This window comes from Lacihabitans sp. CS3-21 (assembly GCF_024343675.1).
In the GTDB taxonomy this organism is placed as follows: Bacteria; Bacteroidota; Bacteroidia; order Cytophagales; family Spirosomataceae; genus Leadbetterella.
The window spans coordinates 288,358-346,028 of the sequence record NZ_RJUD01000097.1; the positions used below are offsets into that span (position 1 = coordinate 288,358).

Consider the following 57,671-nt stretch of genomic DNA (forward strand, 5'->3'; position numbering starts at 1 on the left):
AGCTTTCATAAGTCCTTCTTCAGATTTCTGTACTTCAACATTTCCAGATTCTGTTAAAATAACCAAAAACTCACCATTTTTTTCTTTCCATGTAATGGCACTCTTAAGATTGCCCATCACCTTGATATTTTTTGGCACCTCACTTTTTGAAAGAATTCTGCCGTTTATTTGAGCTACAGAACTTATCCCACTAATAAATAAAATACTGAAAAATAGACACTTGAGGTTCATTTTTAAGCTAATTAGAATCCTATTTTTTTTCTACCACCACTACTCTTCCCTTCGTAATGCTCTTTCAACTTTTCTAACTCAAATACATAACCTCCACTGAGGATAGGGAAGCGGGTCCAGCTTCTTGGGTCGAGGTTGTGGGTGTCGAGGTGAAAACCTGGGGCGTAACGTTCCCGTTTCCATTGGTTCCTGCTCCAAAGTTTGAAGAATCGGTTTGTCCAATTGTAAAGATCTTCTCTGCTATATTGGTTTTCGTAGAATTTCTCTAAGTTTCTAAAACATTCTACTGGCGATTTTTTGTCTCTAATGGCCAGCTGCTCAATGTGGTTGAGCACTTTGTATGGCATCAGATCTTTTTCGTCTGTTTGTTTGTTGTCTTTCGGCCGTAGTTCAGCGGTTGGTTGTAAGGCATTTACATATTTCAAGCCTTCTATTTTTATATGCTTGCCTTTTACCTCACAACCTGTTTTTTCTAGCCAAATGAGCCAAGTTCTGAGCCAATCTTTGTCAATTCCGGCTATAGGGCTTATGCTTCCCGCTGTGTCGCCATCCATCGTACAATAGCCAACAGCTACTTCTGAGCGGTTGGAGGTGGCCAAAAGTAAGTGATTGTGGAGGTTGGCCAGCATCCACACGCCTGGGGCACGCACACGAGCTTGTATGTTTTGCATCGGAATGTCGTCCGTGGCCCAGCTTAGCTTTCTGCCAATTTGTTCTTCTATCAGGTTGGTGTAGTTATCCACCAAGCCATTGATGTTGATTTTCATAAACTGAGCTCCGATAGATTCAGCGAGGTTTTTGGCCGAGTTCAGGGTGTCATCTGAGCTATTTTCCGTGCCTTGGTAAATAGTCAGAATCAGTTTTTCAGTCAGTTCTTCTAAAGTTTTGGCATTTTTTACTTCAGGTATATAGCTTAGTTTTTCTTTAAATGCTTCAAAACCAATGCTTTCGTCTCCTAATCTTACCATCAATCCGCATAGTGCAGTACAAGCACAAGAATCAGCACCGCCAGAAAGCGATATAGTGAATCCAAACGAACGAGACTTTCGTAGATAGTCAAAAAGTGCTAAACTTACTGATCTCGAAAATTCCTCTTCTTTTAATGAGCCACCTTTTTCAAAAGGCTCCATTTCGGCAAAAATAGTGTTCGGAATATCAGAATAGGCCAACTCAAAATTGGATTGAATCAATTTCATATCTGGTGGTAGAGTAGACTTTATTTTGGCTTGTTCTATTTTGTTTTTGCCGATATCTATCACCGCTGAAGTGAGTGTATAGTCGGCATAGCTGAATCTTTGGCTAGAGGCCAATACATCGCCACCCGAGCAAACCATAGCATCGCCATCAAATATTAACCTTCCAGACTCATTTCCTAGTAAATTGGTGTACACATAAGCACAACAAAATGCCCTGGAGGCATCAGTTACGAGTTGTTCTCTGATTTTGAACTTATGAAATCCAAATGGACTAGCACTCGGGTTAAGTATAATATCAACGCCTTTGTCGAAATGCCTTGTGGCGGGCCTGTTGGCCACCCATGCATCTTCACAAATTTCAAGGCCAATGCGTATATTTTCAAAATTGAATACCAGATCTCCAACGGGGTATTTTATTCCTTTAATACTAATTTCAGAGGTTTGTCCCGGTTTCCATCTGTGAAACCAACGGTCTTCATAGAAAAGTCCGTAGTTGGGCAAATGTTGTTTGCATACAAAGCCCAAAATTTGTCTATTGGCTATTACGCAAGCTGAATTGTATATTTTGTTGTTGACCCAAATTGGTAAACCCACACAGGCTACTATGTCTGAAGTTTCATTAACAATATCTTCCAATATTTCTAAAGATAGTTTGAAAACATCGGGCGAGTAGAAAGCATCCTCACAACCATATCCAGTAATACACAACTCTGGCAAACACAATACTTGTATTTTTTGAGCCTTCGCTTCATCTATCGCTTTTAGAATATTTGTTTTATTTCTTATCCAATCTAGTGGGGTTTGATTCAATGCAGCCGCTCCAACTTTCACTAATTCCATGCTTGTGTTTTAATTTGATTCAAAATTAAAAAAATAAAAGCAGAATAAGAGAATATTAATATTCTGTTTTTTGACATTCAAAGTTTAATATTTTCAATCAATTGCCCTATTAAAATGTATCCGTTAAATAAGTATAATTGTTGTTAGGTAAATCTTATCCAACGGTATTGATATTTATATTAAATCTTTATAATCAGGTATTTATGTGAGTTAAAACAAATTGATTTATGTCAATTTTGAAAAATTGGGAAGTGACTATTTGAAAAATAATCGTCTATATTTGCAATTGATATATATCAATTTTGAGACAAGTTAGTTTCATTACCGTTAAATAGAACAACCGTATGTATGTTACAATTTCTGAAAGACCAACCGAAATAAAAGGATTGAACCACACCACAACAAAACTTAAAACCACAGCAATTTCAAGTACTTTTGCGGGATGTTACAACGTTGAAAAGATCGGTAAAAAGCATTTGTTTTTAGTTTTTGATAGAGGTATTGACTTATAAAATATTAGAAAGAAGGGTGAAAAAAATCACCCCCTTTGCTATGCTATTGAGTGAAGAATTTTAAAAAATGTTTTTATTAAAACTTGTTTAAATCCACATGAATTTTAGCTTGAGATTTTCGATTACTGATTATCTCTTTATATAATTAAACATGCAACAATTCCTTCAAAGGAGTGAACTTTTTTAGAAAACACTTTTTTGAAAATAATCTGGCATAGAATGGAAATTATACTTCGGCAAGTCAAATTGTGAGAAAATCATGCCAAGGGAAAGGCATGATTTTTTTTGCTTTATTTATCAGCGTCAAATAATAGGGTTTTCTGTTTAAAAAACAAAAAGTGGACGCTGAATGCATCCACTTAATAATTATGATACCATTGGGTAATTTTCTAAATGTTTTTTTAGACGAATATTACTGTATCCTTTAGATAATTTTAAGAATGTAAACTAAATATACGGTACGCTTATTGTGGCTATCAATGTAATTCAAAAATGGCTTCAATTTCAACAGTAATTCTACCAGGCAAAGAGCCCATACCTACTGCACTTCTTACTCCTATGCCATTTTCTTCTCCAAAAATCTCTGCAAAGAGTTCACTGCAACCATTGATCACATAAGGATGCGTTCCAAAATCTGGATGAGCGTTCACCATCCCCAATACTTTTACTACGCGTTTAATTCTATTCAAAGAACCAAGGTTTTTCTTTAAAGTAGCCAATATGGTAAGGCCTACTTGTCGAGCTGCTTGTTTGCCATATTCTTGGTCAACATCTAGTCCCACTTTGCCCACAAATTGGCTCCCGTCAGGCAAGTTTGGTCCATGTCCCGAAACATAGGCCATATTTTCAATTACCAAGATGGGTTTGTAAACTCCTGCCGGAGCGGGTGCCTGAGGTGTTTCGCTTACGAATGCTTCAAATTTAATGTCTGCTGTCATATTATTTGGTCTAATACCAACACACCCAGAAGTCCGATAATAGAAACTATGGATTCCATTATACTCCAGGTTTTGATGGTGTCTTTTATACTTAAATTAAAATACTCTTTAAAAAGCCAGAAACCGCCGTCGTTGATGTGCGAAAACATCAAACTCCCTGAACCAATCGCCAACACCATAAGTTCTGGCGAAAGGCCTGTTTGGGCTTGAATCATTGGTAATAATACACCTACTGCAGTAAGACCCGCAATGGTTGCTGAGCCAACACATACCCTGATTAGGGCAGCTATGGCCCAACCCAGTATAAGCGGGTTGATGTCAATATCTAGTAATAGACTTGCGATGTATTTGCTAGTCCCACTAACAATAAAAATCTCCTTGAGAGCTCCAGAACCTGCAATAATGAGTAAAATAGGAGCGACATTTTTAAAGGCCTCCTCTAGAAGTTTGCCAATTTGAGGCATAGATTTTCCTTGTTTTATACCTAAGAAATAAACGGCAACCAAGACTGAAATTAACAAACTAAAGTTAGGTTCGATGAGCAGATGAATTTTGAAATTTTCCTTCATCATTTGTGAAAAATTGTTGAAACCTTGCTCCATAGAAGCAGGTAAAATTCCAACAATTAAATTATACCATAAGGAGTATGTCAATAAAAACACGGGTAAAAGTGCTACAAAAAAACTTATAGAGACACTTGGAGGGTTTTTGATTTCAACTTTTTCACTGGCAAAAAGACTCGTGTTTATCTCGGGTTTGTATTTTTTAAGGGTACTGCCAAACATCGGTCCAGCCACAGCAATTGCAGGTATGGCCACCATAATGCCATAAAACAACGTTTTCCCAAGGTCAGCATTTAACTGAGTAGCTATTGCCGCCGGCGATGGATGTGGGGGCAAATAGCCATGAGCTACTGAAAGAGCCGATAGCATTGGGATACCTACATAGAGAATTGGAAGTTTTGTGGATTGAGAAATGGCAAAAATCAATGGGATAACAATAACAAAACCAGCATTGTAGAATAGGGGAAGTCCAATAATAAAACCCGCAAGTGCCAATCCCCAAGTGAGGTATTTATCTTTGAAAACAGACACAATTTTGTTGGTAATTTGTTCAGATGCACCGCTAGAGGCCACTAGTTTACCCAACATAGCTCCAAAGCCTATTATCAGGGTTAATTCACCTAAAGTACCGCCAACTCCATTTTGTATGGCCTTAGATAGAACTGGAACTTCTATTTGATTTGCCAATCCAAGACCTATGGCAACCAGAATGAACGAAATGAAAGTGTCGAGCTTAACCACAGATACCAGCAGTATCAATATCAAAATGGCAACGAGGGTGAGTATTAAAGGCATTTTTTTAATTAGGGTTGAAATAGGGAGGCAATAATAAAGAAAACCTTTGATATTATTGAGATTGTGACCAAAAAAAAGAGGAGCGAAGGCTCCTCTTTTGGATTTTATATTAAATATTTTTAAGACTTAATTTTAATTTTTTGTCCAACCTTAACAGTATTGCCTTGAATATTATTCCATTTTTTTATGTCAGAGATAGTCACGCCATCATATCGTTGAGAAATGTTCCAAAGCGTATCTCCAGGTCTTACGGTGTAGGTAGCTGATTTTTTTATAGTTTCTGAAGAAGTTTTAGCCGCTATACTGTTGGCCTTAACTTTTTGTTTAACGTCTACATATATAACCAATCTTTCTCCCGCGTTTACTTGAGACGAACGCTTGTTATTCCATTTTTTGATATCTTTCATGTTGACATCATATTTCATAGCTATTTTGTTCAAAAACTCACCTCTTTTTACTTTGTGAATTTTCTTCACTTGCTTGGTGATGTTTTTATACTTCACAGGAATTTCCTCTTGATCGTCATCAGAAGTATTCGATGCAATTATGTGTGTCGTAGAAGTTTTTCTACCTATTATGATTGTACCATCATCAGTAGTAGTTACACCACTACCTGATGCCAACATTGTTGGATTTTCAGAATCAGCATTTTCAATTGTGCTAGGTAATTCTCCTTTTCTACTAGCAGAGTCCAAGATTGCCAATTTGTTTTCGTTGAAATAAGCAAGGTTGGTTGCTGGAAGAGTCAATTCATATCCATTAGGCATTGCTGGTAGAATATTGCCTTTGATGTGAGGATTTAATCTTTTAATTTCTGCAAGATCTAACTGACTTAAAGAAGCCAAAACACTTAAATCCACATATTTTTCCAATATAACTTTCTCTACTGGAACTCTTTGCTTTAAATTCGTCGGCGTGATACCATGAAGGTGACCATAATTCATCATATAAGCCAAAGCTATAAATTGGGGTACATAAGCTCTGGTGTCAGGGTGAATGTGTGGATGTAGATCCCAATAATTTGAAAGGCCAGTAGAACGCATAGTTCTTCCGATTCTTCCAGGGCCAGTATTGTATGAGGCTAATGCCAAATCCCAATCATTGAATCTTTTATAAAGTTGCTTCAAATATCTGCAAGCAGCATCCGTTGATTTTTCGATGTGCATACGTTCATCCACATATTCGTTGATGGTAAGTCCCATTTCCTTGCCTGTAAATGACATAAACTGCCAAAGACCAACCGCCTTACTTCTAGACACCGCTTTCGGATTAAGTCCCGATTCTAACAAAGCCAAATATTTCAAGTCCTCTGGCATTCCGTTTTGTCTAAGTGAATTTTCAAAAATTGGGAAATAAATTTCTTTTTCCTCCATCATGTGTTTAGAAAAACTAGGTCTTCTAATGAGAAAGAAATCGAGGTATTTTTTTACACTTTCGTTGTAAACCATGGGCATGGTTTTTTCTATAGCTTTAAGTCTCTGCTCAACAATCTGAGGGTCCTCTATTAAAACTTTATATTCTTTTTTGTCTCTTTCGTCAAAGACAATAAGCTCATAGGGATATATGATTTTTGGTTCTTCTACTACAGTAGTATCCTGGATTACTTGATCTTCAAGTATCACCGAATTTATCTGAGCATTAGAAGCAAAATTGAAACCAGCAACAAGAGAAAAGGTCAAAAGAATTTTTGAGATTTTCATAGTCATAAAATGAGTTTTCACAATAATAAATAAACTAAACGAGACTTTTTAGGAAAGCAATACCTCAAAACTAATAATTATTTCCTAAAAAAAATTAATAAAAGTTAAAAAAAACTTAATACGAGTGTAATTAAGCTATTTTTTGAACATTTAAAGCGAATTCCAACATCTTTTTTTCCCCAAATTCAGAGCCAAGTATCTGGAAACCAATGGGCAGGCCATCAGAATTTTTTCCATTGGGTATGGATATAGATGGCATCCCCACAACATTGGCGTGCACTGTGAATATGTCTGCCAAAAACATCTCCATGGGGTCTGTACTTTTTACCCCAATTTTAAATGCCGGAGTCGGTGTTGTTGGAGAAACTATAAAGTCCACTCTTTTAAAGAAATCCTCCGTTTCTTGTTTTACCAACTTCCTTACTCTCTGTGCCTTTGTGTAATAGGCATCATAATAATCAGCACTCAATATAAAAGAACCAAGCATAATTCTTTTTTTAACTTCTTTCCCAAATCCTTCGCCTCTTGTTTTTTTATACAAATCCTCTAGATTTTCAGCTTTGGGAGTTCGATAGCCATACCTAATACCATCATACCTTGAAAGATTTGAACTTGCTTCTGCCATAGTCAAAATATAGTAGGTTGGAAGCAAATATTTCATTTTGGGAAATGAAAGAGGAACTAAGGTATGACCAGCTTTTTTTAGATTTTCGAGCTTGTTCATCGTGGTCTTCTTAACTTCATCATCTATGCCTTCTGAGTTTATTGCATCTTCAAAATAACCGATGTTGTATTTATTTTCAGAGGAAGAAACTGAACTGTAATCTTCGACAGGCAATGGTGAAACAGTACTGTCATATTCATCGCTTCCTGACATTACCTCAAGCAAAAGTGCAGCATCTTCAATAGAATTCGTAATTGGACCGATGCAATCAAAAGAAGATGCATAAGCGGCTAATCCCCATCTCGAAATTCTTGAATATGTTGGTTTTAAGCCTACTACCCCACAAAATCCTGCTGGCTGACGAACAGAACCACCTGTATCAGATCCAATAGAGGCATGACACAGTGCGGCTTGAACAGCAACGGCAGAAGCACCTGATGAACCACCTGGAACCCGGGTTTTATCAGCAAAATTTAGTGTTGGGCCAAAGGCAGAGTTTTCATTGGAAGAACCCATCGCAAATTCGTCGCAGTTTTGCCTTCCAATTATGATTGCATCTTCATCAATCAGTCTTTGAATGGCAGTTGCTGTGAATTGTGATTTAAAACCGTCTAGTATTTTACTTCCAGATTGCAATCCATGATTTTTATAAGCCAGTACGTCTTTGATGCCAATTACCATTCCAGCAAGTTTGCCTGCGGTGCCATTCATGATTTTTTCTTGAACAATTTCGGCTTGAGACAAAGCTTCTTCAGCATACACTTCAAGAAAAACATTTAGGTCTTTATGGGTTTCAATACTAACTATAAACCCCTGAACTGTAGCAGGAACGGTGGTTAGGTTACTTAGAAGTGCTTTGCGATATTGGGCATAGGTTTGATATGTCACGTCTTGATCCTGTTAAAAATAAAAAACAACAGGTTCAATTATTTAAATTGAATCTGTTGTTCAAAAAAATGTCGTTTAGGCTATTAATCTTCTGAATTTGCCGCTTTTTCAATATTTTCTTTTACGTCTTTTGTAGCATCTTTAAACTCACGGATACCTTTTCCAAGTCCACGAGCTAATTCCGGCAATTTTTTCGCACCAAAAAATAATAAAATAACAAATACTATAACGAAAATTTCAGTACCGCCTAAATTTCCTAAAAACAATAATGTTGCTAATTCCATGCTTGTAAATAATTGATGTACAAATTTAATAAATTAACTATATAAAAAAACTTTTTATTTTATCAACGGTGCTAAATCGACCTATTGTATCGCTCAAAACTCTGTTTTTGTCAAGAAATATCTCTATTTAGTAGCCATGTCTCAAATTTCTCAATTTCTTCTGACACACTATTGAAAACAAACGTCATTAAAGCAATATCATCTGCAAATCCGAGCATCGGAATAAAGTCAGGCACTAAGTCCAAAGGTGACAAGAAATACACAAAAGCTGTAATTATGATCACTACATTTTTTAGGTCAATGGCTCTGTATTCACCTGTTGCATAAAACTTTAAGAGCTTACCTAAGACCATAACTTTAGAAGTAATAGACTGCAAAACCGTGCTTTTCCCTTCAGCTTGAATCTTGTTTAGGACACCTTTCAATAAAGTTAATATTCCAACGGTATTTTTAGAAATTCTGGAAGCTTTTTTTAAGGAAGTATTGTAAAAAACAGAGTCTAAAATTTTTTCTAAAATGTTGCCTGTGTTCATTGTTATTTGCTGTAAAAGAATACTTTTTAAAACCGCCACAAATTAAACCATTCTTTTGTAATATTAGACGAAAAAATATTAAAAATGAAAATGATATAATTGGCAATTATTAAAATTATACAATATTTTTGTTAAAATTTTTAAATCAAATAGGGTTTACCTAAAAATAGTTAAAATCACATGAAAGTTACAGTAATAGGTGCTGGTGCTGTGGGGGCTACTGCCGCCGACAATATCGCCAGAAAACAAATAGCGTCGGAAGTTGTCATTTTGGACATTAAAGAGGGTTTTGCGGAAGGTAAAGCGATGGACTTGGCTCAAACTGCCTCTATTGAGGGTTTTGATACAAAACTGGTTGGTGTTACAAACGATTACCAAAGAACTGCAAAGTCGGATGTGATCGTTGTGACTTCAGGTTTGCCACGCAAGCCAGGTATGACACGTGAAGAGTTGATTGGTATCAATGCAGGCATTGTTAGAACTGTTGTTACTAACGCTTTGGCTGTTTCTCCCAAGGCCATTATCCTGATTGTTTCTAACCCGATGGATACCATGACCTACCTTACTTATCAGATTGCTGCCGAAATGGGTATTTCTAAAAGAAAAGTAATCGGAATGGGTGGTGCTTTGGATTCATCAAGATTCAGATATAGATTAGGCGAGGCCTTAAATGTTGCTCAAAGTGACTTGCATGGTATGGTTATCGGAGGACATGGAGATACCACAATGATTCCTTTGACTCGATTGGCAACTTGGAATGGTATTCCGGTAAGTAGATTCTTGAGTGGAGATAAATTGAAAGAGGTTTCGGACAAAACAATGGTGGGTGGAGCTACGCTTACCGGACTTTTGGGTACTTCCGCATGGTATGCACCGGGTGCTGCTATCGGACAAATCGTAGAGTCAATTCTTCGTGATGAAAAGAAAATTATTCCTTCTTGCGTTTATTTGAACGGCGAATACGGTCAAAAAGATATTTGCATAGGTGTACCAGTAGTTATTGGTAGAACTGGATGGGAAAAGATAATTAATTTGAGATTGAGCAATGCAGAGAAAGAGGCTTTCGAGAAATCTGCAGAAGCAGTAAGAGCTATGAATGCGGCTTTGTAATTGATCAAGTATAATGAAAAAGCCCGAAAACGTATAGTTTTCGGGCTTTTTTACGAACTCTTGTTTTTTATTTGTTTACTTCAACGTTGAATATCCTAATATTTGTTTGTGTCCATTTAGTACAATTTCTATTTCTAAATTATTAATATCCAATCGATTAACCTTGTATTCGTATTCATTGATAACCAAGGTTGAGCCATCAGCGGTGAGTTTAAAGTCAAAAACTGCGTCTGTATCCTCCGTGTAACATTTACTTTCGCCTTTACTCCATTCATATTTGCTCTCTTTTTTTCTAAATGTAAATGTATCGTCTTTTAAACAATCAACGAGTTGGTCTATTTCAGCATTTTTGAATTGAGTCAATTTCCAAGTTTTAGTTTGACCAGCAGTTAAATAGTCGATAGGCATAAGCTCTACCTCTTTTTCAATTGGAGTACAAGCGGTAATCAATGAGATTGCAGCAAGAAGTAGTGAAATCTTTTTCATTTTTTATATTGTTTAGGAATGCAAAAAAAAACTCTTAATTAGTTAGTCTAATTAAGAGTCGTTAAATACCGTGCCAAAAAGTATTTTTAGGAATATTTTTTAAAAAATTAGTTTTTCCCTAAGGCTTTCAACATCGTTTCTCCAATTTCAGCTGGTGAATCTACCACAAAAATTCCGCACTCACGCATGATGGCCATTTTTGCAGCTGCAGTATCGTCAGCTCCACCAATGATAGCTCCAGCATGTCCCATTCTACGTCCTTTTGGAGCAGTTTGGCCTGCAATGAAACCTACAACTGGTTTTTTGTTGCCTGTTGATTTAATGTAATGAGCAGCTTCTGCTTCCATTCCGCCTCCAATCTCACCTATCATTACAATGCCTTCTGTCTCTGGGTCGTTCATAAACATTTCAACAGCCTGCTTGGTAGTTGTTCCGATGATTGGGTCACCACCTATACCGATGGCTGTAGTTTGTCCAAGTCCAGCTTTGGTCAATTGATCTACCGCTTCGTATGTCAAAGTACCTGATTTTGAAACTACTCCAATAGTACCTTTTTTAAATATAAAACCTGGCATAATGCCCACTTTACATTCTTCTGCTGTTATAATTCCTGGACAGTTAGGTCCAATAAGCGTAACATCTTTGCCATCTATATAGGACTTAGCTTTCACCATGTCTTTAGTAGGAATGCCTTCTGTAATACAAACTATAACTTTGATTCCTGCATCGGCAGCCTCCATGATAGCATCTGCAGCAAAGCCTGGCGGAACGAAAATAATAGATACATCAGCACCTGTAGCTTTTACAGCTTCTTCAACAGTATTGAAAACTGGAGTTTCCAAGTGTTTTTGACCGCCTTTACCAGGCGTTACGCCTCCAACTACATTTGTACCGTAGTCAATCATTTGTCCGGCATGGAAAGAACCTTCCGATCCTGTGAAGCCCTGTACAATTACTTTCGAATTTTTGTTTACAAGAATACTCATCTTTATGGTTTTTTGCCGCTAAGCGGACTGAATATTTAAATGATTAAAAATACTTATCAATTCTCCTTCAAATGTACCTTTGAAATTAGAAAAATACAAAAAACTTGATAAAAAAATTTAAGTAAAAAAGGCTAAGTTGATGATAACAAGTGTTTTATGTTTTTAGGGAATAAAAAAAAGTATAAATTCTAAAATTTTAGAACTTATACTTTCTATAAATCGAACACAAGATTTAATTAGATGCCAAAAGCTGCTTTTACTTTCTCTACATAGTCCAATTTTTCCCAAGTAAATAATTCAACTTCCACTTCTGCTTTTTGACCTGCATTATTAAAAGACTTTTTAACAATTTTCGACTCTCTACCCATGTGACCATAGGCAGCTGTTTCAGAGTAAATAGGCGTACGCAATTTCAATCTCTGCTCAATAGCATAAGGACGCATATCAAACGTTTTTTCTACTATTTTAGCGATTTCGCCATCTGACAAAGATACTTTAGCCGTTCCGTTGGTATCAATAAAAATACCGCAAGGCTGAGCTACACCAATAGCATAAGAAACCTGTACCAATACTTCGTCGCAAACTCCAGCGGCCACAAGGTTTTTTGCAATATGACGTGTTGCATATGCTGCCGAACGGTCTACTTTCGAAGGATCTTTTCCTGAAAATGCACCTCCACCGTGAGCACCTTTACCACCATAAGTATCTACAATGATTTTTCTACCTGTAAGGCCAGTGTCTCCGTGCGGTCCACCGATTACGAACTTACCTGTTGGGTTGATATGATAAAGAATATCGTCTGTAAATAAAGCTTGAAGTTCAGGCTTAAGCTTAGCTTTTACTCTTGGAATAACGATATTGATGATGTCCGACTTGATTTTTGCAAGCATGGTTTCATCTTCGTCAAAATCATCGTGTTGGGTCGAAACTACTATCGTGTCAATTCTTTGCGGTTGGTTATCGTCTGAATATTCGATGGTTACCTGAGACTTAGAATCTGGTCTAAGATATTTAATTTCAGCGTTTTCTCTTCTTACATCCGCCAATTCTTGAAGAATTTTGTGTGACAAATCTAAGGCCAGTGGCATATAATTCTCGGTCTCTTTGGTGGCATAACCAAACATCATACCCTGGTCACCAGCTCCTTGAGCATTTGCTTTTGCTTCAAAGTCGTCGCCAGACTTGCGGTCAACGCCTTGGTTGATGTCTTTTGATTGTTCGTGGATAGCAGAAATAATTCCACAAGAATCCGCTTCAAACATGTACTCAGCTTTGGTATAACCGATTTTCTTGATAACGTCTCTAGCGATAGTTTGCACATCCAAATAAGTGCTGGTGTTGACTTCTCCTGCCAATACTACCAAACCTGTAGTTACAAGAGTTTCACATGCTACTTTTGAAGTGGCATCAAATGCCAAAAAGTGGTCGATAAGTGCGTCTGAAATCTGATCCGCAACTTTGTCTGGGTGTCCTTCTGATACTGATTCAGAAGTAAATAAATAAGCCATTTTTTAAATTTTTAAAGATTTGAAAAAATTAGCAAGAGAATTGAATGTCAGGTGCTTTGCCGAAACTTTTTTGGTCGGGCGACCCACATCTTTTTTACCACCGCGGTGTTTCTAAGTACTCGGTTGGTTTCCTAATAAATCAGGAACTCTTGATGTACTGCAAAATTCAGAATTTTTGGTGAAACTAAAAAATGTTAGTGAAAAAATCTATAAAAATATTATTTGGCAGATAAATTAACTATTAAAGTTGGATAAGTGGTTGGCGAAAAATAAAAATTTCTACAAAAAAGCATTTTTGAGCTTTTTAAAAATTACAACAAAGAAGGCCAATCCGAATTTTACCTTTGGCGTTGACCACATTATTTTCAATTCTTCCCAAAAAGTTGTTTCGCCATCCAGGAATTTGAAAACCAAAGAAATAGGATTTTTGGCAAATAATTGATCGAAAACCTCAGCCATTGGATGGCGACTTTCCTGGATGACATTGAGTAGGGTAGAGGCATACAGTAAATGTCTTTTTTGCCAGAAACTGTCTTTTTCAAAGTCTGCCTGCCCATTTTCAAGTGTTCGAACTATCTTTTTTAGTTTCTTTTGGGTATTAGAGAAGGTATATCCGGTAGCGGGATTTGTAGCTCCTCCTGCTGTTCCTATCCTGATTATTCTCTTTGATACAATGTCTTGGGTTTCTGTGTCGGACATCGGTATCACGCCAAACTCTTCTTCAAGTATTTTATAATCAGTGAGTTTTAAGTCCTTTTCTATGTATTCAAATAGGCTTTGATTGTATTCTTTTTCCGAAAGTAGTTTTTCAGAAAAAACCGTAAATTCGAATATGGCCTTATTTTTTGTAAACGGCAAAACGTACATAAATCTACATTCTGCATCTTTTTGTGGAATACCAAAATTCATCATTTCAGGAATATCCTTTTCAAAAAGATTTTCTTTGGTTTCTATTACCAAGCCTTTGAAGTGCTGAAGAAGATTATGGTGTTTTTTGCTTTCAAGATTTAGTTTGAAAGTGCTATCAAAAACATATGGGGCCGTGAATTGTTGCTTGCTTTCTGTCGTAACTTCTACATTATCAATATTTTCTGTGATATTTTCAACTTTGTCCAAACAAAAAACGATGTTAGGGAAATTGTTGAGGTGAGCATTTACAAAATCATAGAAATCAATTCCTCTGAGAAGTTTGTAGCGATATTCGCCTAATTCGTAGGTTTTTTCTAATTTACGAGAATCAATAATTTTAACTTTCTCCCATTTTTTGAAAAGAATTTTGTCAAATGGATTGTCAATTTTCTCCCAAAAAGCCCATGTTCTATCGTTTTTGGTTTTTCTTTCTGGATCAATAATCAGGATTTTCTTATCTGAAATCTTTGATATGGAAAGTTGATAAGCCAAAGAAAGTCCAGACATACCCCCACCGCAAATAATATAGTCGTAAATATTATCTTCTAGAAGTGCTTTGGCCATAAGGTGTTTGATTGTCAGACGTTTACATGTCTTTCAGAGTGGTACGAAGACCGAACCAATGGGCCAGATTCCACATATTTTATTCCTCTTTTTAGACCTTCTTCTCTGTAAAGAGCGAACATGTCAGGGTGAATAAATTCAATGACTTCGTGGTGCATTTTGGTTGGCTGTAGGTATTGTCCCAAAGTTAGAATATCACAACCATTTTCAGCCAAATGATCCATCGCTTCAAAAACTTCGTCTTTGGTTTCGCCTAATCCCAACATTATGCCTGTTTTGGTGCGTTTTCCGTATTCTTTGGTTTTTCTGATTTGCTCTAAGCTTCGCTCATATCTAGCTTGAGGTCTCACTCTTCTGTAGAGATTTTTGACAGTTTCCATGTTGTGTGAAACCACCTCTTGACCTGCTGAAATCATCCTATACAAGGCATCCCAATCGCTTTTGGTGTCTGGAATCAAGGTCTCAATGGTAGTTTTTGGAGATAATTCTTTGGTTTGAACGACAGTTTGATACCATATTTCAGCACCCTTGTCTTTAAGTTCATCGCGATTAACCGAGGTGATTACAGCATGTTTCACTCCCATGGTTTTAATGGCCTCTGCTACTCTTTGCGGCTCGTCGGTATCGTATTCGGTTGGTCGGCCGGTGGCTACTGCACAGAAATTACAACTACGCGTGCAGATATTTCCAAGAATCATAAAAGTGGCAGTGCCTTCACCCCAGCACTCGCCCATGTTTGGGCAATTGCCGCTTTGGCAAATGGTGTGCAGCTTATTGTTATCGACAATCTCTCTTACTTTTCTATAACTTTCGCCAATTGGAAGTTTCACTCTCAGCCAATCTGGCCTTTTCTTTCTCTCACTCGGTTCCTTTACCTCCATTTTTTTTGTTTTTTACCAATTTCTTGTTTCCAAAGTACAAAGTTAAATAAAGCGTAGCAAAGGTCTGAGGATTATCTGAAAATTTGGGAGCCAATATCTCGGGTTGTTTTGCAAAAACCTCCAAAAGCGTTCCAAGCTCTACGCCTGTTACGTTGTTATTAAAGGTAGAAATATCAATGTTGGTAGCTATTTTGGCGTGAACGCCAGGGACAAACTTTAGTCCGGTAAACATATTTTGAAAAATACTTCCAGCTCCTATGATGTAGCTTGTATTGGTATGAATATCAGGATTGTAGGCCACCGTTTGAGGCGAATCTCCTTTTTGATTGGTGTATTTTATGTAGTAGGGTTTTGTCAAACCAATACTGGGTCCACCTGCCACAATTACACTAAATCCAACACTGTTTTCGTCGGCTTTTTGAAAAAAGTAATATTCTCTTCCGTATTGCGGTCTGATAGAAAAGAAATAGTTGGTTTTACCATAGACAAACTTGCTCCCATAGGCACTTAATATACTTTCCTCTCTCTGGTTTTTGAGATTTACGGCTTCAACTGCCAAGTATCTGTTCACAGGTTTGTTTTTCCTTTTCGAAACAGGGAAAGAATTTCGAAGTACAACTCCACCCAATAAACTTGTGTAATTGTTGGTAGTGAGTCCATAGGACAAGGTTTTAGCATCTATACCTGTATCTTCTTCAGTTTTTTGTGAAAAACTTAAAAAAGGTAACAGGGTTGCGACAAAAAATAAAATCAGATTTCTTCTCAACATCCTTAAGCCAAATTGTAGTTTAAGTAAATATAGATTATATATTTTAAAATACTAACGAACAAAGTGCAAAAAATGTTCTAAAGCAATTTGCCTATTTGCAGAAATCGTTGTTTTCAAAAAAAAGGGGAACAAATTTTTTATTTTTTCAAAAAAATATACAAAATTCACATTCAAATACGCCCCACGACAAACGGGATTCGAAAAAGTAAAATACTTTATATTGCTACCGTTTTTCTGCCAAAGCAATGAATTCGATTTAGGCAGGATGTTAAACTTTTCTAGAGAGTTTTCTGAAGTAAATTCCGGAAAGTAGAAATACAACAGAAATGATGAAATAAAAAGCCGAGATTTTAATTTTGGGCTGCGTAGTGAAATTATTTTGATATAGAATTACCGCAATAATTACCACCATTATACCAAAAGCCACCAACAGAGCCCAGCCAAGTTTGTTTAAAATATCTTCCAAGTTCTTTTTTTCTTGCAAAATTATAGAATAGTATCGGAATTCTTTTTCTTTAATCCATTTATTGGCGGCATTTGTTTTAAATTATACCGAAGTTTTAAGAACTTGCAGTCTATATAAAATCAGAACCCTAAATATGTCAAAAATTCAATCATTCAAAGACGAGATTTCAAAAGGTTATACTTTTAAAGGGGATTCCATAATTTTGGGTGCCGCAAAACTCGAAGGAGAAGTGGTAGAAGGTACTCAAATAAAAATTCCTTTAAAAACCATGAATCGTCATGGATTAATTGCGGGTGCAACGGGTACGGGTAAAACCAAAAGCTTGCAAGTATTGGCCGAAAGCTTGAGCGATGCCAGTGTACCGGTATTGATGATGGACATAAAAGGAGACTTGAGCGGTATTGCCATGCCAGGCGAAGAGAAAGATTTTATTTTAGAAAGAACACAAGCTGCTGGAATAGAATACAATCCGAATGGTTTTCCGGTAGAAATGCTTACGCTCAGCGACCAAAAAGGCACAAGACTCAGAGCCACAGTTTCGGAGTTTGGCCCTATACTACTCTCCAAAATATTGGGATTGAATGACACGCAAGAAGGCATTGTGTCGGTGATGTTTAAATATTGCGATGACCATAAACTGCCTTTGCTCGACCTCAAAGATTTCATTAGGGTGATCCAATATCTGAGTGAAGACGGCAAAGATGAGTTTGAAAATAACTATGGTAGAATGTCCACCACCTCCCTGGGCACTATCATGAGAAAAGTGATAGAACTTCAGCAACAAGGTGCGGATGTGTTTTTTGGCGAAACCTCGTTTGATATCGACGATTTGATGCGTATTGATAATCAGGGAAGAGGGATGATTTCTGTGCTAAGAGTGATGGACTTGATGGACAGACCCAAGCTTTTCTCCACTTTTATGTTGAGTTTGTTAGCTGAGCTATATGCCTCATTGCCAGAAGCTGGAGATGAAGACCGACCAAAATTGGTGATATTTATAGACGAAGCCCACTTGGTGTTCCAAGAAGCTTCCAAGGCCTTGTTGAATCAGATAGAAACCGTAATAAAACTCATCAGATCTAAAGGAGTTGGGATATATTTCTGTACCCAAAACCCTCAGGATGTTCCTGCTTCGGTGTTGGCTCAGTTGGGTTTGAAAGTGCAACATGCACTCAGAGCCTTTACTGCAAATGACAGAAAAGCCATCAAGGAAGCCGCAGGAAATTATCCAGAAACCGATTTTTACCAAACTGAAGATATTCTGACTGCCATGGGAATAGGGGAGGCTTTGGTTACGTGTTTGAACGAAAAGGGAATTCCAACGCCGCTTGCCGTTACTTTTATGTGTCCGCCAAGAAGCCGGATGGATATTTTGTCGGATGATGAAATGGACGAAATCGTTGAAAAATCTAAGATTGCGAAGAAATATAACGAATTGGTAGATCGTGAGAGTGCGTATGAAATTTTAAATGAGAAACTCAATACGGCAGACGAGTCTGAGGAGACAGAAGATGCACCAAAAGGAAAGCAAGAAAAATCTACGCTAGAGACCATTTTGTCGAGTTCTGTTACGAGACAGATTGGTAGAACAGCCGCCTCCATCATCACCAGGTCGCTCTTAGGTGCTTTGGGCTTGAGTGGAAAAAAGAAAACGAGTTGGTTTTAAAAAAACAAACATGGTAATAGGTATCGGAGGACCGAGTAGGTCTGGGAAAAGTACTTTAGCAAACCTTTTGGTGACCCATTTCAGGAGAAATGGGAAAAAGGCTATTATTTTTCACCAGGACGACTTTGTTTTTCCCGAAACCCAAATACCCAAAATAAAGGACAAAACAGATTGGGAATCACCACTTTCTATCGACCACGGTTTGTTGTTAGAGGTAGTTTCTGATTTTAGAGAACGATTTGATGTGGTGATCGTGGAAGGCTTTTTTGCTTTTCACGATCCGCTACTCAACGCCCTATATGAGAAACGCATTTTTGTAAAAATATCCAAACGCACCTTTATTATCAGAAAAGCCATGGATTCCCGCTGGGGCTACATACCGACTTGGTACATCGACCACATCTGGAAATCCTACCTCAAAATGGGCAAACCCTCCACCATAAAAACCGACTACCTAGAAGCCTCTGGCGAAGACGAATTTGACATGAAAAAGATTTTGGGGTATTTGGAGAAATAGTGTGGGTAAAAGAGTAAAAGTCTTAAGTCTCATAGAAAAACCATAAAACACAGCGGGAAACTCTATAAATGGAAAATTCATGGAATATAAAGGTCAATTTAGGCTTAATTCTAAATGATTGAATGCATTAAATTTGCCAAACGAAGCCTTAATTTTTAGCGATAGTTTTTTTGTCATTTCAATAATTCTCTCCAAGCGTTTGGTGATTGTGAAACCGACTTACTTGTATTTTGTGATGCAATTCCAATGTCAAAGCCTCTTATTAATGTTACTTTAATGAAATCAAAATCATCAACTTTTGGTACATTTTTTAATACTGTCTGAATAGTTTCTTTAACTATTTTATCATTTTCAATTTCATTATTTGGTATATTTTGAACTGATAAATTTAGTTGTAGCGAATGAGTTATCTCACCATTAATATTACTGGTATTGTTAGTAACACCCGCATTTATTATTCCATCTAACTTAGAAATTTTAGCGTGGATATCTAAGGCAGTTTTTAATTGAGGAATTCTTAAAGTTGAAACGTAAATTGAAATGCAGATCATTAAAGTGATTAAACCTCCAAGAATATAAAATGGAAATTTAGAAATTTTACGTAATTTAAAATGTTCTTCATATCTGAAAATAGTAGCAACATAAGTACCAGCAATTAAATCATGGAGCGATTGTCTTGTTTGTTTGTTAAATATATAAATTACAATAACGCCTAAAACAATGGAAGACAAAATCAAAGTTTTAATTATGTTCAAGACCCCCAATTCTGGTAGGCCTGGGATGGGTAAGTTTGCAATGAAATAAGGAAAAGATAGAATTAAAGACCTCAAAAATGATTTATCTATTCCAATTAAGTTTCCTTCTGTGTCTAAAACTTGAATATTAAAAATTCTTTTCCCGATTGTTTGTCCGTTACCAATCTTTGAATTAAGGATAGTTTGATATAAAACAGTGATTGTTAAGCCGAATATTAAACCATATTTTCCAATGCTTACAAGGAAGTCTTGTAGTAGCATTCCAAAAATAAATCCAATCACTCCCAATACAATGCAATCAGTAAGAAGTGACCATATTCTTGTCCAAAATTTAGAAATATAATTTTCTGTTTCCATAATGAATTTATCTAGGGTATATATTTGGTATTGAGTTGTTTATTAAATTTTAACTAACGATTTGGATATGCGGAGTATGCGAGGAATTGATCCTATTCTGTCATATCTATTGTTGCATAGCGTATTTCAATTCTTAAGTTCATACTTGATATGTTCAAGTAAACCCTCCATCCAAGCAACAACTTTAGAAGCATCCTCAATTTTATGAACAGGTGACAATTGGTTTTGCCAATTTCCAGACATTGCGAAATGAATCTTCTTAGTATCAAAAACCTCTGTTTGAACTTCTTCAAAAAATTCAAATCCTATTTTTTCTTTTTCATCATTGTGATTTGTCAGGTCACTAAACTTATCATAAATTGCATTGTCTCTTGTTATGTGCCAATGTGGTTGAGGCCTACTTTCATTATCTATATTATAGTCATCCCATTCTGCCCTAAAAAGTTGATTCTTTTTAATGTCATTTTCACTACCTTGAAATATTGATATAGAAATTAACTTATGAGAATAATCTTGCATAAATTTGATTTCAACATAAAGAAAGAAGTCATCAAACCAAGGTATTACTGTTATTTTCTCTGAATCATTTCTTCGGTGATTAATTGCATCGAAATTTCCTTGAATTTTAAAAACATTTAATTCCTTAGAATACAGAGGTTTGAAATCTAAGTTCAGATAATTTTTAAGAAATTTATTTAACTCTTCTATGATTTGTACTTGAAGCATAGAATTCTATATTTGAGGATATAAGTTTCCCACTTCGTCATTAATAGAATAAATAGCTGAAGAATTCCCTTTTTCTAATTCTTTTCCAAGGAAAACTAGCTTTAAATAATTAGTCTCATCCTTATTTATTCTTGTGGCATCTGGAACTGGAATATCTTTCGTATACTTCGCACCTAAATCATACCACTTTCCGCCAGCTAGTTGTTTTGAATAAATACTTAATAATCTATCAAAGACTGAACTTGAAAAAATAGATAGATAAAAATAATAATCATCTGTTTCAAACTTTTTCTTAGGTATCCAACCATTTCCTCTTTCTACGACAATTTCTTCTGATATATCAAAAGCAAAAGAATCAGATCTGCCAAATTCGGTAGAAAATAATCTTTGTTTTTTTTCTCTTAGCCAGGCTCTGTGTTCACTGAGTTGCCACCAGTTTGATTCACTTTTTCTTGCCCTTTCAATTAAACTATTCTTATGTTCTAGTAATCTATTATAGGAAAATGGTGCGGTTGCTTCGAAGTCTTCATTATTACTAAAAGCAGGACCATCCTGAGAATAAGGATACCACACAAAATTATTAGTTTTCAAGTAACCATTTTTTATCGAGTCATTCCCAATAACTTTTTTATAAAATTTCTTTTCGTTGGTAGGTATCGAAGCAAATTCATTTTTGTCTAAAAGAAAAATCCTACTACCAGTTCTAATTCCTTGTTTTACAATAAATAAATTTGCTATTCTAGTTAGCTTTTTATCAGCAACAAAGATTTCAAGGTCTCTAATAAAAGATTCTTCATTATAAGAAATTAGTTTCCAGCTATCCTTTAAGAATGGAAATACTTTTGGAGTATAGATATTGTAGCTTGTTTCCAATTTTGCATTTTCATTATTAATTTGAAGTTTTCTCAATTCCCTAAGTGCCTCTGGAACAATCCCTTTTTCGTTTTTTGTCCAAATCACTCTTGGATATGTTAAACTTTGAGGTTTCTTTCCAATAAATAAACTTACATCAGTTAATGCATCTTCAAAGACATAATTGCCTAGTTTTGCTAGGAGTTTTAAATCTAAGCTTTCAGTAATTTCATTTCTAAGATTCTTGTAAGAATCAAAGGTTAAAAGTGACGAAGGAAGAACACAACCCAAAACTCCACTTGCATTTAATGATTGAGTTGCTCTTCGAAAAAATGCACTGGCCTGATTTGGCTTTCCTTTTGTAAAACTATTACCAAGAACCTCTTTTATCAATTCACGTGAATCTTTACTCTTTAATTGTTCCCAGGAAACAAATGGAGGATTCATTAGAATCAGATCATTATCAGTCCCCCAATTTTTTGAAAGGGAATCATCGACAATTTCAACTTGTAAATCTATTTTTCCATCCCATTGTGTTTTATTTTCGTAATGGAGTAAAAACTTAGACGTTTCTATTGCACTGGCCGAACTATCATAACCCACCAACGATATTTTCCCTTTATAGTCCAAAAATTTTAATTGTTTGAGAGCCTCGATCAAAAATTCTGAAGAACCACAGCTTGGATCTAAAATTCGTAAGGTTGGTTTTGAATAATCAATTTCTTTTAGCGAATTTTCAACTATTGTTCTTGCTAAAAATGGAGGAGTATAATGAATACTAGAATAGGAGTCATTTTTTGTTATAAGATTATTTGAAACACCACCAAATAAATCCCTTTGTAAATCAAAATATAGGACTTCTTTATGAGCTTCTTGAAATAATGCTCCTGATGTATGTCGCAAGATTAAATCTAAATTGGGCTTAATAGATTTAACACCTTTAAGCAATCTATCTCTATAATGTTCAAAGTTATTCGGTAAATGAGCTTTTTCAAAATCTATGAATTTGTCAGGAATACCTCCTAAATTATCATTTTCTAGACTTATTAACAGCTGAAAAAGAATGCTAATAGCATTCTTAGGATTTTGTTTTTCAGTAGTTTCATTCCGCAATTGTTTAAAAATATCAATTACAAATGGGACTGCATCATTCTGAGTTTTATATGACTTTGAAAGTAAATACTTATAAAATTTACCAAGATTTGATTCTATAGCCTTTTTTGGGATAGACTCAGGTTCCGAATCAAGCCAGTTAACAATTTGAATATTGTCTTTTTCAACAATTAGGTAATTTTTAGTATTTGAAGACCAAGAATATTCATTAAATAAATCAAAATCACCATCTTCATTAGTTTGCAAACAAAAGTCTCCATACCCACCATTTAGCATAAGAAACCTTCTTTCCGCTACATTTTTTAAATGCAAGGGAAGTAATCCATAATTTTGTTTCCAAAATGATATGTCTGAAAAATTCTTCATTCTTGGCAAAGGTACAAATTATGATTTAGATTTTTTGGTTGAATCATTTCGTGAGTTCTATATGCTATACAACAAGTATGTTTGACTGCCTTTTTTTTTAGTGTCGACAAATATCTCAATTGTATTTTTGTGAATAATTCATTTAATATATTGATTTTTAGTTGTTTGTGCTTATTTTTATTGGTAGACATATTTTTTTGTGTTTATTAGAGGTTCCGATATTTTTTAGATTCTCAGTATCTCGGTCGTAAAATCAAATATAAAGGAAGTCGTTCTCTTAATCAATATTTATTTATGATTTAATTTGCCCTTTGAACCCATCATTTGGTCAATTCCTTTGTGGTACTTTATTTACATATTTAATGGTTTTTAAGCAACAGCATCACCCCAACCCCCCAAAGAAAAACAACACCCTCTGCACCCAGAAAAGCATTTTGGTGCTGTATTTGGCTGCGGCTTTGGTGGGTTCTTTGGCCGCCATGGAGTTGTTGATCATGTTCAAATCCATCCAATTGATATAATTGGGGTCTATTTGGGCATATTTGATTCTCTTATTAAACTTGTATTTTTTGTAACGCTCCTTGCCGTCCCAGTTTAAGATCAAGAATTTCTTGTCGTCAAAGACCACTTTTATTTGTGTGGGCATGGTCATTTCACCGAGTCGGCTTACAGTAAAAGTACCAAATGGCGTTTGTTTTCTCGGTGCGTTGGTGAGTGCAGAGACGGCATAGTCGCAGTCGGGTGCCTCAAATAATACCTGTTTAAAAAACCAGTCTAAATTTTGGAATTTTGTTTGCTTGGCGGCAATCTCATTGGCGGTGTTGATAAAGTCTTGTGGTGTGGGATGTTTAAATTTGTAGCGTGCAAAATAGGTTTGCATGACATCGTCCATCACTTTTGTGCCTAGGAGACCCTCCAAGGTTTTTAGCCAAGTGGCCGTTTTCTGATAAGTCATAACACCATAAGTTCCGCCTGGGTAGCTCCATGCGTTTCTCCTTATTTCTGATATTTTTGGATTGTCCATCATGACATAACTGGCTCTTGAGGAGGCCATATCGTGGAGTGTAAACCCGAAAACATTGGCTTGCTGGCCGTCATAATACTGCTGCATGATTCGGCCTTCGTAATATTGGGTAAAGCCTTCGTCCATCCAAGAGTCTTCAAACTCATTGCTTGCTACCATGCCTTGGAAATACTGATGGACAAATTCGTGGATAGTTACGACCTCCTGAAACTTAGCCCAGCGGCCCAAACCCCAATAACTCCCACAAGTGATCAATGTAGGATATTCCATACCGCCAGAACCAGAGCCTGCCAAGCTTGGGTCTATCAATGACAAGGTGCTGTGGGGATATTTGCCAACTTTTTTCTCCATATAATCTATGGCGTTTTTGGCTGATTCAAAGTACCTTTTGGCCATATAAAAATGCTCTGGCTGCATGAAAGCCATTATTTTTATGCCTTTGTATTTTTCTTCCAAATATTTATAGTGCGGCGAAGCTGTCCAAGCAAAATCATGGACGTCGCTTGCCGAAAATCTTATGGTTTTTGTCTGGCCTTGGCTGTTTGTTTCAGAGACTTTTTCACCTGTTCCGGCCACGGTATAATTTTTTGGTAAGGTAATTTGAACATTGTAATTTCCAAAGTCTGAAAAGAATTCTGTGTTTGCATGAAACTGATGGCAATTCCATTTTCCGTTTTCTTCCAAAACTCCGATTTTGGGAAACCATTGACCTACAAAAAAATAATCGTTGTCTGCCCAGCCAGTTCTGGCAAATATTTTGGGGAGCTTCGCCCTAAAATCCATGTCGAGAATGACCGTTTCTCCAGGATTTATGGCTTTTGCGAGCTTTACTTGAATTACTGTTTTGTCATAAATATTAAAGTCGTCAGTTTGAATAAATTTTATTTTTGGGTAAAGATTTTCCCCATTTCTAATTTTTAAAGTACTCAAATAGATATTTCCGAAATTTCTGAGTTTTGTGGTATCCATTTTGTCGCCACGCAGTTGACCGCCCGATTCCTTGAAAAATGTGGAGTTTTCGTCTTTGAAGGCATTGAGATAAAGATGAAATTGTAATTCAGTGGTAGGTTTTGATGTTTTGTTGGTCCAGGTTAAAGTCTGGCTTCCTTTTAGCGTCTTGGTTTGGGGATTTAGGCTGACTTTTATGTCATAATTGGCTATTCTTTCACTCAGAACAGTGTTGGCAAAGGCATTGGCTGAAATCAGTAAGGAAAGCAGGAGTTTTTTATAAGACATATATCAGGTCTAAAATTTGAGTTGGACTATAAAGTTCTTAATTTCTGTTAAGGCTTCCACAGAAATGGCCTCTTTTATTTTTGCATATTCCTGAAGTCCACCAGTTTTAGCCAATTGAAAAAGATGGTTGTGGTTTTCTAAAATTTTCGTTTTTATGTGTTTATTATTTAGAGATTCTATCGCTCCGAGGTTTGTCTTAACTTCTACCTGCACATCCAAACTGCCATTCAAAGCTAATGTTGGGCAATCCACCTGCTTCAAATATGGTTTTGGGTCAAACTGAATAAAACTCACAAACCATTTTGAATTAAGTTGTCGCATAAATACTGGAATGTTGGTCTCGTTGGTGTTCATGCTCAAGGCAAAATTCTCTCCTTTGTACTTTTCTCTATAATTTTCGCCCAGAGATTTTATCTTGTTGGCTTTCGTTGTACTGTCATTTTCGGAAACCATGAAATCTAAGACAGGCTCGAAAAAGCTATCTAAATAGTGATTGATGTGTTCTTCTTTTACCCCCACTCCTAAATATATATCCCTATTTTGTTTCAAAAGTACTTCTTTTCCAGTAACGCCTGGGCCAGCCAGTGAAACGAAAAAGGATACATCTTTGACTTTTGAAATCACAATTGGGCCAATCCCTCCGCCTTCACTGTGCCCAATCAAGCCTACGTTTTCAAACTTTTCAATGTTTTCGAGATACTCAACGGCGGCTTCGACATCCAGAGCAAGTTCTTGTGTGGTGCTGTTGGCAACAGACGGTCCGCTCGACTTAAATCCTCCTCGGTCGTCGTATCTGAGTACACCGATGCCATTGTTGCTTAGATATTCGGCCAAAGTTTTAAAAATCTTGTGTTTGCCGATGGTTTCGTCTCTATCGGTTTGTCCTGATCCGCTGATAAGAACCGCCACTGGAAATTTGTTGAGCCCATTTGGGGTGGTCAATGTACCGCTTAGTTTGAAGCTTTCTGTTAAGTCCCAGAATTCAACTTCTTTTTCTGTAAATCCTTGGCTATGAGCATTTATAAAAAAAGCAAATGCAAAAAAAGTGGATAAGTATCTTTTCATTTATTTCAGTGTTTAGGGCAATCGCAGTACCTTTTACCTTGAATTAGTTTTTTCAAAGTGTGGTTCTTTTTTTTATAAGACCCGTCTTTTTTTCTTTTTCTTCCATCAAAATCCTCAGTTTGTGTTTTGGGATTATCGACTGAGGCCATGGCGTCAAAACTAAAAAATAAAAAAACAGATAGAAGGATGCTGTATTTCATGTTAATGCTGATTTTATACTGTTCTAACGAATAGAAATTCCTTAAAGTTTATCCAAAGATAACATAGAATAGGCTTCAGGTTTATCTTCAAAATGGATTTTTGTATGGCTCCACACAAAATTGAACAATTCGGAATTTCTATAATTTTCGAGGTCTTGTGCAGATTCCCAGTGGCTGTGTGTCATGATGACATTGGGTTGGCCTATTTCTTGAAGTATTTCTACCATCAAACAACCTGGGAAATTCCTGATTTTATGCTTGTTTTCCTCCAAAAAACTTAAGAATTCTTTAATTTTTTCTTGTTTGAAGGTCATTTTTACTATTCGTACTAGCATATTTCATTTTTTATTTGTTTTTAATAATGATCTTTAAATGCATTTGTAGCTCTTCAAGCATTGCATTCGTACTTTGACTATATTAAAAAGCTTTTGAAATCGGATTTAACTTTTTTTAAGACTAAATGTAATTCTCAAAATATTATTATGTGCAACCTTCGCAAAAATATTTTGTCTATTGATATAAAAAATACAAACTATATGAAAAAAGTAATAATGATGGGTGTTGCCAGCATGGCATTTTTTGGAGCTTTGGCACAAACCAAAGAAGTAAGAAAAGAAATCAAAACTGAGGTAATGGATTCTGACAAGCCAGGTAAAAAGAAGGTTAGAATTGAGAAGAACATCAATGGCAAAGTAGAGATTACAGAGAAAGAGATTGATTTCAAAGAGGGAGATTCGAATGTTATGATACTCGACGAGCAACTGGATACCGTTATAGTGGATAAAAAAGGTGGCGAAAAACGTGTGAAAGTTATTGTAAGAGACAATGAAGATGGTGATTTTGAATGGTCAGAAGACGAAGACGTATTCAGAGGTTATGGCAGGATGCCTTACAAAAGTAAAGGTTTTCCAAAAGGAAAAATACAAGAGTTTAACTTCGAAATGGATAGACTCTCTGATCATTTGGCCGAAATTCCTCATAAATTCAGAAACTTTGATATGGAGGTTTTTGATGACCGCATGAAAAAAGTAATGGAGCCTACAACGATTAGAAGTGTGGACGTATTTACCAATAAACCTGAAACCAACGTTTTGAATATCAGGTTTTTTGCTCCAAAGTCTGGTGATGTGAATATTACAGTATTGGATCTTCAAGGCAACGTAAAAGCGAAAGAAGAAGCTAAGAACTTTGAAGGAGAATATGTAGGACAAATTAAGCTAGGAAAAGGTGCGAAAGGTACTTATTTCGTGATTGTGTCTCAAGGTGAAGATGGAATAAGTAGAAAAGTGAAGATTGACTGATTGTTGTTATAATTCATAAACCTCCTCAGTGAAAGCTTTGGAGGTTTTTTTGTGATTTTATATTCTGAAATTAATATTATTATTGGTAGAATAAAAGTAATAGTATGTTCTGAATAAAATATAATTTCAGAAATAATTGAAAAATATATTTAATTAAAAACCCAATCGTTGGATTGGGTTTTTAGTTTGATTACTTTCCGAAAAGTCTCGCAAAAAATCCTTTTGCTTTGGCTGCAACTTGTGTTACGGCTTCTTCAGCTTCTCCGGCCAATTCGTTGGCTTTATCTTTTGCTTTGTTAAGAGCTTCTTCTGCATCTTCCTTCAAATCTCCCAATTTCTCAGCAGCTTCGCTTTTGAATTCAGCAACACTTTCAGCATTTACCAACTCGGTAACTTTTGCTTTAGCTGTGTTAAATGCCTCTGTCGCTTCACCAGCAATATTTCCAGCCAAAGCTTTTGCATCTGCCAATTTCTCAGCTGCTTCCGCTTTTATTTTTTCAGTATCGATTAATTCACTTACTTTCTCTTTTGCTGTATTAAATGCTTCTGTGGCTTCTCCAGCTAGCTCAGTCATTTTTTCTTTAGCTTCTGCCAATTTTTCCGTAGCTTCTTCTTTCAAATTCGCCACTACCTCAGCAGTATCTTCTTTAATGTCCGCAATTTTCTCAGCAGCTGCATCTTTAACTTCTGCAATTTTCTCAGCGGCAGCATCTTTAACCTCAGTGATTTTCTCAGCAGCAGCATCTGTTACCTCAGCAATTTTTTCAGTTGCTGTGCTTTCTACTTGGTCTGCAGCTTGGTCAACGATTTCTTTTTTATTCTCTTCCATTGTTTTTTGGTTTATTGTTTATTTATGCAAAATTAATCAAATTCAAATTAAGTATTTCAATCTAATCACCTCTTTTTCAGTTAAAAATCTCCAATTTCCTCTTGGCAAATCTTTCTTTGTCAAACCTGCATAGGTGGTCCTGTCGAGTTTGGTTACTTCATATCCTAATGATTCAAAAATTCTTCTTACGATTCTATTTTTTCCACTATGGATTTCTATTCCAACCACTTGGCGGTCAGGCGTGATAACAGACAAATCATCCGCTTTAATCATTCCATCTTCCAACTCTACACCTTCAAGAATTTTATCAAAGTCTTCTTGTTCGATTTTTTTATCTAATTCTGCCTGATAGATTTTTCTCATGGCATTGGAAGGATGCGAAAGTTTTTCGGCCAATTCGCCATCGTTGGTCATGAGTAAAAGCCCCGTAGTGGCTCTGTCTAATCTACCTACCGGATAAATACGCTCTGGACAGGCCTTTTGTACTAAATCCATTACGGTTTTGCGGCCTTCTGGATCGTCAGTCGTGGTTAAGAAATCTTTGGGTTTGTTCAATAATACATACACCAATTTCTCTCTGTTTAATATTTTTCTGCCATATTTTACCACATCGGTTGGCTGTACTTGGTAACCCATTTCAGTTATAACTTCCCCGTTTACAGTAATTTGTCCACTTGCTATAAACTCGTCAGCATCTCTTCTTGAGCAAAGTCCCGCATTGGCCAAGTATCTGTTCAGACGAATGGTGGGCGTAAAAGTCTCACTACTTTCCACCTTGGTTCTAACTTTTGGTGGGAGTTTACTTTTTAGAGCATCTTCTTCATAATTTGGACGGATGGCCTGCTTGGCGTTTTTGTTGTTACCGTAATTTGATTTGCTAATTTCAGGCTTTGAAGTATTTTCTTTCCTATCAAATGCCTTTCTTTCGAAATTAGGTCTTTCGTTTCTGTTATCAAAACCACCCCTATTGTCCTCTCTTGGTTTGTAGCCAGTTTCTGGTCTTTCGCTTCTACCGCCAAATTCTCTTTTAGGAAAACCTTCCGAACGGTTTTCAGTTCTTGGGAAACGATCGTCTTTGCGTGGAAATCTACCTTCTGTAGAGCCAGAGGTTGGTTTTCCATAAGTATTTGGCTTAAACTCTTTCTTGGGAAATCTATCCGTTGAGCGTCCGGAATCTGGTCTGGCGTCTTTTCTTGGGGCGTTTCGGTCAGGATATCGGTTTCCTAAGTTTTCAACGTCTCTTTTGGTAAATCTTTCCGAAGGTCCTTCAGGTTTGCCGTAAGTGCTCGACTTGAAATCTCTTTTCGGGAATCTGTCATTGCCACCTTCAGGTTTGCCGTAAGTATTTGGCTTGAATTCTTTTTTAGGAAATCTATCATTTCCTGGTTCTGACTTGCTGAAATTGTTGGGTTTAAATTCTCTTTTCGGGAACTTATCATTTCCGCCTGCGGGTTTCGAAAAACCATCTTTTTTAGCAAAAGGCTTATCAAAACTTCTTTTTTCTGGGCTAAAACCACCTTCTTTTCTTTTGAAATCTGGTTTGCCAAACGAGCTTTTGCTCGAATCTCTGTCGCTGTTGCGACCTTCTGTTATTCTTTTTCTCATGTATGTTGCAATATCACTACTGTAATTTTGTACAAAGGTAATTTAAACCACTGATATACTTTAACTTAGACTCGTATATTTATATTTTATCTTGAATATGTCAATTACCGTTTGTCCAATCCTGCATCCAATCTCACATATTCCGCCTTAGTTCATCCGAATTATATTTTGAGATTCGCTGGGAACACTAATTTTGAGGTATTATATTTATTTATCTAAACTTTTAAACAAAACAAATATGTATTCACTTATCGCCATTACGCTTTTAATTGTTGTGGTCATCATGATGGCCGTCAAAGTTGTACCTCAACAAAACGCCTATATAGCGGAAAGGTTGGGCAAATACAACGGAATTCTACAGCCAGGTATCAATTTTATCATTCCGTTTTTTGATAGAATAGCCTACAAGCATAGTCTCAAGGAGCAAGCTTATGACATTCACGAGCAGATTTGTATCACCCGCGACAACGTACAAGTGCGTGTAGACGGAGTTATTTTCCTTCAAGTGGTAGACCCGCAAAAGGCATCCTACGGTATTAATGACTACGTTTTTGCGGTTACGCAATTGGCTCAAACTACCATGCGTAGCGAAATTGGTAAGATAGACTTGGACAAGACTTTTGTGGAAAGAATGGTTATAAACCTTGCGGTGGTAGCTGCTATAGACGAGGCTGCTATTGGTTGGGGTGTAAAAGTGCTTCGATATGAAATTAAGAACATATCGCCTCCAACCACGGTATTGCAAGCCATGGAAAAACAAATGCAAGCAGAAAGAGAGAAACGTTCGGTTATTTTGGAATCGGAAGGTAAAAAACAGTTTGCTATCAATGTAGCCCAAGGTGAAAGAGAGCGTGTGGTTTTAGAGTCTGAGGCACAAATGCAACAACAAAAAAACAAGGCCGAAGGTGAAGCAAATGCTATTAGGGCTGTAGCAGAAGCCACTGCAGACTCTATCAGACTGGTGGCGGATTCTATACAATCAAAAGGTGGTATGCAAGCAGTTCAGCTGAAAGTAGCTGAAAACTATATTGAACAGTTTGGCAAGTTGGCCAAAACGACCAATACGATGATATTGCCTTCTAATCTGGCCGATGTTTCGAGCATTATTGCGACTGCCATGAACGTAATCAAACAAGAAAGTACCAAACAAGAAAATACTAAATAAAATGGAAATTTCAGGTATAAATATCTGGGTGATAATAGGAGTAGTGCTGCTCATTTTAGAAATTTTTACTACTTCATTTTACGCCATATTTTTCGGAATTGGAGCTTTGGTGACTGCCTTGTTTGTTTATTTGGGCTTAGCGGAAGAACTTCCTTCTCAAGTAATCATATTTGCATTGAGTTCGATTGTCAGTTTATTGTTTTTTAGGAAAAGAATACTAGAGCTTTTTACCAAAAACAGTTCGGAATTTAAAGAAATCATCGACGAATTTGCCAAGGTTTCGAAAGTAATTCCGGCCAATGGAGAAGGGAAGGTTTTTTATAGAGGTTCTGATTGGATTGCTTATCAGGTTGATGGTAAGTCGATTGAAGAAGGCACAAAGGTGCTGATAAAAAAGATAGATGGTATAAAGTTGATAGTGGAGGAGGTTTAAAATGTTTTTGTAGAGCCTTACCTTTTACATTTAAGTGTAAAAAAAGAAATCTTCCAAAGTTTAGATTTTGGAAGATTTTTTTTTGATTTAAGAAGTTAAAAAAGGAATATACGCACTAATTTTTATTGGCCAAATAGTACTCGATTACCGGAATGACCGATACTTTTCGTCTTCTAGAAATATGTATTTGAAGTTCGTTTTGTAAAAGTAAATTATCGAGTGAAAAATTATTAATGTAGGCCACGTTTATAAGGTACTTGCGATTAGGCCTAACAAAAGTATTTTTATCCAGAATTCGTCCTTGAATTAGCCCTAAGGTGGTTGCTACAATTTTTGAATTACCGATGTTGTAATGAATAATTGTATAATTCATATCGGCTTCAAAGTAGGCAACATCTTGAGAGAAAAGTCGAGTTCTACCCCCTACATTTATTCTTAAATAATCTTCAGTTTCCATATAATATTGATTTTATGTTGTGTAAAAAATATCATTTATTGTATACGTGTAATAACGAGGTTGGCCGACACCGCATGAGTTCCTCCGGCAGTAGGAGTAATGGTAAGTGCAGGCGTATTTCCTGCAGGGCTGGTAATACTCAAAATACTAGTTGGTAAAGTGGTGTTTATCAAGGTATGACCGACTATTTGAGAAGTTCCTGTGGCTCTTCCAACCACTGAATTTGCTAGCTCAGTTCCATTAAGCATTATCACAAGTTGGGCTCCTTCGCTAATGCTAACTTGCCAATGCACAAGATAAATGCCCACATCAGGTAAAATAAATTGATTAGAACTTGATCTGGTAATATATCCATCTGTCAGTCCATTTTGTGGAAAATTAATGGCTGTTCCTGCTGCAATAGTAGCAGCATTATCACCAGGCATTAATGCGAAGAACTCAGAATATCCTAAAGGACCACCTAAAGGTTTCCATTTATTTCCAGCCCAATAGTAGAAATTTGGAGAAACATTGTTTGGATAAGTACCCGAAGTGCTGGTATTGTAGACTAAAAGAGAGGTAACTGGTAAAGGAACCGTAGCGATGTCTAAATTTGATGTTAGACTTACACGGGGTATTAGTACTCCCTTATTTGGGGCACTTACATCCAGCATAGCGGATGCTGGTTGAGCAAACGTAGAAATTGAAAAAAGGATAAAAACTAAAACTAAACTAAAGAAGTGAATTAACGATCCTGAAACTTTTTGTAGTGCTGTCTTGCGATATTTTTTAGAAGAATTGAGTTTTTTTGAGGTAAATTTAGAAGGTTTCATATAATTAATGTTTAAGTTTCTTAGAGAAATCAATTCTTGAGATTTCTAGCATTCGTCTTAATATTTTTGACGTTTTGATAAAACAAAAGAAAGTATTAAACTCAGAAATCGCTTATATAATTATTTATAAAACTTGTAAAATTCACACAAAATTGATTGACTGGTAAAAGTTTAAACTAAAAAAAGGATGGGGGTATTTGGGTGTGGTTGAAAATGAGGAATTTTGGTTTTTAAAAATTGATAAAATGTGTTTTTTATAAAAAAAGGTTTATTGAAATTAATCAACAAACCTTTTCAATATCGGTTCGTAGGTGTCTATCCTTCGGTCTCGGAGATACGGCCAGGTGGTACGGTAATATTCGGTTTTGTCTAAATCAAGGGTTTCTACATGCGTTTCTTCGTTTTCATGAGAAGCCAAATAAAGTAATCGTCCATGGGGATTGGCTATGAAAGATCCTCCCCAGAATTTCTGATTGGCCTCTATGCCTACTCTGTTAACCGAAACCACGTAAAGTCCATTTGCAACTGCATGAGAACGTTGGATGGTTTGCCAAGCCTCATATTGTTCTTGGTTGATTACAGGATCTTTCTCGTCCATGTCCCAACCAATGGCCGTAGGGTAAAACAAAATGTCGGCACCCATTAGTGAAGTGATACGTGCGGCCTCCGGGTACCATTGATCCCAACAGATCAACACCCCGATTTTCCCGAATTTGGTTTCCCAAACTTTGTAACCAAGGTCTCCTGGTGTAAAATAAAACTTTTCATAATAACCAGGATCATCTGGAATATGCATTTTGCGATATTTGCCTAAATAACTTCCATCCGCATCAATAATAGCGGCGGTGTTGTGATATAAACCCTGAGCACGTTTTTCGAAGAGTGAAACTATCAGCACCACGCCCAATTCTTTGGCCACACTTTGCATAGTTTCGGTTGTTGGGCCAGGAATAGACTCTCCCAATTTGAAATTATCATGATCTTCTACATCACAAAAATAAAGTGAAGAAAACAACTCTTGCAAACAGATGATCTGGGCTCCTTTTGCCGCAACCTCTCTGATTTTGATAATAGTTTTATCGATGTTTTCCTGCACGTTTCCGGTGCAAGACATTTGTATAAGGCCTATGTTTATGTTTTTCATTATTATTTAATCTGCTAGGTCGCTGAGAAACAAAGATTTTAGTGTTAAATGGAGAAAAAAGGATTTCTCAATTGTTTACAAAATTACCAAACAGTTTCGACGATATCTGGATACAGATTAAATTTTTCGTCTTTGCTGATTATTTTTAGACCTTCCACTGCCGCTGTAGAAATAATGAGTCTATCGAATGGGTCTTTGTGGGTTGGGTTTTGCGGTAAATGGGTGTAGTACTTTAAATGATGAATTTCGATTGGAATTATTGTAAACCCATTTTCAATCAGCCCATTTTTGTATTCGTCTATTGATTTTTTCAATTGGATTTTTTTAATGTTTACCTTAATGGCCATTTCATATAATGAAATAATGCTTACAAAACACTCCTCTTCATTTTTTGCAATTATTTCGTGAGTTTTTTCAGAAAGGTTACCGATTTCATCAAAGTACCATAAAATTGTGTGGGTGTCAAGTAGAAACCTCATTCCATGTATTCTTTTAGTTCATCCAAGGGTTCGTCAAAATCATCTGACATTGTAATAGTGCCTTTAAAGATTCCCATCTTTCTTTTCCCAGTTTCCCCTTTTTTCTCAACTTCTTCAAAAACAACTTTAACTTGAGCTTTCTCAATGTTTTTTGGCAACTCATTCAAAGTGATCTTGCCATTTTCGTAAAAACCTTCAATTGTCGTTGTCATAATGACCATTGTTTATGAAACAAATTTAACGAAATTATTCAATATAGATTCTGTAAGGACTAAAATCTAACTTTAAATCTTTCGCCCAATTCCTTCAAGCTATCTACCACAGGATCAATCAATGGCAAACCAGAAACCAACCTTTCCGCCCTAAAGTTTCTTTCCTGATCCCCAGGTATTTGTACTGGATATCCGTCGATGTGTTTGGCAGAACGGAACCTCTCGATCCATTTGTCCATGCTTTGCTTAAATTCATCTTTTGGTCTAAAACCATCCACTCGCATGGCTCCAAGAAAATGTCCCGTGCCTTTCCCGACTTGTTCTGCCGCTAGGCCATGAAAACCCGCAGTAGCAAAAGGAGGCACCCATGGTCCAAAATTTGCCCCCGAAAGTACGCCTGAAAATATATCCACTACTGCACCCAAACCATATCCTTTGTGACTTCCATGCTCTCTGTCGCCACCTAATGGCAATAGTCCACCGCCTTCTTTTACAGCATTGGCATTGTCTGTAGGGTCGCCATTTTCGTCCTGAACCCAGCCCATTGGTGCATTCAAGCCTTTTCTTTGTAAGATTTCCATTTTGCCGTAAGCTACCGCAGTAGTGGCAAAATCAGCTAAAAAAGCAGGTTGTTTATCAGCCGGAACCGCCACAGCAATTGGATTTGTGCCTAATAATTTTTCTTTAGAAAAAGTCGGGACAACCAAGGGAGCAGCATTGGTCATGGCCCAACCGATCATGTCATGTTCCAAAGCTTGGGAAGCGTGATAGCCAGCAATACCAAAATGGTTGGAGTTTTGTACAGAAATCCAGCCAGATCCAGCCTTTTTAGCTTTTTTTATCGCCAATTTCATAGCGAATGGTGCTACAACCAATCCAAGACCCTTGTCACCATCGATGGTTGCGGTGCTTGGTGTTTCATAAACTATGGTAATATTTGGCTTTGGATTGAGTCTTCCATGGTCAAAGAGTCGAACATAACCAGCCAAACGAGCAACACCATGAGAATCAACGCCATTCAAATCTGCGTTTATAAGCACATCGGCAGATAATTTCGCATCTTTTGTGCTACAGCCTATGGCTTTAAAAATATTTTCTGTAAATTTTCGAACCCTATCTTGAGCGTACATTTTATTCCTTGTTTTCGGATGCGAAATTATTAAAAATAACCTGAGCTTGTAAGGTTCAGAAAAAAGAATTACCGAGAAATGAAGTTTTTTGAGGAAAAAAGCGTTAATTCATGTAAATAATCTCAAATATGAAAATTTTAAAAACAACTTTATTCGTATTAAGTTTGATCTCAGTTGCTTTTGCTCAAAATGTTAAAAAAGTAGAAGCTAAAATTGAAAAAGTAACGGTCTTTTTGCAGCAAGCCCAAATTGAGAAATCAGTAAATACCTCACTTTCTGCTGGAGTAACCAAATTATTAGTAGACGACATAGCCAATAGTATTGACGGCAATAGTATTTTGGTTGAAGGTAAAGGTGACTTTACGCTTTTGGCCGTAAAATACAGCTCAAATCACCTGAATAATAAGATCAATGTACTTCAGGATTCTGTTCAGAAAGTACAAGCAGATATTGAAAATCTAGAAATGCTTTTCGCCGTTGCTCAAAACGAAGAGAAAATGATCATGGCCAACGCCAATGTAAAAAGCGAAAAGGATGGACTTTTGCCAGAAGACTTAAAAGAAATGATAGATTTTTTCAGAGTAAAACTTACGGAAGTAGGAGCAAGGCGTTTACAAATTCAAAGACAAATGCAGCCTTTGAAAGATAAAAAAATACGTTTGGAGAAACAACTTGCAGAAGTAAGAAACAATGCATTGCCACTTGGCCAAATAGAATTGACTGTGAGTGCCTCAAAAGCCACTCCAGCGAATATTAAACTGAGCTATGTAGCCTACAATGCGGGCTGGAGTCCAAATTATGACCTACGCGTAAAAGATGTAAAAAGTCCCGTTGCGATTGCTTACAAAGCAAGTGTTTATCAAAACACGGGCATAGATTGGAAAGATGTCAAACTTTCATTGTCAACTTCTAATCCATCTATTTCTGGGCAAAAAATGGAGCTTAATCCACAGTTTTTGAGTTTTTACGTACCGCCAGTTGTTTATCAAAGAAATGTAAAAGCTGCCAAAATGGAAGATGGTGTAGCCATGGCCGCTCCGATGGCCATGGCCGATATGGAGGTGGCTTCTAGGACAGTTTCGGTAGTTGAAACCTCCATGTCTGTGAATTTTGATTTGGGAAACACTTACAGCATACCCACTGGTGGGCAACCTGAAGCCGTGGAGATTCAAACTTACAGTGCTGAGGCAGACTACAAAAGCGTAATTACTCCAAAAATTGATTTGAACGCCTTTTTGGTGGCCGAACTTAAAAATTGGGAACAGTATAAATTGCTTTCAGGAGAGGCAAATGTGTATTTTGAGAACAAGTTTATTGGTAAAACTTACCTCAATGAACAAAGTGTTGATAATAAATTGAAACTCAGCCTTGGCAGGGATACAAGAATAATTGGTAAAAGAGAAGAAATTGAGAACTTTAAAACCAGAAAAACGATTGGTTCTAATATCAGAGAGAGTTTTGGTTATAATATTTCGGTAAGAAATACAAAATCAGAAACGATAAAAGTGGTTTTGGAAGATCAAGTTCCGGTTTCGCAAGATTCTGACATTGAGGTAGATGTAGAGGATTTGCAGGGTGGGGTTTTAGAAGCAAATACTGGAAAGGTAACTTGGGAATTTGATTTGCCAGCCTCACAAAATAAGCAATTCTCTTTGAAATACACGGTTAAATATCCCAAAGACAAACGAATCAATAATTTGTAATTATGGAAGGAAGTTTAGGAAAGCTTGTAAATAAATTCTTGTCATATTTTATTCGGGGGCTACTTTTTGTAGCACCTGTGGGTTTTACAATACTTATTCTTTACAGTGCATTTGACTTCGTAGACAGTTTGGTAAGAATCAAATTCAGTTGGGACAACCCCAATCAAGAGTTTTTTGTGCCCGGTCTTGGTTTTTTAATTGTGCTTTTCGGAACGGCCTTTATAGGTTTTGTTTTTACTCGTCTTCTTCCGCAAACCATTCAGAATTGGTTGGAGAATGGTATGAAGCACCTGCCCATTGTAAAAATATTTTACACCGCCTTCAAAGACCTGATTTCGGCGTTTGTTGGGGATAAAAAGAAATTTAAAACGGGTGTATTGGTTACCCTAAACAAAGATTCAAATATTCGTAAACTTGGTTTTTTAACGCAAGATGGTTTAGATGTTTTTGGTTTGCCCAATATGGTAAGTGTCTATTGTCCACATGCTTACGCTTTTTCTGGAGATATGTTCATAGTACCCAAAGATCAAGTAGAGATTTTACCCATTTCTAGTGCAGAGGTTATGAAAATCATAGTTTCAGGAGGGGTTTCTTTTTCTGATTCCAACACATGAGAAAACTTATTTTTCTAATTTTATTAACTTCTGCGAAAATTGTTTTTGGCCAAGAACCTCACCAAAAAGAAGCACTGCAAGTAGAAGAACTTCTTGAAAAAAACAACCCCAATCTTTATAAAACTATACAAAGAGGTGGGATTTTTTTGGTATTGGATAACTATAGAAACCAGAAAAGGCGAAGATATTATGTTGGAGATATGTTCGGATTTAAAACCAAAAGTGGAGATTTTTTTCAAGAGGAATTGAGCGAAATTGGCGATTCTACATTGACAATAATGCACTATAACAATGTGGAACGAAAGCTTGAAACTTGGGTTATAAAAGTGTCTGAAATTAGAAAAGTTTACAAAAGAGAGGTTTATAAAGGAATTAAATGGGGCTTAGGCTGGGGAAGTTTAGCTGCTTTTTTACCATTGGTCTATGATTGGGTGCAATTTGGCAGATCTCCAGCTCAAAATTCCGAAGCCCTGGTTATGATTCCTGCCATTCAAGCTGGATTGATTGTTTTAAATAACCGTTCCAAGTTTTTTAATGGCATCAAACTCAATGAAAACAAGCAGTTGAAAGTTTTCAAGAGTTTCTGAATCAACAATCTACACTGTTCACTGTAACTGCCAAGCCGCCTTGTGAAGTTTCCTTGTATTTATGGTTCATGTCCAGAGCGGTTTCCCACATGGTGGCGATTACTTTGTCCAACGGCACTTTGGTTTCTTTCGGGTCTGTACCAAGTGCAAGCTCGGCGGCTGTAATGGCTTTTAAAGCTCCCATTGAATTTCGCTCTATGCAAGGGATTTGAACCAAACCTCCTATTGGGTCACACGTTAATCCCAAGTGATGTTCCATGGCTATTTCTGCAGCCACTAAAACTTGTTCAGGTGTTCCGCCTTGAAGTTCGCACAATGCCGCAGCGGCCATGGCTGACGAAACTCCAATTTCTGCTTGACAACCACCCATAGCCGCCGAAATGGTCGCTCCTTTTTTAAAAATGCTTCCAATTTCACCCGCCACCAACAAAAACCTTTTGATTTCTTCAAAGCCAGCATCGTGGTTTTCAATCATCAAATAGTACATCAAAACAGCAGGAATAACCCCTGAACTGCCATTAGTGGGAGCAGTTACTACTTTCCCTAATGACGCGTTTACCTCATTTACACTTAACGCAAAACAACTTACCCATTTTAGAATTTGTCTGAATTTTACTTCTGTATTTCTTAATTTGTTCAACCAATCGTCTAAATTCAAAATGTTTTCAGGGCCATTGAGGTCTGTATAAAACTCGTTTGCTCGTCGTTTTACATTTAATCCGCCAGGCAAAATACCTCCTGTTGTGCAGCCGATATACATACATTCGAGCATTGTTTTCCAAATTTTTTCAATTTGAAGATCTACGTTTTCTTTACTATTAAGTGCTAATTCATTTTCATGTACCACCTCAGATATTTTTTTCGTTTTGCAATAAGTCAATAATTCCAGTCCATTTTGAATAGGATATGGAATTGTTTTGAGCTCTTTTTGAATTGAATTATCATTTTCAATACATATAAATCCCCCTCCAATAGAATAATAGGTTTCTGAAATTTCATCGCTCAAAGTTGAAGCAGTAAATCGTATTCCGTTTGGATGAAACGGCAAAAAATGTTTGTGATAAATGATATTTTTTTCAAAAGAGAAAGGTATTTCCTTATCAAAGTTTAATTTTAGTTTTCCATCAGTTTTAACATCTGCTATGGAGGTTGGAATTTTTCGAGGTTCTATTTCTTCTGGAATTTCCCCTGTAAGTCCCATCACAACAGCAATATCAGTAGCGTGGCCTTTGCCAGTTAGCGATAGAGAGCCGAAGAGTTCCACACTGATGCTTTCTACGGATTTTATAGGTATGTTTAAGGTTTTTAAAAACCTATTAGCGGCTTTCCAAGGCCCAAGGGTATGGGAACTGGATGGGCCGATGCCGATTTTTAACATATCAAATACCGATATTATTTCCATTAGGGTTTATTAGTTTGTTGCTCAAATTTGCATAGTTTTTTGGAAGAAATTACGGTAAAACTATAAAATGTTAAATTATCTTTGTGATTTATAATTTTAATTTTATTCAATGCATCGTATTTTAGTAAAAAAACAATCGGGAGGTATAAAAGAGAAAATCAGACTGGCTTCTTCAAAAAGCGAAAGTAATAGGGCTTTGATAATCAATGCTTTGTCAGGTTTTGGGGGGGAGTTGCAAAATCTTTCGACAGCCAGAGATACCCAAACGATGATTCGTTTACTAAAATCGGAAGATGCTGTAGCTGATGTTTTAGATGCTGGTACCACCATGCGTTTTTTGACAGCTTATTTTGCTATAACCAATCAAACCAAAACCATGACAGGCACTCCAAGAATGTGCGAACGTCCGATTGGTATTTTGGTAGATGCTTTAAGGTCAATAGGTTGTGAAATAGATTATCTTGGAAAAGAAGGATATCCTCCTACACAATTGAAGGGTTTTTCTGAACAAAAAAACAACGAAATATCGATAAGAGGAGATGTCAGTAGTCAGTATATTTCGGCTTTATTGATGATAAGCCCATTATTGCCTAATGGCTTGACAATTAATTTATTAGGCGAAATTGGTTCAATTCCTTACATAACCATGACTATAAAGCAGATGGAAGCTTTTGGCGTCAAGGTAGCTGCAGATTGGGACGCTAAAAAACTCTCTGTTGAACCTCAAGAGTATAAGCCAACGAGCTATAAAATAGAATCGGACTGGTCAGGTGCGTCGTATTGGTATTCTGTTGTTGCTTTGGCAGAAAATGATGAAGTGGAAATAGAGCTTCTGGGATTGAAAGAAAATTCATTGCAGGGAGACAGTGTTATTGTCAATATCATGTCTGAATTAGGTGTAAAAAGTACTTTCACTCCAGATGGGGTATTGCTTCAAAAAACCATGGCAAACCCATCATTTGAGTGGGATTTTACAGATTGCCCAGACTTGGCTCAAACGGTTGCGGTCGTTTTAGTTGCAAAAAAAATAAAAGGCATTTTCACTGGTTTGGAAAGTTTGAAAATAAAGGAAACAGACAGAGTAGTTGCTTTGCAAAATGAATTGGCTAAAATAGGAGGGACGCTCGAAGAGGTGGAGGCTAAAACTAGATATGAAGTAAATTCTGGTGGAAGCTGGACAAAAACTCCAACATTCGAAACTTATGATGATCACCGAATGGCCATGGCTTTTGCTCCTTTGGCCATGATTTTGGATGTTATTATAGAAGAGCCAGGCGTAGTAGCCAAGTCTTATCCTAGTTATTGGGAGGATTTGGGTAAAATTGTATCTTTGGAAGAATTGAATTGAAAAATTAACAACATGAAACAGTTTATATTTGCTTTTCTACTGTGTATTGGTCATTGTTCGATAGCTCAAGTGCAGGTTGCTCCCGATACTTCAAAAGCTCCTAAACCCATGGTTTTGGATAAAAAAACTTACAAGATGGACATTCCTAAAGGATGGAGAATTCAAGATAATTGTCAAGAAACCCTCTGTAGTTTGCTATCGCCAACGGATACTTTAAGTTATATTGATAGATTTGTAGATAATATCAACATCACTGTAGATAAACTCCCCAGTGCCAATTATACTGTAGATAAATATGCTCAGTTTTCTATAACTTATTTACCAAGTGTGGTTAAAAACTTCAAAATAGTGGAAAAGAAAAAACTGAAACCTAATGTTTACATGATAACCTACAAAGGTGAGAAGAGCGGGTATGCACAAACTTGGAGGCAGTATTATTATATTAAAAATGCAAAGGTTTTTATAGTTACTTTCGCCTGTGAAACCGAAAAATATGCTTACTATAAGGATATTGTAGAACCTTATTTGAGTAGTTTTAAGTTGAAATAAATTTGGATGCCTCCTATATCTTTATTGGTTTTTAACAGATAGATAGTTTTATTTTAACATGAAGTGATTAAGAAATGAAGGTATTGGATAGTCCAAATGTTCTTAATCCCTTAATGTTCTTAATATTAAAAAAAAAGTATTTATTTCTAATAAGAATATTCATGTTTTTTTGAAACATCATAAATATTTAAATGAACTTCTTTAAAGGTTGTAAAACCTACTCATGATAAAAAACTCGCTTCACTCTTTCGCTTACACCAGTTAATAACTCATAGGGAATCGTTCCGATGGCAGCCGCTAAGTCGTTGATATGTGGTTTTTTGCCAAACATGATTACTTGGTCACCTTCTTTGCAGGAAGTGTTACTGACGTCAATCATGGTCATGTCCATACAAACATTTCCAACAACCGGGCATAACACATCATTTACCAATACTTGGCCAACACCTCTGCTAAACCCTCTGTCATAACCATCTGCATATCCAATAGCCAATGTCGCAATTTTTGATTCTTTGTCAATAATTCCTCTGCGACTATATCCAACTGTTTCACCTTTGCTTAGCTTTTTTATTTGAGAAATGGTGGTTTTTAGTGTACCAACTACCTCTAAAGCATTGGGCTCAATTCCCGAAGATTCAATGCCGTATAAGCCAATTCCCAATCTCACCATGTCGTATTTTGCTTCTGGAAATCTTATAATTCCTGCTGAGTTACAAATATGACGTAGTGGTTTGTAATTTAGTTTCGCAGTGATTTTTGAAGATAAAAGATCAAATTGAGCGATTTGTCTTTTTGAAAAATCAATATGTTCCACCTCGTCAGCACCCACCAAATGACTAAAAATAGAGGCAATTTCTACATTTGGCGTTGCATTTATTTGTTCCTTTAAAGTCTCCAAATCTTCTTCAATAAATCCCAGTCGATGCATTCCTGTATCTAATTTCAAATGTATTTTTGAAGTAGAATGGGGATAAAGATTGGTTTTGAAATGTAAATAAGCCTTTAAAGTTCTTAGACTATATATCTCTGGCTCTAGGTCGTATTCAAACAACTTGTGGTAGGTTTCAGGGTCAGAATTCAAAACCAAAATGGGTAACTTTATACCGTTTTGTCTCAAAACTACGCCTTCGTCTGGGTAGGCTACCGATAGATAATCAACTCTGTGATACTGCAGCCAACTCGCCACTTCCATGCTTCCGCTACCGTAAGCAAAAGCTTTTACCATGACCATTATTTTGGTTTGATTGCCAATTTTATTTCGGTAATAATTGAGGTTGTGGGTCAAAGAATCAAGATTTACCTCAAAAACGGTTCCATGAACTTTCATGACCAGTTTATTGACGATTTTCTCAAAAGCAAATGGTCTGGCTCCTTTTACCAAAATCAAGGAGTTGCTCAGATGTTCAAAATTGAACAAACTCAAAAAATCTAAAGTATTTTCATAAAAGAAGCTATTTACATTAGAAGCACTTGAAAAAAACTCTTTTTGGTGGAAAAACTTAGGACCAATACCAATCAAAATACTGATATTTTGTGATTTAATTAAATCTCTTAGACTTTGGAGAAGTTCGGTTTCTTGTAAGCCTGATTGAAGTATGTCGCTCACAATCAGTACTTTTTGGCGTTTGGTGTGGTGCTGGCTCATAAAATTAAGTGCCATTTTTAATCCACCCAAATCGTTGTTATAAGTGTCGTCTATAATATAGTTGTCGTTGGTTCCTTGTTTCAGCTCAAGCCTCATCGCTATTGGTCGAAGCAATTTGAATTTCTCAAAAAATGCGACTAAATTGATTTTCGATTGGGAATTGAGGTACAATCCAGTATATGCACAATGCACGGCATTTTCAATAGAAGCATTGTCGGTAAATGGTAATTCAAAATCGTAACTTTCGCCGAGCCAGTTTATTTCTATTTGTGTGCCCGTTTCAGTCAGCTGAGTCTCCACCCAGTTTTCTCCAATTCTATTTCTAGACCAACTAATGAGTTGAATATTAGGATTTACTGCCTTTAAAAGAATGGCCAGTTCTTCGTTGATTTCTTTGTAATCTTTACAATAAACCAACACTTTTGACGACTTGAAAAGCCGAAGTTTTTCGGTGATTTTTTGTTTTAAGCTTTTAAAACCTTCATTGTGAGCAGGGCCAATATTAGTAAAGATGCCGATTTCTGGTTTTATAATATTTTCCAGATTCTGCATTTCATTTTGCAAAGAAATACCAGCCTCAAATATTCCCAAATTGCTCTTTTCGTTCATTTCCCATACAGAGAGAGCAACTCCTATTTGTGAATTATAACTTCTTGGACTTTTAACAATTTCAAAATCAGATTCTAACAAAAAGTGAAGCCACTCTTTTACAATAGTTTTGCCATTGCTTCCCGTTATACCAATGACAGGATATTTGAAAAGTTTTCTTTTATCAGCAGCAAGATTTTGTAAGGCTTTGATACTGTTTTGGACTACAAATGCCTTTAAATCAGGATTTTCTAAAAACGCTTTTAAGTTTGGGTCGTTGTTTACTACTTCATTTTCTACCACAAATTCCTTAATGCCTTTCTCAAAAAGTTGTTGAATAAACTGATGACCGTTATGCCTTTCGCCTTTTATAGCAAAGAAAATACTGGAGGCAGGGTCTGAAAGAAACCTGCTGTCAGTTAATAGTATTTTGCAATTGGTGGTTATTTGATCGGTCTCAATTAACATTATTATCTTTAAATTTTTAGGTTATATTTAGTTGGAAGCAACAGATTTAAAATGATTTAATAAAGCTTTATAGGCTTGGATTTCCATTGTTTTTGCTTGTTCATCCCATCCAATTTCTTTGGCCATCAAATCTGTTACAGATTCTAGTGATTCTAAGCAGGCGTTCCAGTCAAGTATTTCCCACCGAGTACGTCTGGCAAAAATGTCTCTAGGTTTTTGAGCCATTTCATTTTGACAAGCATAAATTACTTCTGCTTTAATAAAAGGATAATCCAAATGTAATTTAGAAAGAAGTTCAGGCCTTTGTTCGATTAGATTCAGGATTTTTGGAGTTTGATCTCCGTAACTTCTTATGAGATGTTCAAAGCATTCTAGTGGAAAGTTTTCAGGCCTTTTTATTTGAAAAATGGTTTGGCTTCCCAATAATTTAAAATCTTTGGTTTTACATCCATTATTATTTTTCAAAACCTCACATATTGCATCACAAGTATCCTGAGCCATCAGCCTGTAGGTAGTCCATTTTCCACCCAGAAGACTTATTAAACCTGATTCTTCGTCTATTTCAACTTCGTGATCGCGAAGGAGTGTTTTGGTGTCGTTGGGGTTTTTCTTTTTGGCAGAAATCAATGGTCTAATACCTCCAAAGCCACTTTTTATTTCATTTTTGTTGGGAATGGCTTTCAAATATCTTTCCGCCGTTTCTAATAAATAATCGATTTCTGAATTGGTTAAAAGCGGTTCCTCGTTTAGATAATCATATTTTGTATCCGTTGTACCAATCATTATTTCCGATTGAAATGGAATCACAAAAACCAATCTTCCATCTTTGGTTTTGGGTATAAGCAGGGCTTTTTCTCCCGCAAAATACTTTTTTGGAATAACGATATGAACACCTTTGGAGGGTTTAATTCTACCTTCCTCAGTTGGATTGGCCAAAATGCGAATATGGTCTGCAAATGGTCCAGTACAGTTTACAAATAGTGTGCTTTTTATTTCAAAATATTCACCATTAATCACGTTTTTTAGATTAGCCCCAATGATTTTGTTCGATTTATCTTTCTCAAAATCAATGAGCTCTAGGTAATTGGCAGTAGCCACGCCTTGCTGATGTGATGTTTGCGAAAGTGCCAACGCAAATCGGGCATCGTCAAGTTGCCCATCATAATACATGACTGCACTATGAGCTTTTTGTGTGATATCTGGACTCCCTAAAATCATTTCCTTTTTGGAGAGCCATCTTGCAGCTGGAAGTTGGTCTTTTGAGGCAAACCAACCATACATTTTTAGGCCGATGGTATAGTATAAGCCTTCAATAAAACTAAATACTGGAGTAATTATGCCTAAGGGGCGAGACAAATGTGAGCCATTTGAGAGTAAGTATTTTCTTTCGGCCAAGCCGTGTTTTACTTGCTTAAGTTGACCAAAATCTAGGTTTTTAAAGGCTTGTTCCAAATACCTAACGCCTCCATGAATCAGTTTGGTTGATTTAGAAGAAGTTTCACAGCTAAAATCGCCTTTATCTATGAGAGCAACCTTTAAGCCTCGCAAGGCTGCGTCTAAAGCTACACCAGCACCGCTGGCTCCTGCACCAATTACGCAAACATCGAAATGTTCGGTTTTGATTCTTTCTAAGTTCTCATTTCTGTTCATTTAAGCTATTTTGTGAACGCCCTCGCTCAGGTTTGCCGTATAAATTTCTGGATTTATGCCAAATTTGTGAAGGTAAGCTAATTTTATTTTTTCTCTAAAATCTGCCTCTGCCTCTTTCTTAATGAGATTTAAGGTGCAACCACCAAAGCCGCCACCCATCATTCTACTTCCTAAAACGCCTCCTATTTTACGTGCTTCAATTGCCAAAAAATCAAGTTCAACACAACTTACTTCATACATTTTACTCAGTCCCTCGTGCGTTTGGTTCATGATTTCTCCTAACTTCTCAAAATCATGCTGTTTTAACGCTTCTGACGCCAACATCACACGTTCTTTCTCATCTAAAATATATTTGCATCTGTTGTAGGTGATTGGGTCAATATCAGCTTTGATCTGCTCCAACTGCTGAAAATTGGCATCTCTGAGGGTGTTTATGTTTCCAAATTCTTTGCTCAAGGCTTCCACTCCTTTCTGGCATTGATTTCTTCTGACATTGTATTCAGTATCAGCAAGGTTGTGCTTTACTGCACTATTTACTAAAATAAACGTATGATCTTTAAATTCTGCCGGGATATAATCGTGCTCAAGTTTTTGACAATCTAGCCTTATTACGTGATTTTTTCTGGAAAAAAGCGAAGCATACATGTCCATTATTCCGCATTTTACACCTACATAATTATGCTCAGTGGCTTGTGCGATTTTAGCCAATTGTAATAAACCAAGGTTGAGTCCGAAAATTTCATTTAAGCCAAAACCAAATCCTGCCTCTACAGCCGCTGAAGAGGAGAGACCTGCACCATTCGGAATGTCTCCACCGAAACAGACATTTATACCTTTGTCAAAATAAAAACCTTGTTGATTGATTTCTAAAATTACCCCAACTAAGTGGTTCGACCAGTCATTAGGTTTGTTTATTAAATTATTAATGTTGTCAGCCTCAAAATAGCTTTCTAGGTCAATGGCTGATATGCAAAGTTTTGAATCCGCTCTTTTTCCAATGCTAAAATATATGGCTTTGTCGATGGCAGATGGCATTACAAAACCATTGTTATAATCAGCATGTTCACCAAGAATATTAATTCTACCTGGAGCTTTTATTTTTATTTCAGATTTTTTTCCGAATAATGAAAGGTATCTGTCTTCTATTTTTCCTGAAATGTCCAAAGGAATAATGTTTGATATTATATAAAATACAAATTTTGCTAAAAAAGCAATAGCGTTCATTATTTCACACTAAGTTTTTATGTAAAAAAATGCTATTGATAATAAATTAAGACACTTTGAATATTTGTGAAGTCGAAATTATTCCAATTATTCAAGGATTTCTGGATTTTCAATTTTCATTCTTCAGTTTGCCTTTTGAAAACTACTTTCCAAAACATGACTTAAATCATAATAATCAGGTTCATTAATCATGTTTTGAGGGTACCCTAGCTTATAATTTTGAGGTGTTAAAAAGTTTACAAATCAAATTAACAGCTATGCGTTTATTTACCAAACCACTATTAAGCTCTTCCAGCTCAGATTCATCGGGTGCATTAGAAGGTTTTTACTACGATAACAAGATAGTGAAAGCCTTTATTATTGTTACGGTTATTTTCGGAGTTGTTGGAATGCTTGCCGGCCGAACAGCCGCTTTGCAGCTATTTTGGCCTGCTGCAAACTTAAATCTCCCATATACTACATTTGGTAGATTGAGGCCATTACACACCAATGCTATTATTTTTGCCTTTGTGGGCAATGGTATGTTTGCAGGGGTTTATTATTCAACACAAAGGCTTCTCAAAGGTCCTATGTTGAGTCCAATTTTAAGTTGGATTCACTTTTGGGGATGGCAATTGATTATTGTTGCAGCGGCAGTTTCATTGCCTTTAGGTATTACCACTGGTAAAGAATATGCTGAATTAGAATGGCCCATTGATATAGCCATTACATTGGTTTGGGTAGTTTTTGCGATAAACTTCATAGGTGCCATCATAAAAAGAAGAGAAAGACACATGTATGTGGCTCTTTGGTTCTATATAGCTACCATCGTAACTATCGCTATGTTGCACATTGTCAATTCATTGGCTTTGCCAGTTACTTTGTTTAAAAGCTACACATTATTCGCTGGTGTTCAAGATGCTCTTGTGCAATGGTGGTATGGGCACAATGCGGTTGCATTTTTTCTTACTACTCCGATACTTGGTTTGATGTACTACTTCTTACCAAAAGCAGCTAATAGACCAGTATATTCTTATAAATTATCCATCATTCACTTCTGGTCATTGATTTTCTTATATATCTGGGCTGGTCCTCATCACCTGTTATATACTTCACTTCCCGATTGGGCTCAAAGTTTGGGTACAGTTTTCTCAGTAATGTTGCTTGCTCCATCTTGGGGTGGTATGCTGAATGGACTTCTGACGCTAAGAGGTGCATGGGACAGAGTGAGAGAAAATCCAGTTTTAAAATTCTTCGTAGTTGCTGTAACGGCTTATGGTATGTCCACTTTCGAAGGTCCAATGCTTTCTTTGAAAAACGTAAACGCCATATCACATTATACCGACTGGACCATCGCCCACGTACACATTGGTGGTCTTGGATGGAACGGTTTCATGACTTTTGGTATGTTCTATTATCTAGTACCAAAAATGTGGAGAACCAATTTATATTCAGTGAAATTGGCGAATGTCCACTTCTGGTTAGGTACATTAGGCATAGTTTTTTATGCTCTACCCCTTTATTGGGCTGGTTTTACACAAAGTTTAATGTGGAAAGAATTCACAAAAGACGGTTTCTTAGCTTATCCAAACTTCCTAGAAACAGTTACCCAAATATTGCCTATGTATATGGCGAGAGCCTTCGGAGGTACTTTATACTTGGCGGGCACCTTGGTTATGGTTTATAATTTGATGAAAACTGCTGGAACTGGGGAGTTCTTAGCCCACGAATACGACGAAGCTCCAGCTTTGAATCACAAACTAAAAGTAGGCGGTGCATTCCATACCATGTTAGAGCGTAAACCAATATTGTTTACAGTTTTAGCTTTCGTTGCGGTATTGATAGGTGGAGTTGTTGAGTTTGTTCCAACGTGGTTGATTGACTCTAACATTCCAACTATTGCCAGTGTAAAGCCATATACGCCGCTTGAGCTTGAAGGAAGAGATATTTATGTAAGAGAAGGATGTTACAACTGTCACTCTCAGATGATTAGGCCTTTTAGGTCAGAGACAGAGCGTTATGGCGAATACTCTAAATCAGGTGAATTTGTATATGACCACCCTTTCCAATGGGGATCTAAACGTACTGGGCCAGATTTGCACCGACAAGGTGGAAAATACCCTGACTCGTGGCACTATAACCACATGTTGGAACCCACTTCCATGTCTCCTGGTTCTATTATGCCAGCCTACCCATGGTTGTTTGATGATGAGTTAAACACCACCAACACGGCCACAAAAATCAGCACAATGCGTACGTTAGGAGTGCCATATGAGGAAGGTTATGAAGACCAAGCAGTGGCAGACCTCAATGAACAAGCGGAAGGGATTTCTAAAAACTTAGCTGATGCCAAAATAAAGGTGGGCAAAGAAAAGGAGATTATTGCCTTAATAGCTTATCTGCAAAGAATGGGTACAGATATTAAAAATGAAGCTACAGCATTAAAATAATGAGAAAACGCACTCACAAAACTGTGAGTGCTAAACTAAATAATATTATGATTAAGAACTCGCTTGCTTCCATTTCCGATGTGGCCATTTATCCAGTCATTTCGCTCACCATTTTTGTTGCATTTTTTGTTTTGTTAGGTTATATGGTTTTCAGGGCAGACAAAAAATACATCAAGCACATGGAGGAAATGCCACTCACCGACGAAGTTTATCAAAAGGATTAAAAATATTGTAAACCAAATAAATTATGGACTTATCATTTAAAACAGGAGAGGAATTGTTCCAGTTTATATTGCTGGGAGTTCTTCTTATTTTCACAGTGATTTTGTTTATAGTAGTCATGAATATTTTCATGCTATTAAAGAAACTAAATCTGGGTGCAAGTGGCTCGGCAGCAGCTGATGCTGTTGAGGAAACTAGCTTTTGGAAAAGTTTGACCAACGCCGTGCCAATCGCAAAAGAAGAAACGGTGTTGTTGGATCACAACTACGATGGCATACGCGAGCTAGATAATCACCTACCGCCTTGGTGGTTAGGTTTGCTTTATGGTTCTATTGTGTTTGCGATTGTTTATCTGCTCAATTACCACGTATGGCATTGGAGTCCATCACAAGAGCAAGAGTATACCATAGCTATGGACGAAGGCAAAAAAGAAGTAGAAGCCTATCAGGCAAAATTGGGAGAGAGCATTGATGAGAAATCAGTAAAAGTATTGGCAGACGCTAAAACGATTGAGAATGGTAAAACCATTTATACCGAAAAATGTGTGGCTTGTCACGGTGCTGCAGGTGAGGGTGGTGTAGGGCCAAATCTTACAGACGAATATTGGCTACATGGTGGTACTATCAATGATGTTTTTGGTGTAATTAAAAACGGTGTGCCTGAAAAAGGAATGATTTCTTGGAAAGCTACCCTTAAGCCTGGGCAAATTCAGGAAGTTTCGAATTTTATAATGACGCTGAAAGGTACAAATCCTGCAAATCCTAAGGCTCCTCAAGGAGAGAAAGTAGGAGATGTAGCGGCAGCAACTACCAGTGGAGATTCAACTCAAGCTAAATAATAGTTGCACGCAAACGAAAAAGACTTATTTCTTGATTCGTCAAGAAATAAGTCAATTTCAAATTTCGATTGGAATAAAATATAAAAAATAATCATGGAAAATATCGATGATATTTACAAGTATGCCGACAGCGAGCAAGATGAATTTAGAAATACACTTGCCACTGTGGACAAAGACGGAAAAAGAATTTGGCTTTATCCAAAAATGCCCAAAGGAGCTTTCTTCAACAAACGCATAATTGCTACAATCGTATTCTTGGCGGTATTTTTATCTGCTCCATTTATTAAAATAAACGGTCTTCCGCTGATTATGATGAATATTTTCGAAAGGAAATTTGCCATCTTCGGCCAACTTTTCCTTCCACAAGATTTTATCATCTTTGGTTTAGGCATGATCACCTTTGTAGTTTTTATCATTCTGTTTACGGTTACTTATGGTAGGATTTGGTGTGGATGGTTATGTCCTCAAACGGTATTTATGGAAATGATTTTCCGCCCAATAGAGGTTTGGTTAGAAGGCGAAGGCCGCACACAAAAGAAATTTGACGAAGCAACTTGGGACTTTAACAAAGCGTGGAGAAAAACACTCAAGCACGTTATTTACATTGCTTTTTCTACTGTTATTGCCCACTTTACCATGGCTTATTTGATTGGTATAGAGGGAGTAAAGGAAATAATTACTAAACCCCCAACAGAAAATCTTTCGGGTTTTATTGGCCTAGTGGTTTTTACAGGTTTGTTCTATTTTGTTTTTGCAAAACTTCGTGAGCAAGTTTGCGTAGCCATTTGTCCTTATGGCCGTCTGCAAGGCGTATTAGTTACCAAAGATACGATGACGATCATTTATGACGAAGTTAGGGGTGAGCCAAGAGCCAGAATTTCGAAAAAAGATGTACCAACAGAGGCAAAAAAAGGAGATTGTATTGACTGTGGACTTTGTGTTCAAGTTTGCCCTACCGGTATCGATATTCGCAATGGTATTCAACTGGAATGTGTCAACTGCACTGCCTGTATAGATGTATGTGATGAGGTTATGGTGAAAGTTGACAGACCTAAAGGATTGATAAGGTATGCTTCGGTAGATACCATTAAAAACAATGTACCATTTAAGTTTACGATCAGAACTTTAGCTTATACCTTGGTATTGGCGGCTTTGGTTTCTGTGGTAGGTATATTGCTGGTCAACAGAAGTTCGGTAGAAACTACGCTCATGCGTGTTCCTGGGCAACTTTACCAAGAAAATGGCGACAAAATCACGAATTTGTATAATGCTCAAATGGTAAACAAAACGAACACCGACAAAGTGCTGAATATTACCATCAAAGAACAAGGTGCTACGTTGAAGTTTATTGGGCAAAATCCAATAAAAATAAAGGCCGGCTCAAAAGCCGAAGTGGTGTTTTTTGTGGAATTTCCAAAAGACAAAATTACCAAAAGGTCAACGCCAATCAAGATCCAAATTATGGAAAATGATAAACAATTAGAGGAAGCCAAAACAAATTTTCAAGGACCTAATTGATTAACAATATAAATTTTTAAAGCTATGAACTGGGGACACAAAATCGGACTCGTTTATGTAGGATTCGTTGTTTTTATGCTCACATTGGTTGTTTTGTGCATAAAACAAAAAGATATTTTTTTGGTAACAGAAAATTATTACAGCGACGAATTGGCGTATGAAACTCGCATTCAGAAAGTGAAAAATGCCAATGCATTGGGCAAAGATTTGCAAATTTTGGTAAAAGATGACGTAGATAGCGTCTACTTAGATTTGACAAAACAATCTATTGGCTCTACCGGATCTGTGGTTTTTTACAGACCTTCTAGTGAAAAAATGGACTACAAAATTCCGATGAATTTAGACTACAACGGCCAACAAAAAATATATACAGGCAAACTGGCCGATGGCCTTTGGACTGTAAAATTGGAGTGGGAAAAAGCTGGTCAGGAATACTACAAAGAAGAAAAAATACAATTGTAAGCCATGCTTTGGTCAGCTTTTTTGTTGGGTTTGGTTGGTAGTTTGCATTGCGTAGGCATGTGCGGACCTCTTACTTTGTTGTTGCCCAATGATGGTCAGTTTTCTTCGAAATTCGTTTTTGGGAGAATTTCTTATAACCTAGGTAGAGTAGTTACCTACTCAATATTGGGTGCTATGGCAGGTTTTTTTGGCGAAAAAGTAAGCTTTTTTATTAGTCAAAAAACGCTCTCCATAATTTTCGGAATTTTGGTGTTGGCTTATGTACTGTTGCCTTTTGCTTTTAAGAATAAAATCTCTAATCCAAATATACTCTATCGTTTTTCAAGTATGTTGAAAGGTGCTTTTGCAAAGTTATTTAAAAGCAAATCTTTTCTCGCTCAGTTTTCTTTCGGATTGGTAAATGGACTATTGCCTTGCGGAATGGTTTATGTGGCTTTGGCAGGGGCTTTTTTGGCGACTAATTGGTCAGATGCAGCCTTGACAATGATGCTCTTTGGTTTAGGAACAATTCCACTTATGCTGCCAGTTAGCCTAGGAATGAGCCAAATCAGGAAGATTTTAGGATCACATTTTAAAACTATAATAACTTATGCGTATGTTTTACTTGGTGCTTGGCTTATTTTTAGAGGCATGGATTACGATATTCAAAGTCTTTATACAGCTCCAGGACAAGAGTTAAGTACCGATTGTGTGACAATTCACTAAAACAAAAAAAGGAGCGGAAAGCTCCTTTTTTTAAATTCTATGTCAATCGGACATTATATTGTTGAAGCAGTGTCTGTAGGAGTAGTTATCGGGGCCGGAATTACTTCCGCAGGAACTACAGGCTCTACTCTTTTAGGTAAAAACAACACATCTATAATGAAATACTTAGTGTCACCATTCCATGGGAATTTTACAAATTTTTCATGATAAACTAAGGTTACTCTTTCCCCCGAAGATAAGGCTGTTTTAAGTTTAGCAACTACAGAGTCTTCTTTGGCAGAAAAATCCCAATATCTTGGGGTCAGCGTTCCTGTTTCGCCAGAATAGCCGCCTTCATTTAACACACCTTCATTTGTTTTGAAGATATAACCTCTTTCACTGAGTTTTGAAATTGTTCCTGCTCTTTCTCCAGAGGAGAAATAACCAGTGCTTATGTACCAGCCCACCAGAGCCAGAATTAATAGGATGATGATGAGAATTAATTTTTTCACTTGTTTTGATTTATTTTTCACAAAACAAGGAAAAAAAAAGCGAAATTTCCAATTATTTACATCTTTTAATTCCATTTTGTCATGAGCACAAATATCTTGATTTGAATTTTCCTAAAGAATTATTGGCAAGGATAATTTACTTAAATTGAATGGTTTAATTTTTATTTTGCCTACAGTTATGTATCGTTGAGCTACTAATTGGTAAATGTTATTCTTAAATAAAAAATATTAACCAATTATAAATCAAAAGTGATATTTCTCACAAAGAATTTGGATTGGTTTGATGATTTTTGTTGAAAATTTAAACAATCAAATTATGGGATTTTTTAGCAGTTTATTTGGTGGAGGTAATAAAGTAGAAATAAAGCAGATTATTGAAAATGGTGCAATAATAATTGATGTGAGGACGCCAGCTGAATTTGCTGGAGGCCATGTGAAAGGATCGGTGAATATTCCTTTAGATAAAATTCAAGGCAATATCAGTAAAATTAAAGGCTATAAAAAACCAATAGTCGTTTGTTGTGCATCAGGAATGCGGAGTTCCAATGCTAAAAGGATACTGATAAAAAATGGATTGGAAGATGTTTACGATGGTGGCAGCTGGATGTCAATAGGTTGATTATATTTTGAGGTTTGTTTTTCAGAAAAAAAAATAGCCTTTGTGAATTTATCATTCAAAAGGCTCTTTTTTCTGAAACCAAGATTCAGTTTGTTGATGAAGTGTAATTCACAGCACAAAATTAAATAGTAGGAGTCTCAAAACAAACCTTTTTTGCGAAAATTCGCTAAATTGAGATAGTTTATTGATAAATATCAAGTATTCATCGACCAAACAAAAATGCCTCATGATTTCAGTACCCTTAGCTTTGGCTATTGGAATTAAGTCTCACAATAGAATAAACTGGGGATTTTTAGTTCTATGAGATACTGGTTCGTGAGCAAATAAAAAAGCCGACTCATTTCTGAATCGGCTTTGAGCCTCTTATCGGGATCGAACCAATGACCTACTGATTACAAATCAGTTATTTTTAGTTTTCAGTATCTTTTGATGTTTATTAATTTTTATCATAAAGTATTGTTTTTCAGTTATTTGATGTTTTTGTTTTTACCCTGCTATTTTTATTTCTTTGAAAAATTACTGCTTTTGTTTTGCACATTTAAATTAAAGCAGTACTAAAAATATGGCAACGTCTAAAATATATTTGGATACTAGGAGAATGATATATGGGTTTGGTATCAGCAAAATATTGGTCATTCATGATCGGTCCCAAAGAATGTACTCTACAGGTATAAAAAATTAAAGAGGATGATTTTAGGAAGTTTCAGTCGCTGGTTACAGAAGATGGTTTAACTGGTAAAGTGAAAAATGAGGAGACAATTTACCTCTTCAAAATCTTTTATCGAAAGGCATTTTTGGTAAAACAGAACTTGAAGGTTATTTACCTAGGTCAAAGAGTATAATTTCTGAGTTGGGGTCAGACTTCACTTTCGAAAAATTTAAGTATCGGTTTGATAATTTCGAAAGTATCCCGAAATCTTCTAATCCAATTAGAATGGGCGTATTTTCTTATTTAGAAGATTATGTAGATATAATGAAAAAGGAAGATAGGATTGGCAGAGCCAACGCATATCGTTCCGCAACGAACTCAATAAAACGCTTCGTTGCAGAAATGCCAAAATCGAATCGAAATGAGCTTAATTTACCTATTTTTAATGGCAATAATTCTATTGAAATACCTTTCGATATTGTAACTGATACCTTCTTGCAAGATTACGAGAATTCGATGCTTCAGAGTGGTAAAAAAGGCAAGTCCAAAGAAGGGGTTAATTCACCTGCAACTTTAACTAGTGCAGGTATAAATTTGAGGCAATTAAGATCCATCTTCAACGTGGCTAAATAAAACGGGATAACAAGCAATTATCCATTCGGTAAGGGATCGTATCAAATACCTGCTGCAAACAATACTAAGAAAGCATTATCTAAATCGGATATTCAAAAAATTCTAACATATCAAGCGAACGCTAAAACGCTAGAACAAAGAAGCCACGATTTATGGGTTTTTTCATATTTAGGAAATGGAATGAACCTTACCGATATCTGTCTTTTGAAAAAGGATGATTTTGACGAAAGAATCTAAACGATAAGGTTTGTGAGAAGTAAAACCAAAAGAACCAACAAAAAGAATCAAAAGTCTATAATTGTTTACTTAGAAGATCAACAGCAAGAGATTTTGAATCGATGGAAAGCAAAATCGGGTCCATTTCTGTTCGAATTTTTGAAATCAGACTTGAATGCCACTAAAATCAAATCTACAGTTTCTCAGATTATTCAAGTTACCAATAAGCATATTCGTGATATTGGTAAAAAACTTGAAATTTGGGATGACATAGCTACTTATAACGCTCGGCATTCTTTTGCAACTGTATTACTTCGAAGTGAGGCACCCATCGCTTTTATTACGAAATCGCTTGGACATTCTAACATTCAAACCACAGAAACTTACCTTGGGTCTTTTGAGGAAGAAAAGGTAAAGGAGTATTTGAAGGCTTTGAGGTGATTTTATTTTAAATTTTTAATTAGAAGATTATAGAGATGATTAGTTACAACAATTTAGATGTAAATATTGGAAATCTATTAGCCAGCATAATCTGCTTGTCACTGTTAAATATTCTTTAATGGTTGCAGAAATTGTACCTCACTTTAAAAGTCATGAAATAATCGAGTACTGAAAATGCAATTTATGGTTTCTATAAAAAAAGGTCTGGCTCAATGTGAGCCAGAATGTCCAGTGAAGAAATCGCGATAAACGAAGGCCAAGAAAACGTAAAAATCTTTGCCACTAAGAATGTAGGCATAGAAAAAGGCAGCCAGATCAACGCCTATCTTCACAGCCAGGCTAGTATAGACATCAAGCATGCAGAAACCAGCAAAAAGACGACCATCAACGGTATTCTTATAGC

The 57,671-nt window shown here is 36.4% G+C and carries 57 protein-coding genes and 1 riboswitch (2 of these 58 only partly in view); of the genes, 22 read left to right on the top strand and 35 right to left on the bottom strand.

The features are described from left to right. Window positions 1-231: the 5' portion of a M949_RS01915 family surface polysaccharide biosynthesis protein gene (locus tag EGI24_RS15840; protein ID WP_255049474.1), read on the bottom strand. Its footprint begins 399 nt before the window's first position; only the first 231 of its 630 coding nucleotides appear in the window; the start codon lies at window positions 229-231; its stop codon lies off the left edge, out of view. 11 nt (window positions 232-242) lie between these two features. Further along, window positions 243-2,267: an NAD(+) synthase gene (gene nadE, locus EGI24_RS15845; RefSeq protein ID WP_255049477.1), complete on the bottom strand. Its 2,025-nt coding sequence runs from the start codon at window positions 2,265-2,267 to the stop codon at window positions 243-245. A gap of 344 nt (window positions 2,268-2,611) precedes the next feature. Here nadE and EGI24_RS15850 point away from each other — a divergent pair, with 344 nt between their 5' ends. Continuing rightward, on the top strand, window positions 2,612-2,779 hold the full coding sequence (locus EGI24_RS15850; protein WP_255049478.1) for a hypothetical protein: 168 nt from the start codon (window positions 2,612-2,614) through the stop codon (window positions 2,777-2,779). 476 nt (window positions 2,780-3,255) lie between these two features. Here the strand turns inward: EGI24_RS15850 and EGI24_RS15855 are convergent, their stop codons facing one another. The 6 genes from EGI24_RS15855 to EGI24_RS15880 all read right to left on the bottom strand — a co-directional run bounded on the left by EGI24_RS15855 (window position 3,256) and on the right by EGI24_RS15880 (window position 9,144). After that, window positions 3,256-3,717, bottom strand: coding sequence for a RidA family protein (locus EGI24_RS15855; RefSeq protein ID WP_255049479.1), 462 nt, complete (start codon window positions 3,715-3,717; stop codon window positions 3,256-3,258). Continuing rightward, complete coding sequence (locus EGI24_RS15860; RefSeq protein WP_255049480.1) at window positions 3,714-5,075, bottom strand: gluconate:H+ symporter; 1,362 nt, start codon at window positions 5,073-5,075, stop codon at window positions 3,714-3,716. The genes EGI24_RS15855 and EGI24_RS15860 overlap by 4 nt, the downstream gene beginning before the upstream one ends. Window positions 5,076-5,194: 119 nt before the next feature. Beyond that, the gene (locus EGI24_RS15865) at window positions 5,195-6,775 is read right to left on the bottom strand and encodes a lytic transglycosylase domain-containing protein (protein WP_255049481.1); all 1,581 of its coding nucleotides are present in this window, start codon (window positions 6,773-6,775) and stop codon (window positions 5,195-5,197) included. A 130-nt stretch (window positions 6,776-6,905) separates the two neighbouring features. Beyond that, window positions 6,906-8,327 (bottom strand): Asp-tRNA(Asn)/Glu-tRNA(Gln) amidotransferase subunit GatA, encoded by a 1,422-nt coding sequence (gatA, locus tag EGI24_RS15870; protein WP_255049484.1) that lies wholly within the window; start codon window positions 8,325-8,327, stop codon window positions 6,906-6,908. 83 nt (window positions 8,328-8,410) lie between these two features. After that, a complete protein-coding gene (locus tag EGI24_RS15875) occupies window positions 8,411-8,611 on the bottom strand; it encodes a twin-arginine translocase TatA/TatE family subunit (RefSeq protein ID WP_255036369.1) in 201 nt (66 codons plus the stop codon). A gap of 110 nt (window positions 8,612-8,721) precedes the next feature. After that, window positions 8,722-9,144, bottom strand: coding sequence for a YkvA family protein (locus EGI24_RS15880; RefSeq protein ID WP_255049485.1), 423 nt, complete (start codon window positions 9,142-9,144; stop codon window positions 8,722-8,724). Window positions 9,145-9,324: 180 nt separating this feature from the next. Here EGI24_RS15880 and EGI24_RS15885 point away from each other — a divergent pair, with 180 nt between their 5' ends. Continuing rightward, window positions 9,325-10,254 (top strand): malate dehydrogenase, encoded by a 930-nt coding sequence (locus tag EGI24_RS15885; RefSeq protein WP_255049486.1) that lies wholly within the window; start codon window positions 9,325-9,327, stop codon window positions 10,252-10,254. 75 nt (window positions 10,255-10,329) lie between these two features. Here EGI24_RS15885 and EGI24_RS15890 read toward each other — a convergent pair whose 3' ends face one another. The 7 genes from EGI24_RS15890 to EGI24_RS15920 form a co-directional block, all read right to left on the bottom strand. Then, window positions 10,330-10,740: a lipocalin family protein gene (locus EGI24_RS15890; RefSeq protein ID WP_255049487.1), complete on the bottom strand. Its 411-nt coding sequence runs from the start codon at window positions 10,738-10,740 to the stop codon at window positions 10,330-10,332. Window positions 10,741-10,847: 107 nt separating this feature from the next. Then, window positions 10,848-11,726, bottom strand: coding sequence for a succinate--CoA ligase subunit alpha (gene sucD, locus EGI24_RS15895; protein WP_255049488.1), 879 nt, complete (start codon window positions 11,724-11,726; stop codon window positions 10,848-10,850). Between the two features lie 236 nt (window positions 11,727-11,962). Beyond that, entirely contained in the window at window positions 11,963-13,234 is a 1,272-nt protein-coding gene (gene metK / locus EGI24_RS15900; RefSeq protein WP_255049489.1) for a methionine adenosyltransferase, read from the bottom strand. A 56-nt stretch (window positions 13,235-13,290) separates the two neighbouring features. Further along, window positions 13,291-13,395: riboswitch (SAM-I-IV-variant riboswitch) on the bottom strand. A gap of 118 nt (window positions 13,396-13,513) precedes the next feature. Next, a complete protein-coding gene (locus EGI24_RS15905; protein ID WP_255049490.1) occupies window positions 13,514-14,707 on the bottom strand; it encodes a lycopene cyclase family protein in 1,194 nt (397 codons plus the stop codon). Between the two features lie 14 nt (window positions 14,708-14,721). Then, complete coding sequence (lipA, locus tag EGI24_RS15910; RefSeq protein WP_255049492.1) at window positions 14,722-15,588, bottom strand: lipoyl synthase; 867 nt, start codon at window positions 15,586-15,588, stop codon at window positions 14,722-14,724. After that, window positions 15,566-16,357 (bottom strand): hypothetical protein, encoded by a 792-nt coding sequence (locus EGI24_RS15915; protein WP_255049494.1) that lies wholly within the window; start codon window positions 16,355-16,357, stop codon window positions 15,566-15,568. The genes lipA and EGI24_RS15915 overlap by 23 nt, the downstream gene beginning before the upstream one ends. A 268-nt stretch (window positions 16,358-16,625) precedes the next feature. Next, window positions 16,626-16,823 carry a hypothetical protein gene (locus tag EGI24_RS15920; RefSeq protein WP_255049495.1) on the bottom strand — a complete coding sequence of 66 codons (198 nt, stop codon included), beginning with the start codon at window positions 16,821-16,823 and terminating at the stop codon, window positions 16,626-16,628. Between the two features lie 133 nt (window positions 16,824-16,956). On the opposite strand from EGI24_RS15920, the gene EGI24_RS15925 reads away from it, so the two are divergent. Beyond that, window positions 16,957-18,489 carry a helicase HerA-like domain-containing protein gene (locus EGI24_RS15925; protein WP_255049496.1) on the top strand — a complete coding sequence of 511 codons (1,533 nt, stop codon included), beginning with the start codon at window positions 16,957-16,959 and terminating at the stop codon, window positions 18,487-18,489. 10 nt (window positions 18,490-18,499) lie between these two features. Continuing rightward, window positions 18,500-19,006: a hypothetical protein gene (locus tag EGI24_RS15930; protein WP_255049497.1), complete on the top strand. Its 507-nt coding sequence runs from the start codon at window positions 18,500-18,502 to the stop codon at window positions 19,004-19,006. 173 nt (window positions 19,007-19,179) lie between these two features. On the opposite strand, the gene EGI24_RS15935 is transcribed toward EGI24_RS15930, so the two are convergent. The 7 genes from EGI24_RS15935 to EGI24_RS15965 all read right to left on the bottom strand — a co-directional run bounded on the left by EGI24_RS15935 (window position 19,180) and on the right by EGI24_RS15965 (window position 27,035). Then, complete coding sequence (locus EGI24_RS15935) at window positions 19,180-20,118, bottom strand: RDD family protein (RefSeq protein ID WP_255049498.1); 939 nt, start codon at window positions 20,116-20,118, stop codon at window positions 19,180-19,182. 126 nt (window positions 20,119-20,244) lie between these two features. Further along, window positions 20,245-20,844 (bottom strand): hypothetical protein, encoded by a 600-nt coding sequence (locus EGI24_RS15940; protein ID WP_255049499.1) that lies wholly within the window; start codon window positions 20,842-20,844, stop codon window positions 20,245-20,247. A 6-nt stretch (window positions 20,845-20,850) separates the two neighbouring features. Further along, on the bottom strand, window positions 20,851-23,175 hold the full coding sequence (locus EGI24_RS15945) for an N-6 DNA methylase (protein WP_255049501.1): 2,325 nt from the start codon (window positions 23,173-23,175) through the stop codon (window positions 20,851-20,853). 382 nt (window positions 23,176-23,557) lie between these two features. Then, entirely contained in the window at window positions 23,558-25,435 is a 1,878-nt protein-coding gene (locus tag EGI24_RS15950; protein WP_255049502.1) for a M1 family metallopeptidase, read from the bottom strand. 9 nt (window positions 25,436-25,444) lie between these two features. After that, window positions 25,445-26,500: a serine aminopeptidase domain-containing protein gene (locus EGI24_RS15955; protein ID WP_255049503.1), complete on the bottom strand. Its 1,056-nt coding sequence runs from the start codon at window positions 26,498-26,500 to the stop codon at window positions 25,445-25,447. 5 nt (window positions 26,501-26,505) lie between these two features. Further along, window positions 26,506-26,700, bottom strand: coding sequence for a hypothetical protein (locus EGI24_RS15960; protein ID WP_255049504.1), 195 nt, complete (start codon window positions 26,698-26,700; stop codon window positions 26,506-26,508). 41 nt (window positions 26,701-26,741) lie between these two features. Beyond that, complete coding sequence (locus EGI24_RS15965) at window positions 26,742-27,035, bottom strand: putative quinol monooxygenase (RefSeq protein WP_255049505.1); 294 nt, start codon at window positions 27,033-27,035, stop codon at window positions 26,742-26,744. Between the two features lie 201 nt (window positions 27,036-27,236). Here EGI24_RS15965 and EGI24_RS15970 point away from each other — a divergent pair, with 201 nt between their 5' ends. Continuing rightward, window positions 27,237-28,001, top strand: a complete 765-nt coding sequence (locus EGI24_RS15970) for a T9SS type A sorting domain-containing protein (RefSeq protein ID WP_255049506.1) — start codon at window positions 27,237-27,239, stop codon at window positions 27,999-28,001. 190 nt (window positions 28,002-28,191) lie between these two features. Here EGI24_RS15970 and EGI24_RS15975 read toward each other — a convergent pair whose 3' ends face one another. After that, window positions 28,192-28,830, bottom strand: coding sequence for a hypothetical protein (locus EGI24_RS15975; protein WP_255049507.1), 639 nt, complete (start codon window positions 28,828-28,830; stop codon window positions 28,192-28,194). Window positions 28,831-28,872: 42 nt separating this feature from the next. Next, window positions 28,873-30,435, bottom strand: a complete 1,563-nt coding sequence (locus EGI24_RS15980) for a pseudouridine synthase (RefSeq protein WP_255049508.1) — start codon at window positions 30,433-30,435, stop codon at window positions 28,873-28,875. Window positions 30,436-30,673: 238 nt separating this feature from the next. Between EGI24_RS15980 and EGI24_RS15985 the strand changes: the two genes are divergently transcribed. Together EGI24_RS15985 and EGI24_RS15990 are read left to right on the top strand one after the other, a co-directional pair. Next, the gene (locus EGI24_RS15985) at window positions 30,674-31,600 is read left to right on the top strand and encodes an SPFH domain-containing protein (protein ID WP_255049509.1); all 927 of its coding nucleotides are present in this window, start codon (window positions 30,674-30,676) and stop codon (window positions 31,598-31,600) included. 1 nt (window position 31,601) lies between these two features. Then, the gene (locus tag EGI24_RS15990) at window positions 31,602-32,033 is read left to right on the top strand and encodes an NfeD family protein (RefSeq protein WP_255049510.1); all 432 of its coding nucleotides are present in this window, start codon (window positions 31,602-31,604) and stop codon (window positions 32,031-32,033) included. Between the two features lie 115 nt (window positions 32,034-32,148). Here EGI24_RS15990 and EGI24_RS15995 read toward each other — a convergent pair whose 3' ends face one another. The 6 genes from EGI24_RS15995 to EGI24_RS16020 form a co-directional block, all read right to left on the bottom strand. Continuing rightward, window positions 32,149-32,490 (bottom strand): LytTR family DNA-binding domain-containing protein, encoded by a 342-nt coding sequence (locus EGI24_RS15995; protein WP_255049511.1) that lies wholly within the window; start codon window positions 32,488-32,490, stop codon window positions 32,149-32,151. A gap of 35 nt (window positions 32,491-32,525) precedes the next feature. Continuing rightward, window positions 32,526-33,302: a hypothetical protein gene (locus tag EGI24_RS16000; protein ID WP_255049512.1), complete on the bottom strand. Its 777-nt coding sequence runs from the start codon at window positions 33,300-33,302 to the stop codon at window positions 32,526-32,528. 277 nt (window positions 33,303-33,579) lie between these two features. Then, a complete protein-coding gene (locus EGI24_RS16005; RefSeq protein WP_255049513.1) occupies window positions 33,580-34,446 on the bottom strand; it encodes a carbon-nitrogen hydrolase in 867 nt (288 codons plus the stop codon). Between the two features lie 83 nt (window positions 34,447-34,529). Continuing rightward, complete coding sequence (locus EGI24_RS16010) at window positions 34,530-34,925, bottom strand: type II toxin-antitoxin system VapC family toxin (RefSeq protein ID WP_255049514.1); 396 nt, start codon at window positions 34,923-34,925, stop codon at window positions 34,530-34,532. Further along, on the bottom strand, window positions 34,922-35,137 hold the full coding sequence (locus EGI24_RS16015) for a DUF2281 domain-containing protein (protein ID WP_255049516.1): 216 nt from the start codon (window positions 35,135-35,137) through the stop codon (window positions 34,922-34,924). The genes EGI24_RS16010 and EGI24_RS16015 overlap by 4 nt, the downstream gene beginning before the upstream one ends. A 59-nt stretch (window positions 35,138-35,196) precedes the next feature. Further along, window positions 35,197-36,267, bottom strand: coding sequence for an Ldh family oxidoreductase (locus EGI24_RS16020; RefSeq protein WP_255049517.1), 1,071 nt, complete (start codon window positions 36,265-36,267; stop codon window positions 35,197-35,199). Window positions 36,268-36,395: 128 nt separating this feature from the next. Here EGI24_RS16020 and EGI24_RS16025 point away from each other — a divergent pair, with 128 nt between their 5' ends. Genes EGI24_RS16025 through EGI24_RS16035 form a run of 3 tightly spaced genes read left to right on the top strand, consistent with a single transcriptional unit; the run spans window position 36,396 to window position 39,171 of the window. Next, entirely contained in the window at window positions 36,396-37,970 is a 1,575-nt protein-coding gene (locus EGI24_RS16025; RefSeq protein ID WP_255049518.1) for a DUF4139 domain-containing protein, read from the top strand. Window positions 37,971-37,972: 2 nt separating this feature from the next. Further along, window positions 37,973-38,584: a DUF502 domain-containing protein gene (locus tag EGI24_RS16030; protein WP_255049519.1), complete on the top strand. Its 612-nt coding sequence runs from the start codon at window positions 37,973-37,975 to the stop codon at window positions 38,582-38,584. Then, complete coding sequence (locus tag EGI24_RS16035; RefSeq protein WP_255049520.1) at window positions 38,581-39,171, top strand: hypothetical protein; 591 nt, start codon at window positions 38,581-38,583, stop codon at window positions 39,169-39,171. Before EGI24_RS16030 ends, EGI24_RS16035 begins: the two co-directional genes overlap by 4 nt. Window position 39,172: 1 nt before the next feature. Here EGI24_RS16035 and EGI24_RS16040 read toward each other — a convergent pair whose 3' ends face one another. Then, complete coding sequence (locus tag EGI24_RS16040; protein WP_255049522.1) at window positions 39,173-40,573, bottom strand: L-serine ammonia-lyase; 1,401 nt, start codon at window positions 40,571-40,573, stop codon at window positions 39,173-39,175. Between the two features lie 109 nt (window positions 40,574-40,682). Here EGI24_RS16040 and EGI24_RS16045 point away from each other — a divergent pair, with 109 nt between their 5' ends. Both EGI24_RS16045 and EGI24_RS16050 read left to right on the top strand, forming a co-directional pair. Further along, window positions 40,683-41,921: a 3-phosphoshikimate 1-carboxyvinyltransferase gene (locus EGI24_RS16045; protein ID WP_255049523.1), complete on the top strand. Its 1,239-nt coding sequence runs from the start codon at window positions 40,683-40,685 to the stop codon at window positions 41,919-41,921. 12 nt (window positions 41,922-41,933) lie between these two features. Next, a complete protein-coding gene (locus tag EGI24_RS16050; RefSeq protein ID WP_255049524.1) occupies window positions 41,934-42,470 on the top strand; it encodes a hypothetical protein in 537 nt (178 codons plus the stop codon). Between the two features lie 217 nt (window positions 42,471-42,687). Here EGI24_RS16050 and EGI24_RS16055 read toward each other — a convergent pair whose 3' ends face one another. Genes EGI24_RS16055 through galK form a run of 3 tightly spaced genes read right to left on the bottom strand, consistent with a single transcriptional unit; the run spans window position 42,688 to window position 48,045 of the window. Further along, entirely contained in the window at window positions 42,688-45,171 is a 2,484-nt protein-coding gene (locus EGI24_RS16055) for a bifunctional UDP-N-acetylmuramoyl-tripeptide:D-alanyl-D-alanine ligase/alanine racemase (protein ID WP_255049527.1), read from the bottom strand. 27 nt (window positions 45,172-45,198) lie between these two features. Then, window positions 45,199-46,821, bottom strand: coding sequence for a glycerol-3-phosphate dehydrogenase/oxidase (locus EGI24_RS16060; RefSeq protein ID WP_255049533.1), 1,623 nt, complete (start codon window positions 46,819-46,821; stop codon window positions 45,199-45,201). Next, on the bottom strand, window positions 46,822-48,045 hold the full coding sequence (gene galK / locus EGI24_RS16065) for a galactokinase (RefSeq protein WP_255049534.1): 1,224 nt from the start codon (window positions 48,043-48,045) through the stop codon (window positions 46,822-46,824). A gap of 257 nt (window positions 48,046-48,302) precedes the next feature. Here galK and ccoN point away from each other — a divergent pair, with 257 nt between their 5' ends. From ccoN to EGI24_RS16095, 6 genes are all read left to right on the top strand, one after another. Next, window positions 48,303-50,474: a cytochrome-c oxidase, cbb3-type subunit I gene (ccoN, locus tag EGI24_RS16070; protein ID WP_255049537.1), complete on the top strand. Its 2,172-nt coding sequence runs from the start codon at window positions 48,303-48,305 to the stop codon at window positions 50,472-50,474. Beyond that, on the top strand, window positions 50,474-50,698 hold the full coding sequence (locus tag EGI24_RS16075; RefSeq protein WP_310586096.1) for a CcoQ/FixQ family Cbb3-type cytochrome c oxidase assembly chaperone: 225 nt from the start codon (window positions 50,474-50,476) through the stop codon (window positions 50,696-50,698). Before ccoN ends, EGI24_RS16075 begins: the two co-directional genes overlap by 1 nt. Window positions 50,699-50,721: 23 nt before the next feature. Next, window positions 50,722-51,534, top strand: coding sequence for a cbb3-type cytochrome c oxidase N-terminal domain-containing protein (locus tag EGI24_RS16080; RefSeq protein ID WP_255049538.1), 813 nt, complete (start codon window positions 50,722-50,724; stop codon window positions 51,532-51,534). A 93-nt stretch (window positions 51,535-51,627) separates the two neighbouring features. After that, window positions 51,628-53,052 carry a cytochrome c oxidase accessory protein CcoG gene (gene ccoG / locus EGI24_RS16085; RefSeq protein ID WP_255049540.1) on the top strand — a complete coding sequence of 475 codons (1,425 nt, stop codon included), beginning with the start codon at window positions 51,628-51,630 and terminating at the stop codon, window positions 53,050-53,052. 24 nt (window positions 53,053-53,076) lie between these two features. Next, the gene (locus tag EGI24_RS16090; RefSeq protein WP_255049541.1) at window positions 53,077-53,514 is read left to right on the top strand and encodes a FixH family protein; all 438 of its coding nucleotides are present in this window, start codon (window positions 53,077-53,079) and stop codon (window positions 53,512-53,514) included. A gap of 3 nt (window positions 53,515-53,517) precedes the next feature. Further along, window positions 53,518-54,219, top strand: coding sequence for a sulfite exporter TauE/SafE family protein (locus EGI24_RS16095; protein WP_255049542.1), 702 nt, complete (start codon window positions 53,518-53,520; stop codon window positions 54,217-54,219). Window positions 54,220-54,272: 53 nt separating this feature from the next. Here EGI24_RS16095 and EGI24_RS16100 read toward each other — a convergent pair whose 3' ends face one another. Further along, complete coding sequence (locus tag EGI24_RS16100) at window positions 54,273-54,710, bottom strand: hypothetical protein (protein WP_310586097.1); 438 nt, start codon at window positions 54,708-54,710, stop codon at window positions 54,273-54,275. A gap of 316 nt (window positions 54,711-55,026) precedes the next feature. On the opposite strand from EGI24_RS16100, the gene EGI24_RS16105 reads away from it, so the two are divergent. The 4 genes from EGI24_RS16105 to EGI24_RS16120 form a co-directional block, all read left to right on the top strand. Beyond that, window positions 55,027-55,329: a rhodanese-like domain-containing protein gene (locus EGI24_RS16105; protein WP_255049543.1), complete on the top strand. Its 303-nt coding sequence runs from the start codon at window positions 55,027-55,029 to the stop codon at window positions 55,327-55,329. A gap of 850 nt (window positions 55,330-56,179) precedes the next feature. Then, entirely contained in the window at window positions 56,180-56,611 is a 432-nt protein-coding gene (locus EGI24_RS16110; RefSeq protein WP_255049544.1) for a phage integrase SAM-like domain-containing protein, read from the top strand. Window positions 56,612-56,860: 249 nt separating this feature from the next. Continuing rightward, window positions 56,861-57,268, top strand: a complete 408-nt coding sequence (locus tag EGI24_RS16115) for a tyrosine-type recombinase/integrase (RefSeq protein ID WP_255049546.1) — start codon at window positions 56,861-56,863, stop codon at window positions 57,266-57,268. 224 nt (window positions 57,269-57,492) lie between these two features. Next, window positions 57,493-57,671, top strand: partial view of a T9SS type A sorting domain-containing protein gene (locus EGI24_RS16120; protein ID WP_255049547.1) — the 5' portion only. The gene runs 412 nt beyond the window's last position; 179 of the gene's 591 nt are visible here — the first part of the coding sequence; the start codon lies at window positions 57,493-57,495; its stop codon lies off the right edge, out of view.

Coding starts and splice junctions, on each gene's coding strand:
- EGI24_RS15850 (WP_255049478.1), top strand. CDS start 2,612: ATGTATGTTACAATTTCTGAAAGACCAACCGAAATAAAAGGATTGAAC.
- EGI24_RS15950 (WP_255049502.1), bottom strand. CDS start 25,435: ATGTCTTATAAAAAACTCCTGCTTTCCTTACTGATTTCAGCCAATGCC.
- EGI24_RS15875 (WP_255036369.1), bottom strand. CDS start 8,611: ATGGAATTAGCAACATTATTGTTTTTAGGAAATTTAGGCGGTACTGAA.
- EGI24_RS16000 (WP_255049512.1), bottom strand. CDS start 33,302: ATGAAACCTTCTAAATTTACCTCAAAAAAACTCAATTCTTCTAAAAAA.
- EGI24_RS15945 (WP_255049501.1), bottom strand. CDS start 23,175: ATGAAGAATTTTTCAGACATATCATTTTGGAAACAAAATTATGGATTA.
- EGI24_RS15930 (WP_255049497.1), top strand. CDS start 18,500: ATGGTAATAGGTATCGGAGGACCGAGTAGGTCTGGGAAAAGTACTTTA.
- EGI24_RS16030 (WP_255049519.1), top strand. CDS start 37,973: ATGGAAGGAAGTTTAGGAAAGCTTGTAAATAAATTCTTGTCATATTTT.
- EGI24_RS15885 (WP_255049486.1), top strand. CDS start 9,325: ATGAAAGTTACAGTAATAGGTGCTGGTGCTGTGGGGGCTACTGCCGCC.
- EGI24_RS15925 (WP_255049496.1), top strand. CDS start 16,957: ATGTCAAAAATTCAATCATTCAAAGACGAGATTTCAAAAGGTTATACT.
- EGI24_RS16035 (WP_255049520.1), top strand. CDS start 38,581: ATGAGAAAACTTATTTTTCTAATTTTATTAACTTCTGCGAAAATTGTT.
- sucD (WP_255049488.1), bottom strand. CDS start 11,726: ATGAGTATTCTTGTAAACAAAAATTCGAAAGTAATTGTACAGGGCTTC.
- lipA (WP_255049492.1), bottom strand. CDS start 15,588: ATGGAGGTAAAGGAACCGAGTGAGAGAAAGAAAAGGCCAGATTGGCTG.
- EGI24_RS15960 (WP_255049504.1), bottom strand. CDS start 26,700: ATGAAATACAGCATCCTTCTATCTGTTTTTTTATTTTTTAGTTTTGAC.
- EGI24_RS16055 (WP_255049527.1), bottom strand. CDS start 45,171: ATGTTAATTGAGACCGATCAAATAACCACCAATTGCAAAATACTATTA.
- EGI24_RS15980 (WP_255049508.1), bottom strand. CDS start 30,435: ATGAGAAAAAGAATAACAGAAGGTCGCAACAGCGACAGAGATTCGAGC.
- metK (WP_255049489.1), bottom strand. CDS start 13,234: ATGGCTTATTTATTTACTTCTGAATCAGTATCAGAAGGACACCCAGAC.
- EGI24_RS16050 (WP_255049524.1), top strand. CDS start 41,934: ATGAAACAGTTTATATTTGCTTTTCTACTGTGTATTGGTCATTGTTCG.
- EGI24_RS15970 (WP_255049506.1), top strand. CDS start 27,237: ATGAAAAAAGTAATAATGATGGGTGTTGCCAGCATGGCATTTTTTGGA.
- EGI24_RS15860 (WP_255049480.1), bottom strand. CDS start 5,075: ATGCCTTTAATACTCACCCTCGTTGCCATTTTGATATTGATACTGCTG.
- EGI24_RS16020 (WP_255049517.1), bottom strand. CDS start 36,267: ATGTACGCTCAAGATAGGGTTCGAAAATTTACAGAAAATATTTTTAAA.
- EGI24_RS15985 (WP_255049509.1), top strand. CDS start 30,674: ATGTATTCACTTATCGCCATTACGCTTTTAATTGTTGTGGTCATCATG.
- ccoN (WP_255049537.1), top strand. CDS start 48,303: ATGCGTTTATTTACCAAACCACTATTAAGCTCTTCCAGCTCAGATTCA.
- nadE (WP_255049477.1), bottom strand. CDS start 2,267: ATGGAATTAGTGAAAGTTGGAGCGGCTGCATTGAATCAAACCCCACTA.
- EGI24_RS15855 (WP_255049479.1), bottom strand. CDS start 3,717: ATGACAGCAGACATTAAATTTGAAGCATTCGTAAGCGAAACACCTCAG.
- EGI24_RS16025 (WP_255049518.1), top strand. CDS start 36,396: ATGAAAATTTTAAAAACAACTTTATTCGTATTAAGTTTGATCTCAGTT.
- EGI24_RS15955 (WP_255049503.1), bottom strand. CDS start 26,500: ATGAAAAGATACTTATCCACTTTTTTTGCATTTGCTTTTTTTATAAAT.
- EGI24_RS15975 (WP_255049507.1), bottom strand. CDS start 28,830: ATGGAAGAGAATAAAAAAGAAATCGTTGACCAAGCTGCAGACCAAGTA.
- EGI24_RS15905 (WP_255049490.1), bottom strand. CDS start 14,707: ATGGCCAAAGCACTTCTAGAAGATAATATTTACGACTATATTATTTGC.
- EGI24_RS16015 (WP_255049516.1), bottom strand. CDS start 35,137: ATGACAACGACAATTGAAGGTTTTTACGAAAATGGCAAGATCACTTTG.
- EGI24_RS16080 (WP_255049538.1), top strand. CDS start 50,722: ATGGACTTATCATTTAAAACAGGAGAGGAATTGTTCCAGTTTATATTG.
- EGI24_RS16090 (WP_255049541.1), top strand. CDS start 53,077: ATGAACTGGGGACACAAAATCGGACTCGTTTATGTAGGATTCGTTGTT.
- EGI24_RS15965 (WP_255049505.1), bottom strand. CDS start 27,035: ATGCTAGTACGAATAGTAAAAATGACCTTCAAACAAGAAAAAATTAAA.
- EGI24_RS16105 (WP_255049543.1), top strand. CDS start 55,027: ATGGGATTTTTTAGCAGTTTATTTGGTGGAGGTAATAAAGTAGAAATA.
- EGI24_RS16095 (WP_255049542.1), top strand. CDS start 53,518: ATGCTTTGGTCAGCTTTTTTGTTGGGTTTGGTTGGTAGTTTGCATTGC.
- EGI24_RS16075 (WP_310586096.1), top strand. CDS start 50,474: ATGAGAAAACGCACTCACAAAACTGTGAGTGCTAAACTAAATAATATT.
- EGI24_RS16005 (WP_255049513.1), bottom strand. CDS start 34,446: ATGAAAAACATAAACATAGGCCTTATACAAATGTCTTGCACCGGAAAC.
- EGI24_RS15880 (WP_255049485.1), bottom strand. CDS start 9,144: ATGAACACAGGCAACATTTTAGAAAAAATTTTAGACTCTGTTTTTTAC.
- EGI24_RS16060 (WP_255049533.1), bottom strand. CDS start 46,821: ATGAACAGAAATGAGAACTTAGAAAGAATCAAAACCGAACATTTCGAT.
- EGI24_RS15990 (WP_255049510.1), top strand. CDS start 31,602: ATGGAAATTTCAGGTATAAATATCTGGGTGATAATAGGAGTAGTGCTG.
- EGI24_RS16045 (WP_255049523.1), top strand. CDS start 40,683: ATGCATCGTATTTTAGTAAAAAAACAATCGGGAGGTATAAAAGAGAAA.
- EGI24_RS15940 (WP_255049499.1), bottom strand. CDS start 20,844: ATGCTTCAAGTACAAATCATAGAAGAGTTAAATAAATTTCTTAAAAAT.
- EGI24_RS15935 (WP_255049498.1), bottom strand. CDS start 20,118: ATGGAAACAGAAAATTATATTTCTAAATTTTGGACAAGAATATGGTCA.
- EGI24_RS15865 (WP_255049481.1), bottom strand. CDS start 6,775: ATGAAAATCTCAAAAATTCTTTTGACCTTTTCTCTTGTTGCTGGTTTC.
- EGI24_RS16010 (WP_255049514.1), bottom strand. CDS start 34,925: ATGAGGTTTCTACTTGACACCCACACAATTTTATGGTACTTTGATGAA.
- EGI24_RS15915 (WP_255049494.1), bottom strand. CDS start 16,357: ATGTTGAGAAGAAATCTGATTTTATTTTTTGTCGCAACCCTGTTACCT.
- galK (WP_255049534.1), bottom strand. CDS start 48,045: ATGAACGCTATTGCTTTTTTAGCAAAATTTGTATTTTATATAATATCA.
- ccoG (WP_255049540.1), top strand. CDS start 51,628: ATGGAAAATATCGATGATATTTACAAGTATGCCGACAGCGAGCAAGAT.
- EGI24_RS16040 (WP_255049522.1), bottom strand. CDS start 40,573: ATGGAAATAATATCGGTATTTGATATGTTAAAAATCGGCATCGGCCCA.
- EGI24_RS15890 (WP_255049487.1), bottom strand. CDS start 10,740: ATGAAAAAGATTTCACTACTTCTTGCTGCAATCTCATTGATTACCGCT.
- EGI24_RS15995 (WP_255049511.1), bottom strand. CDS start 32,490: ATGGAAACTGAAGATTATTTAAGAATAAATGTAGGGGGTAGAACTCGA.